Genomic DNA, 50,590 nt, shown 5'->3' on the forward strand with positions numbered 1-50,590 from the left:
AGCATCTGACTTTTAATCAGAGGGTCGAAGGTTCGAGTCCTTCATGGCTCATTTTATTTTTAAAAGCTATTGTCCAATAAAAGTTTTTTAGGTAAACTTTACTTAGAGATGCGGAAGTAGTTCAGTGGTAGAACATCACCTTGCCAAGGTGGGGGTCGCGGGTTCGAGCCCCGTCTTCCGCTCCATTTTTATTGGGGCCTTAGCTCAGCTGGGAGAGCGCCTGCTTTGCACGCAGGAGGTCAGCGGTTCGATCCCGCTAGGCTCCACCATCACACTTACATAAAGACCTATTATGCCTTCATTCCATTGGATTGAAGGCTTTTTTTATACCACGTGATTCTCGTGACTCAAGAAATGTGGGCTGATGTAATGTAGAAGTGTATATATATACAGAATCTTGTCGTGTTGAGTCAAATGGAAATGAGAGGTTAAAATGGAGAAAAAGGGGGAGAGACAATGGGGAAATTATCAATCATTGGTATGCCAATGGACCTTGGGCAACTGCGGCGCGGCGTCGATATGGGTCCGAGTGCGATTCGCTATGCCGAGGTGGTGGATAGGCTAAAAACCTTGTTTGATGAGATTGAGGACCTTGGGGATATAGCAGTTGGTCGCCCGGAAGTTGTGATTGATCAGCAATCAAACTTACGAAACTTGGAACTGATAACCGAAAAAAATGAACAGCTGGCCGAAGCTGTAGATAAGGTAGTTGAAAAAGGCTCATTTCCTCTTGTTCTTGGCGGGGACCATAGCATTGCAATCGGAACTCTTGCTGGTATAGCAAAGCATTATAGCAACTTGGGTGTTATCTGGTATGATGCACACGGTGACCTTAATACTGCCGATACATCTCCATCCGGAAACATCCATGGTATGCCTCTCGCAGTCAGCCTCGGTCTTGGGCATGAGATGTTAACTAAAATTGGAGGGTACAGCCCGAAGGTAAAGCCGGAGAATATTGTTATTATTGGCGCAAGGGCATTGGATGAGGGGGAAAAGACATTCATAAAGGAAAAAGGTATAAGGGTATATACCATGCATGAAGTAGATAGAATGGGCATGGCAAAGGTGATGGAAGAAACTATCGCCTACCTTAAAGATAGAACAGACGGTGTCCATCTATCATTGGATCTTGATGCGCTAGACCCACTGGATTGCCCTGGGGTAGGGACGCCAGTGTATGGTGGTATTACGTATAGGGAAAGTCACCTTGCCATGGAAATGCTCGCAGAGGCCGAAATCATAACTTCCGCCGAATTTGTAGAAGTAAATCCGATATTAGATGAACGGAACAAGACGGCTAAAGTGGCTGTAGAATTAATGGGTTCATTATTTGGAGAAAAACTGCTTTAATTAACTCTGTACAATAAAACCAGCAGTCTTTGTTTTAAGCTGCTGGTTTTTTAGTTGAAAATTGCCCCCTGGTTAAATGTCATCCTCTTTTGGTAATCAGCAAATGATACGTGTTAAGCAAGGAATCTAATTTAATGCTTGCCTCAACAACATCTCGGTCGGTGAGTGATGTGTTTGAGGCAAGTTGCACCATCTCATTCCGGGATGTTTCAATGTCTTGGGCAAGTTTAGCGAGCTTGATACTCATAGCAACCATTCCCTTTTGTAAAATTTACTATTTTTATCTCCGTTATTGTGTAAATTCAAACCTTAAATACACCACATTTATCTAGAATTTGATAAAATTGTTTTAAAATAAATGAAACCTTTTTGCACGCGATTCGTAAAATCGCATAGCCGCAATTGGAGGCGGAGGAAAACCATTGGATGCTCTTGTAAAAAAACGGATAAAACAAGTTAAAAAAGGCGACCAGGATGCGTTTGCTGAAATTGTTGAAATTTATAAAGACAAATTGTTTCAATTGGCCTATCGGATGCTTGGAAATCGGCATGAGGCGGAAGACATTGCCCAGGAAGCGTTTATCCGGGCGTATGTGAATATTGATAGCTATAATCAGGAATATAAGTTTTCTACCTGGCTATATCGAATAGCTACCAATTTATGTATAGACAGGATTCGGAAGAAAAAGCCGGATTTCTACCTGGATGCTGAAATGGCAGGGACGGAAGGCCTAAACCTATACTCGCGAATTCCGTCAGATACACCTCTTCCTGAAAGGGAATTGGAAACAATGGAGCTTCAGGAAACAATACAGGGAGAAATATTAAAGCTGCCTGAAAAATACAGATCAGCGATTGTGCTTAAATATGTTGAAGAATTATCATTAAATGAAATAAGTGAGATACTTGACTTGCCTCTCGGGACGGTAAAAACCCGTATCCATAGAGGGCGGGAAGCGTTAAGAAAGCAGTTACGACATGTATAAGAGGTGAACGATGTGAATTGTCCTGACGAAATCATTAGTTATATGCACGAATACCTGGATGAAGATATTGAACGAGAACATGAACAGTTGCTTAAGAAACACTTGGGTACATGCAAAGAATGCCAGACTATCTTTCACGAACTTGAAAAATCTGTGGCACTCGTGAAGAGCACAGCGCATGTCCATGCTCCGGAGGGATTTACACAATCCGTCATGGCGAAACTTCCGAAGGAAAAGAAAAAGGTTGGTATTCAGCGCTGGATGAAAGGACATCCGATGCTTACGGCTGCTGCTGTATTCCTTGTTTTAATGGCTGGAAGTCTTTTTTCAATAGTAGATAATAGTGGCGAGGAATTTTCGACAACCAATGCTGACCAGGTAGTTATTGAAAATGAAACGGTTATTGTTCCAGCCGGGAAAGTTGTCCGCGGGGATTTAGTAGTTAAGAACGGGGACATCAAGATCGAAGGTGAGGTCCAGGGAGATGTAACGGTCATAAATGGTGAAAATTATTTGGCTTCAGCAGGGAATGTGACAGGCAAGATTGAAAAGGTTGATAAGACCTTTGACCTTATTTGGTATCATATTAAGAGAACAGCAACTAATCTTTTTAAAGTTGGCCAGGATGAATAATACAGAAGGCTAACAAATCAATTAGAATCGGCATCGGTTGAAGACCGATGCCTTAATTATTTTCTGTAGGGTTTTTCCTCTAATAAGTGAGGTACTAAATAATATTGGATTTTGTGCTATAATAAGAAAGCTATCTTTTATACAAAATCCTTACCCCTAAAGCGGGTTTTACATATTAATTTACCGGAGGAAAGCCAATGCCGTTTGGAGATTTTTCGCTATTTGACTACTTGGCCGGTATTGTCGATATCGCCATTGTCTGGTATGTCGTTTATAAATTGATTATGCTTATTAAAGGAACAAAGGCAGTCCAGCTTCTAAAGGGCATCTTTGTTATCCTTCTGGTGAAATTGCTCAGTGACTTTCTTGGGTTAAAAACCTTGAGTTGGATTGTGGATAACATCATTACGTGGGGGTTTCTGGCGATTATTATTATTTTCCAGCCTGAGCTGAGGCGGGCCCTTGAACAGCTTGGCCGGGGCAGGTTCTTTTCCAGAACTGGAAATCAGGAAGAGGAGGAGCTGGAGAGGACGACAACGGCAATTTTTAAAGCTGTCGATTATATGGCGAAGCGGCGGATTGGTGCCTTAATTTCCGTCGAGCGCGAAACTGGAATGACCGATTATATTGAAACAGGAATAAGGCTAGATGGAAAAATTTCATCAGAGCTGTTAATTAATATCTTTATCCCAAATACCCCCTTGCACGATGGGGCAGTAATATTGCAAAAGAATCATGTTGCTGCTGCGGCCTGCTATCTTCCCCTTTCGGAAAGCCCCTTCATATCGAAAGAGTTGGGAACGAGGCACAGGGCTGCTCTTGGAATTAGCGAAGTTACCGATAGTATTACAATTGTTGTGTCAGAAGAGACAGGGGCAATCTCCTTGACCAAAAATGGGGAGTTATATCGGGATTTAACAATGGAGTCTTTTAAGGAAATGGTTACAAATGAATTGGCAGGACCAGAAAGGGCTAAACCTGCTTCTTCAACTCGTTGGAATTGGAGGATGAAGAGAAATGGATAAATTGCTGGACAACAGCTGGTTTGTCAAGGTGGTTGCTCTGCTGCTCGCATTTCTGCTCTATTCGTCGGTTCCAGTAAAAGATGGAAGTAAACTTAATGAAATTTACGTTCCCGGCGATGAAACAACTGAAACAATAGAAGATGTTCCTGTATCTGCCTATTATGATACGAAAAATCTAATTGTATCAGGCTTACCCGAGACTGTGGATGTAGAGGTATCGGGTCCGAAGAGCCATGTTCAAAATGCAAAGACACTAAAGAACTTTGAAGTGTATGTGGAGTTGTCGGATGCTGAGGTAGGCAATAGAAATGTAAAGCTGAAAATAAGGGAATTATCCGATAAATTAGATGCCAAGCTCTCGCCTTCCTCCGCCAATATTACTATACAGGAACGGATTACACGTGAATTTCGGGTTGCGGCTGAATTTGATAATAGCATGGTTCAGGATGGGTTTGGTACGTCTGCACCGCAAATAAATCCAGCTAAAGTGAAAATAACCGGACCGCGTGATGAAATTGAAAGAATTACGTATGTAAAGGCTGCGGTAGACATAAAAGATCCAATTTTTGAAACAACAACACGGGATGCAAAAATCAGAGTCCTCGATAAGGATCTAAATAAACTGGATGTTATTGTTGATCCTGATACGGTAAAGGTAACCATTCCTATTAAAAGCTTGACGAAGAAAGTTCCAATCAATATAGTCGAAAAAGGAAGTTTGCCAGAGGGGCTTATCCTTGAATCAATGCAATTAGAAACCAAAGAGGCTGTTATAACTGCTGATGAATCCATTTTGGAGAAGACTGATGCGGTACGGGCCGAAGTAAATCTAAGTGAAATTACTAAAAACACAACTGTTACCGTCCCAGTCATTATTTCCGATGGGATTTCAGCTGTAACACCAGAGTTGGTCAAAATTACAGTAAAAGTCCGGAAATCGGAGCAGGAAGTTAGCCTTTCTGCCCTTCCCGTCGATATTAATGGGCTTGCTGAGGGAAATGACGTGACATTTGAAAATCCCAAAAATGGCCAAGCAAGCCTGACTGTATATGGACCGTCAGACCGGGTAAAGGCCATAAATCCCGATGATTTCCGGCTGTTTATAGAATTGACTGGACTTGAAGAAGGAAGGCATAATGTTGAAATAAAAGTTGAAGGGCCAGATGGGGTTTCCTGGAGGATGGCCCAGTCCACAGCAACAGTTACGATTACAAATACAGAGGTGTAACTACCATTGGCTGTAGTAGAAGGAGCGAGAATTAAAATGGGAAAATATTTTGGTACAGACGGAGTACGGGGCGTTGCAAATAGTGAACTGACACCTGAATTGGCGTTTAAATTGGGGCGCTTTGGAGGGTTTGTTCTTACAAAGGATAAAGATCGTCCGAAAGTTATTATAGGGCGCGATACAAGGATTTCGGGTCATATGCTTGAAGGAGCACTGGTTGCCGGCCTTCTTTCAATAGGTGCTGAAGTAATGAGGCTTGGTGTTATTTCGACACCGGGTGTTGCTTATTTAACGAAGGCACTTGGGGCCCAGGCTGGAGTTATGATTTCCGCATCTCATAATCCTGTTCAGGATAATGGCATAAAATTCTTTGGCCCTGACGGATTCAAGCTATCGGATGAACAGGAGGATGAGATTGAGAAGCTGATGGATCTTCCGGCTGATGAGCTTCCTCGTCCGGTAGGTGAAAAACTTGGCCAGGTAAATGATTACTTCGAAGGTGGCCAGAAATATCTTCAGTATTTGAAACAGACGGTCGACGAGGATTTCTCTGGTATCCATATTGCTCTTGATTGTGCACATGGAGCTACGTCTTCTCTGGCAACCCATTTGTTTGCGGACTTAGATGCTGATATCTCAACAATGGGAGCATCTCCAAATGGATTGAATATTAACGCTGGAGTGGGTTCAACTCACCCCGAGACGCTAGCTTCATTTGTTAAGGAAAAGGGCGCTGACATCGGGCTCGCCTTTGATGGGGATGGCGATAGGATGATTGCAATCGATGAAAACGGTGCAGTTGTAGATGGCGACCAAATCTTATATATATGCGGAAAGTACTTAAAAGAGCATAACAGGCTAAAGCATTCAACAGTTGTTTCCACAGTAATGAGCAATCTCGGCTTTTATAAGGCTCTTGAAAAGAATGGCATTCAAAGCGCGCAAACTGCTGTCGGAGACCGCTATGTTGTAGAGGAAATGAAGAAAAATGGCTTTAATCTCGGCGGAGAGCAATCAGGCCACATCATTTTCCTTGATTACAACACAACAGGTGATGGATTGCTGACAGGACTGCAGCTTGTAAATATAATGAAAGCCACCCAAAAGCCCTTGTCCGAGCTAGCGAATGAATTCAAGAAGTTCCCTCAGCTTCTTGTCAATGTGAGGGTGACAGATAAACATCATGTAACAGATAATGAGAAGGTTAAAGCAATTATTGAAGAGGTGGAAAGGGAGATGGGAGGAGATGGACGTATTCTCGTTCGCCCATCCGGGACAGAGCCTCTCGTCCGTGTAATGGCTGAAGCCCCGACCGAAGAACAGTGTAAGGATTATGTAACCCGAATTGTTGACGTTGTCAGGGCAGAAATGGGATTGGCCGAATAAATAATAATCGAGCACTAGCCATAAGGCTGGTGCTTTTTTGCAGTAATTAAATAAAATCCGACTTGACTTATAGGAATAATTATACTACTATTTTCGTATTCATATAGTAATAACTAGGATTGGAGGGAAAAAATTGAATACATTGCTTATCTTTTTGAACATTGCTGTTCTTCTTTTGCTAATGTATGGGTTGTTCATTTTGCAAAAGAAACATGTATCGTTTTCAAAACGTGTCTTTGCAGGGTTAGGGTTGGGGATTGTGTTTGGAACGGTCATTCATTTGCTTTATGGTACGGCCTCAGAAGTAACTTCAAAATCAATGGAATGGTTTTCAATTGTCGGCACAGGTTATGTAAAGCTATTGCAAATGATTGTCATGCCCCTTATTTTCATTTCAATTGTTGGTGCTTTTACAAAACTTAAGCTGACGAAAAATATTGGGAAGATCAGCTTCCTTGTTATTGGCCTTTTGCTTGGTACGACAGCGGTATCGGCGGTAATTGGTATAGGGTCTGCGCTTGGGTTTGGACTTGAAGGAATTCAACTGTCAGAAGGGGAAGCTGAGGCTGCTCGGAATGAGTTGTTGAAAGAAAGGGTTGTGACTGTCGAAAACATGACAATTCCCCAGCAAATTCTGGAGATGTTCCCTGGAAACCCATTTGCCGATTTAACAGGTGCGCGTCCTACTTCAACAATTGCGGTAGTTATTTTTGCAGCATTTATTGGGATTGCCTATTTAGGAATTAAACGAAAAGAGCCAGAACATGCTGAGTTTTTTGCGAAAATTATTGACACCTTTTATTCAATTGTAATGAGGGTTGTAACATTAATCCTAAGGCTTACACCTTATGGGATTTTAGCAATTATCACGAAAGTTGCTGCAACAAGTGACTATGCCGCAATTGTGAATTTAGGCAAGTTTGTAATTGCCTCCTATGTTGCACTTATTCTAATGTTTATTGTTCATTTGGCACTGTTAGCACTTGCAAAGATTAATCCAGCTCTTTATGTGAAAAAAGGTTTCCCTACTTTAACATTTGCGTTTTCTTCACGGTCGAGTGCGGGCACACTGCCCCTGACAATTAAGACACAGACAAAAGATTTCGGTGTTTCAGAGGGTATTGCAAATTTTGCTGGCTCTTTTGGATTAACTATCGGTCAAAATGGGTGTGCGGGAATTTATCCAGCCATGCTTGCTGTTATGGTTGCTCCTGCAGCAGGAATAGATCCGACTAGCATATCCTTTATTCTAACCCTCATCCTTGTTGTAACGATTAGCTCCTTTGGTGTAGCAGGCGTTGGTGGAGGGGCTACATTTGCAGCCCTGATTGTGTTGTCCATCATGAATCTCCCAGTAGCGATTGTTGGGCTTCTCATCTCAGTTGAGCCGTTAATCGACATGGGAAGGACTGCTCTCAATGTAAGTGGCTCAATGACATCAGGGCTGCTTACTAGCAAAATAACTGGTGAGCTCAATCAAAAGGTTTATCAACAGCCCAATGTAGTAGAGGCATAACCATATTTCATGCATAAGGGAACTTCACCATTCCCTTATGCATATTTTATTTTATGACCTTTGTTACTAAAGTAGAGGGTCAAGTGAGTAGAGTTTTTGAAGTTACAAATGAGGGTAAAGGGAGGAAAAACTTTACATCTTGACGAGAATTCTGTTCTCATGTAATATGGGGTTTGCTTGGTTTTTGTAAGATGCAACCAGCATAGCTAATTGTGGAAAGGTGGGCAGGGGTTTACACATACTAAAAGCGCCAGGACTAATCCGGATCGGAAATTGGGTTAGTTGACGAGGTGGAGGTTTATCGAATTTTCGGCGGATGCCTCCCGGCCGCAGCGCACGGCTGATTCCTGCTGCTTGAAATCATTAGGGCAACCTGATGGACAAAGGGCTCCAGGATGCGCAAACGGAATAGGCATGGTGGTAAAAGAAGCCGTTCCATTTATTATACGGAGATAGGGGGCAAGCTGTGCCCTCGGTACTGTCTTGCCCTCTTGTTACAGGAGGATAAGATTATATGTGCGGAATCGTTGGATATATCGGAAACCAGGATTCGAAAGAAATATTGCTTAGAGGTCTTGAAAAACTTGAATATCGCGGCTATGACTCTGCAGGGATTGCCGTTATGAACGAGTACGGCGTCAGTGTATTCAAGGAAAAGGGCCGTATTGCAGACCTTCGTGAAATTGTTAATCTAGGTGTAAAAGCAAATGCAGGTATAGGCCATACTCGCTGGGCAACTCACGGGGCTCCGAGCAAAAAAAATGCACACCCACATCAAAGCAGCGCTTCAAGGTTTACTCTTGTCCACAATGGAGTCATTGAAAACTATGAGGAACTAAAGCGCACTTATTTAACTGATGTGGAACTTGTGAGTGATACAGATACAGAAGTCATTGTCCAGATGATTGAGCTTTTTGCCAAAGATGGATTAACAGCACTGCAAGCTTTCCGCAAAACATTAAGCCAGCTTAAAGGCTCGTATGCACTTGCATTGCTTGACAATAAAGATAATGAAACCATTTATGTAGCAAAAAATAAAAGCCCTTTGCTGGTAGGCCTTGGCGATACATTTAATGTGGTTGCCAGCGATGCAATGGCTATGCTTCAGGTGACAGACCAGTTTGTTGAACTAATGGATAAAGAAATTGTTATTGTAAAGAAGGATTTGGTCGAAATTCAGACGCTTGAGGGCGAAACGGTCAGCCGAAATCCATATAAGGCAGAGTTGGATGAAAGCGACATTGAAAAGGGCACATACCCTCACTATATGCTGAAAGAGATTGACGAACAGCCTCTTGTTATTCGAAAAATCATCCAAAAATACCTGGATGAAAACGGCTTGCTGGCAATAGATGAGGATATTGTACAGGCAATTAAACAATCGGACAGGATCTATATCATTGCAGCTGGAACAAGCTATCATGCTGGCCTTGTCGGCAAGCAAATGATAGAAACTCTTGCCAAGGTTCCAGTTGAGGTCCATATCTCAAGTGAATTCGGCTACAATATGCCACTTCTTTCAGAGAAGCCTTTGTTTGTATTCATATCGCAAAGCGGGGAAACCGCAGATAGCAGGGCTGTACTCGTACAAGTAAAAGAGATGGGCCATCCTGCTCTTACGATTACAAATGTTCCGGGTTCAACCCTATCCCGAGAAGCAGATTTCACATTGCTGCTTCATGCTGGCCCGGAAATTGCGGTAGCATCGACAAAAGCTTATACAGCCCAGCTGGCAGTTCTGGCTATTCTTGCTGATGTGATAGCAAAAAGCCGAGGATTTGAGATTAACTTCGACCTGGTAAAAGAGTTGGGGATCGTTGCCAATTCCATGGAAGGCCTATGTGACTCAAAGGAAATTGTGGAGCAGATTGCCCGCGAGTTTTTGACAGTAACACGCAATGCCTTCTTTATCGGAAGGGCAGTTGACTACTATGTAGGCATGGAAGGCGCCTTGAAACTGAAAGAGATTTCCTATATCCAGGCTGAAGGATTTGCCGGCGGTGAATTGAAGCACGGAACAATCGCTTTGATTGAAGAAGGAACTCCGGTCATTGCTCTGGCTACTCAAGAAAAGGTGAATTTAAGCATTCGCGGGAATGTAAAGGAAGTGGCTGCACGCGGTGCAAATCCTTGCATTATTTCGATGAAGGGGCTTGAAGCGGATGAAGACAGCTTCGTCCTGCCAACCGTACACGAATTGCTTACACCGCTTGTTTCCGTCATTCCATTGCAGTTGCTTGCATATTATGCAGCATTGCACCGTGACTGTGATGTCGACAAGCCAAGGAACCTCGCTAAGTCAGTAACTGTAGAATAAGTTTGTACCTACTGTTATCTGCACGGGGAAGATGCGCGAGATAAAGATTTATTCAAAGCTATCCAGAGAATCGGGGTACGTACAATTGGTACGTTTACTCGATTCTCTTTTTTTATTTGTTTCATAATTTAATCAAACGTTTGATTAAAAAAACGAGAATCTAAAATCAAAGGCTTTCTTTATCAAAAATTAATACAAATTCGGGACGGGTCCGATAGGATTTTGTCCCTTTTATTTTTGCCCAATACTCTTCCGACTCAAAAAGATAGATACAAATACATGTTAAAAGTTGATTGCCATCAATTTTTAGTATCCATTATCATCCTATAATAAAGTCATCAACAGCAGTAAATTAAGGGGGAGACCAAAATTGCAAAGATTTATATTGGGTAAGAAAAATATAATTACGCTGTTTAGTGGAATTTTGATTATAATTGGATTATTTAGTCATTTGGCTTTAGATAACACGACTCTTTTCTATTGGTCATTCATTATCGCTTCCATCTTTGGAGCAGCACCAATTGCCATCCAAGCCTATCAAGCCTTGAAGGTAAAGGTTGTCAGCATTGACGTGTTAGTTACGATTGCCGTTATAGGTGCCTTTTTGATACAAAACTACGAAGAATCGGCAATAGTTACATTCTTATTCCTATTTGGTTCTTTCTTGGAGCAACGCACATTAAACAAAACACGATCTGCCATCAAAGAGTTAACTGAAATGGCACCAGAAAGTGCGTGGAAGCAACTGGAGAATGGGGAAGTTGAAGAAGTGGATGTTGATGAGGTGAACGAAGGAGACGTTTTGCTTGTTAAAACCGGCGCAAAAATTCCAGTTGATGGAAAAGTTATAAGCGGAGAAGGCTACATCAATGAAGCAAGCATTACAGGTGAATCTGTACCAATGAATAAAGTCATCGATTCTGATGTCTTTGCAGGAACGATTCTGGAAAATGGAACGATTCAAATTCGGGCAGACCGGGTGGGAGAAGATACGACATTTGGTAAGATCATTGAATTGGTAGAAGAAGCCCAAGACTCCAAGTCGGAAGCGGAGCGGTTCATTGACCGATTCTCCAAATATTATACTCCAGCGGTTTTAGTCCTGGCACTCATCGTGTGGTTATTGTCACGGAATGTAGAACTGGCCATAACCATTTTGGTTTTAGGATGCCCAGGTGCGCTGGTTATTGGGGTACCCGTTTCAAACGTTGCCGGCATCGGAAATGGTGCGCGTAATGGCATACTCCTAAAAGGCAGTGAAGTCATCAATGACTTCAGCAAAGTAGATACAATGGTCTTTGATAAGACAGGAACACTGACAGCAGGAAACCCTGAAGTAGCGGAAAGTGAATACTATGGAAAAAACAGTAAGGAAGTTCTGGGATACCTGGCAAGTGTAGAACGTGAGTCAGACCACCCACTTGCAAAAGCTGTCTTAAATGACATCGGCATAATCACTACCTATCCAGTAGAAGAGACAGAAGTTATCAAAGGCGGCGGAATTGTCGCAAAGGTAAAGGGTCGTCGTGTAGCAGTAGGAAATGTCGCTTTGATGGAAAAGGAAAATATTAAACTAAGTCAAAAAGCTAAAGCAGATGTGAAGCGTTTTGAAGAAAGAGGAAACTCCCTTGTCCTGACTGCAATCGACGGAAAATTGGAAGCTCTGATGGGCATTCGTGACCGGATCCGTCCAGGTATGGGAGAAGAACTTCAACGGTTTAAAAAGTTAGGAGTAAAGAATCTCGTCGTCCTTTCCGGAGACAACCAAGGAACAGTTGATTTAGTTGCCCGTGAGCTTGGATTGACAGAAGCACATGGACATATGTTGCCCGAGGATAAATCTGCTCATATCAAAAAAATGCAAACAGAAGGCCACATCGTCGCTTTCGTAGGAGATGGGGTCAACGACAGCCCTTCATTAGCCCTCGCGAATATTGGTATCGCAATGGGCAGCGGAACAGATGTTGCAATTGAAACATCTGATGTAGTCTTGATGAACTCCAACTTCAATAACTTGTCACATGCTTTAGGTTTAACAAAGGCAACTGCAAGAAACATGAAACAAAATATCGCAATTGCGGTTGGTGTGGTATTGGTTTTACTTGCTAGTGTGTTCTTCAGTGAATGGATGAACATGTCCATTGGTATGCTGGTTCATGAGGCAAGTATCCTGGTTGTTATCGTGAACGGCATGAGATTGCTGAGATATCGTTTAAGGGACAAAAAGACTGCCGCCCCAGCAAAGATAGAAACAGTTAAAGCGGCTTAAAGAATGTGCAAAACTTGATTTCTATCAATTTTTTCAAATTAAAACAGAGCTATACTAGAATTGTGAAAGAGAAAGAGGCAGAACAATGAAGCCTCAAATTTATAAAAAGGGGATGTAAGCATTGCAAAAGGCAGTCATTCAATTAGAAACATTATCTTGTCCATCGTGTATGCAAAAGATTGAGAATGCAGTAAAGGGATTGAATGGGATCAACCAAGAAAGTGTAAAAGTATTATTCAATTCTAGCAAAGTAAAAGCAGATTTTGATTCAGAAACATTGGTGATAGGAGATATTGAAAAAGTGATTGAAAACCTGGGATATCCCATCATTAAATCAAAGGTAAAATCCTTCTAGGCCCATAATAAAATTCACTTGAGGGAGGAATTCAATAATGTCAGTACAAATTAGGAGACCTTTAACGAGGCTGTTGTCGATTATTTCTCAAAGTTGGATTTATACACTATTGCGATTACCCGTGCACATGGTAAGAATCACCCTGAGGTTTTTGAAGTACGTGCTCTATTCGAAGGAATAAATGAAAAGGTAAAAGAAGCGGGCGCAAGCAACCCCAGCCTGGATGCAGAATTTACTCAGTTACGTAAAATAACAGACAACTATATGATTCCAGAACGGGGAAAGTAAGTATCGGACATATTTCAGGGAATCGGAGACGTGCCATTGGCAGGTATTCTCGGTTCTCTTTTTATTCGTTCATAATTTAATCAAACATTTGATTAAAAATAGGAAAAGCCTGGTGCACCCATAATTTTAGCAAGAGAATAAAGCATGGAAAAGATACGAATTAGTCCAGCAAAAACCAGTCTGGATCTAATAAAGGTCCGGTTTTTTTGTAGTCTAGAAGAACAGTTTCGAAACCTTTACATATTACGGAAAATTTCTTGCTATGCCCCATTTACTTGATAGACGAAACTTGAAATTATAGTATAGTTAAATTAAGGATAGAGGTTGGTTAAACCGATTACGTTAACTGGTATGTACTGATACGAGGGCAAAGGAGGCTGTGAATGAAAAATCAATATGAGACGTTCAGCTCATTAAAACGCACAATCTATTTGTGGGTCATTCCTTGTATCCTTATTTCCCTGTTGTTTAATAATTACTTGCAAAATACATCGAGCAGTGACCATATTGTTGGCACTGTCACAAACACAGTTTTGATAATATGGTTTAGTATATCCTGGGTTTTGTTATTTAAAAATTTGCAACTTCGTTTTGTTGAGCTTTCCAACGTACTTCTTGTAAGCCTCTATCATGTTATTATCTTTTATGATTCTGTTGACAAAGTTATTTTAAAGGCTGGAGAAAATTCTCTAGGCGATTTTATAATATGGATGCCTATCATCATGATGTATATATTTGTATCAACAAGTAAAAAATATAGCCTTTTAATTGCGCTTACTGTGTTTGTCCTTACACTGATTCCCGGACTGCTAAACATGCCTGTAATTTCCGCTGAGGCTCTGGACTCGTTTATCCAGTATTACGTAGCAAATATCGTTTATATTGTTGTTCTTTATTTCACACAATATCTTTTCGGAGTCTATAAGGAGTTGGCAGAAGCCAGACGTGATGCATATACAGATTCGCTTACCGGAATAGCAAACCGGCATCAAATCGATAAATGGCTTGAAGAATTCATCCAGGATGGTATTAACAGCTATACCCCATTATCTGTCGCCTTTTTTGATATCGACCATTTTAAAGCGATAAATGATCGATATGGCCACCATGTGGGGGATGAAGCGTTAAAGGAATTGGTTGCAGTGATAGAGAAAAATCTGGGGCCTGATGAGCGGTTTGGAAGATGGGGTGGCGAGGAGTTTATCGTTCTCGTTAAAAAATCGGAAGATGATGCCCTCAAGCTCGCTGAGAAGTTGCGTAAAGTAATAGAAAACCATGACTTTAAAGTAGTAGGAAGAATCACCTCCAGTATTGGTATTACAGGCTATATAAAAGGAGACACAATTGTCACTCTTCTGGACAGGGCAGACAAAGCGCTTTATACATCAAAACAGCTTGGAAGAAATCAGGTTCAAGTACAAGAAGCACCGGCGGGATAAGCCGGTGCTTCTTGTATGTAGTGGAAGATTTTTCATGGTCCCGCTTGGACAGAAAACGGACTTCCTTGTGGCTCTTCTTCACGCAAGTAATGGGTAAACGTTTTATTCCATACATGGTAAGCAACGAGCAGTAAGATTGCTGTCCCGCAGACTGCCATCAAAATCCAGGCAGGAACCCTTTCAAACAATAGCCCGAACAGGACAAATCCTATCGGTGCCATCCCGCTTGCACCTGTTTCTAAGAGGGACATGACGCGTCCCCGTAATTCATCCGGAGTCTTCTTTTGCAATAGGACAAAGATAGGCATATTGATTATCATCGAAAGTGAGGAACTAACTAAAACCAGGATAATAAGATAAATAAAAATAAGGCTGTTCGGGACAACGGATGCTGCCGGGATGCTGGGAAGGCCAATTAAAATCAAGGCCACAGACATTCCTGATACTCCGCCAAGGATGGCGAACTCCTTCCTCTTAATTTCGGAACGCACAGACAAGAATAGTGCAAGCAGTAGAGTCCCGGCGGAAAAAAATCCCTCAATAATTCCCAATTGATACGATGGCATTTTCCGGACAATTAATACGAGGTAGGGCAAGCCGATTGGGAAAGCCGTGAACCAAAAGTTCAGCCAAATTGCAAAAAAGATAAGATGTTTAATAAACGCTTCATTTTTAACATAGACAAAACCTTCCTTAAAATCTTGAAAAAAGCCAGTTTTCACTGCATGAATCCTTTTCTCAGCAAATAAATTATAGCGGATGAATAAGCTTAACAGGCCGGAAATGGAAAAAGCAACGATATTGATGACCATAAACGATGTAACGGACATGAAACCGAAAAAGGCACCACCCAGAACTGGACCGAGGATTGTCGATAATGAAGCAGCCGATTGATTCAATGACATGGCCCTTTGGAGATTATCAGGGCCAACCATGTTGTAAATAGTGGAGGTTACTGCATTTGAATAAAATGTGTTGAACGTATTTAACACAGCTGCAGCGACATAGAGCAGCCAAATGTCCTTTGTGACAAAGGTGAATAAGAAGAAAATAATCCCCAGCCAGATGGCACAGGCAAAATCACTGAAGATGATAATTTTCTTCCGGTCGTATCGGTCTGCAAGGGCACCCGCAAAAGGTGAGAGAAGAACACGTGGAAGGGTAGACATTAATAAGGTGATAGCAAAATTAAGGCTTGATCCGGTTTGATCCAGAATATATAGCCCAATTGCAAAGCTGTAAATAGAAGAGCCAAGTACCGCGACCATCTTGGCGGGGACGAACAGGAATAAATTCCGTTTAACTGCTTGTTCCAAGGTAAAGCATCCTCTCCAGGCAACTGTTTTAAAAGCTCATATCATAACCCTATATTCCATTTGATTTACTTCTTTTTATAATCGTTTCATTCAATATTTATTGTACGTTTTAATAAAATTGGGGACAACCACAAAATGGAACATTATAAAATTATTGGATTTCGCCCTCTTCTCACATAGAACCAGTGTATCTACAGTAAAATAGGGGAAATGGAATGTAAACTTCCGTTATATGTACATTTTAAGTGGATAAGGTTGACAATTTATAATAATAAAAGTATACTAACTTACATAAAGTAACCAATATAATGAGAGGGGGTTAGCGAATATGGAAATGAAATTTCATCGCTACCCAAATACATTTATAGGCGGAGTCAATCTGAAGGTCGAAAACCTTGGTCGGTCACTTGAGTTTTATAAAAAGATTATCGGTTTTGAAGTGCTGGAGGAAAGCAATAGAAAAGCGGTACTAGGTGCAGGGCAAAAGCCCCTTGTCACACTTGAACAGCCGGAAGGTGTCATTTCAAAGCAGCAGCGAAGGTCAGGGCTATACCATTATGCAATTCTTTTGCCATCAAGGAAGGATTTGGGCAAGGTTCTGCGTCATTTTATTGAAATCAATCAACCGATTGGTGCGGGAGATCATCTTGTATCAGAGGCTTTGTATCTGGATGACCCGGATGGAAATGGAATAGAGATTTATTCGGATCGTCCATCTTCCGGTTGGGCTTGGAATGGAACCGAAGTGGAAATGACAACAAAGCAAATCGATGCAGAGGGAATTCTCGCTTCCGGCGAAGGCGAAAGCTGGAATGGGATGCCTGCGGATACAATCATTGGGCATGTTCATCTACATGTTGCGAATTTGCAGGAAACCAAAAAGTTCTATGGTGAGGGACTCGGTTTTGAATTAGTCAGCCGATTTCCTCAGGCATTGTTTATGTCAACAGGCGGCTACCATCACCATCTTGGATTGAACACTTGGAATGGTGTTGGAGCGCCTGCTCCAGAAGAGAACAGTGCAGGATTAAAGTATTTTACACTTCTAATGCCGGAAGAACAAAGGGAAAAGGTAATCAAAAACCTAGGTGAACTTGGTGTACCTGTTGATGAAGAATATATGGTAAAGGATCCTTCTGGTATTGCAATTAAGCTTGATATTGTTAAACCATAAATAAAACAGGAAGCGGCATTGCTGCTTCCTGTTTCCTTTTAAACTCCAAACGAAGCCCTTCTTCCTAAGAAGAAGGGCTTGTTACATCCAAGTCGGTATGCTCAGGCTCAGGGCTTTTACTAATTTCTACATAAAGGATTTGATGTCCATCAAGGTCGGTTATTTTAAACGTATAGCCTTCCTCCTCAATGGTATCTCCTATTTTAACATCATACGTATGGGAAAGAATCCAGCCGCCCAGAGTATCAATGTCTTCATCAGAAATGGACGTGCCTAGCAGGTCATTTACATCTCCAATTAAAACTTTTCCGCTCATAATAAAATGGCCTTCAGCAATTTTGCGTACTTCAGCCACCTCATCGGCATCAAACTCATCCCGAATTTCACCGACTATTTCTTCAAGAATATCCTCAACCGTTACAATTCCAGCCGTCCCGCCATACTCATCAACTAGAATCGCCATATGTGTCCGTTCCTTTTGCAATTTAACGAGCAGGTCATGGATTGGTATTGTCTCAATTACATGAATAATTGGCTTGATAAAGTTGGTGAGTGGTTTCTCCATCAATGCCTCATGGTTTAGGTTAGCTGTCAGGATTTCCTTAATATTCACCATCCCTGCAATGTTATCCTTGTCCCCGTTGACAACCGGGTAACGTGTGTACTTTTCACGGCGAATGGTTTCAAGTATCTCCGGTATGGTGTCATCAATGGAAAGTGTGACAATTTCGGTGCGGGGCACCATGATTTCCTTTGCAATCCTATTATCAAATTCAAAGATGTTATTTACATACGTTAATTCAGATTGATTGATTTCACCCTGTTCAAAGCTCTCGGATATGATGATCCGCAATTCTTCTTCCGAGTGGGCCAGCTCATGCTCAGAAGCGGGCTTGAGTCCAAATAGACCGACAAGGAATCGGGCAGAACCATTTAATGCCCAGATAAAAGGATACATGATTTTATAAAAGATAATAATCGGCTTTGCTAAAAGCAGTGTCACTTTTTCAGCCATCTGAATGGCAAAAGTTTTTGGTGCCAGTTCACCCACAACAACATGAAGGAATGTTATGAGGGAGAAGGCAATAGCAAAAGAAAGAATATCAGCAACAGACTCGTTGATGTCCATATTGTGGAAGACAGGCTCTAAAAGTGCCTCCACAGTTGGCTCCCCCAGCCAGCCCAGCCCAAGTGCTGTAATGGTAATCCCCAGCTGGCAGGCTGACAGATATTCATCAAGATGCGTAAGAACATGTTTAGCTGCCTTCGCGCCTTTTCTATTTTCTTCTATTAGCTGGTCAATCCTGGATCCTCTAACCTTGACAATCGCAAATTCAGTTACAACAAAAAAGGCTGTCATAGCAATGAGGATGAATACAAGTAACAGATTGATGAGTGTTGTTGTCAATATATGCCCCTAATTTTTCAGGGTCACACCTCCTGGTTTTATAAAACGTTCTGGCAAAGGGTAAATGCTGCCTGTAAAGCCATTCTTTCCTTATTATTAGCAAAGTATAGACATTCCTGGCAAATTAGAAGTCTATATGCCCTCTATTCCACATATATAGAATCCGAAAACCTTCGAAGAAAATGGCGAAAAATAGAGGGGATTATCGGCATATTATGACAAAAAGCTTTTGCAAATTGGGTTATTATTTTTTTATAAAAACGTTTGGGCGAATGCCTCCTAGTAAAGAGTTTGTACTGCTGAGGAAAATGAGAAAAGGCCTGGGGTAAATGTTCCCATAGTTATTTGTAAGGTTTTCCAGTATACTGAAATGAAAAGGGAAAATTTACACATGGACGTATAAATATGGAGCGAAAGTTCTTCTCATATAAATTCTGCCATAAGGCGGTGTATGCAGGGAGATAACTGCCCGGAGCCAGGAAGGATTTACGAGTATATTTCTGGCTTATTTTATAAGGGGGAATCAATGGTGGAGGTTTTTGGTATTATAAATGAAATCAACCCGGATTACCTGCTGCACGCTCAATCATATATTGAGATAAGTGGAGAACATGATATTATGTCTGCAAGGCAGGAAGCACGCCAGGCTGCAAAAAAGCTTGGTTTCAGCCTGTTCGATCAATCGCGGATTATTACGCTGATTTCTGAACTTGCTCGCAATATTTATAAGTATGCGGGGTACGGAAGGATATACATTGAAGAAATAAAAGAGCATGGCGTACATGGCCTCTGCTTTCTTGCTATAGATGATGGGCCAGGCATCGTAGATGTTGACCGTGCCATGAAGCAAGGTTTTTCCACCTCCGGAAGTCTGGGAGCGGGCCTTCCGGCAATGAAAAGAATGGCCGATGAATTTTCCATTGAAACAGTGCCTGGAAAAGGGACATGCATTAAAATTATAAAATGGCTCTATTAAGATATGTAAACATATTTTTAATACCACACAAATTCCAGCCTTAAACCTAAGGGTGGATTTTTTTATAAGAAAAGCGCAAGCGCCTTCGTGACAGGCAAAAGTCACCTGTCTCTGCGATGATTATTCTTTTGCTTTCCTTTGTGCACATCGCCGTACAAACTGGAGGGGCTTTGATTGAGATAAAATGAACCTTCCATCAGCGTTCTTTGCTGATGGTTAGGTGAATGAATCGGGCCTTTAGGGTCAGCTGCCGTAGGCTTACTGACCATTAAGGCGGGATAGAGGAATCACGAAGAGCGAAGCAACTACCCTGTATTACTTCGTAAAAGTGTATCTTTTAAAAGCTACATGGCTTTGCCGACGAGTTGAAGTTATGCTTTCATAATATGCCTTGGCGCGGGAGCACTAAGCGCGTTTGTGCATGACTTATCGCAGGGATGAGCCGTAAAGTTTGCGCTGGAGCTAGACAGTTAATGAAAAGTTATACTTTCTTAAACAGTAAAAATACAGCCCCTATTCTACAGGGGCTGTAATCGTGAATTATGCTTCTGCGGTTTTCTCGCTGCCGCGTATTTCATTTAAATAGGCAGCTGCTTTGGATTCATCAAATTGTTTTTCCCATTTCGACATAACAATGGCAGCAAGTGAATTGCCGACAACATTGACAGCAGTCCGAGCCATATCAAGAATTCTATCTATACCAGCGATAAATGCCAACCCTTCAACCGGTATTCCGACTGTTCCTAATGTAGCTAGAAGAACAACGAATGAGACTCCAGGAACACCCGCGATACCTTTCGAAGTTACCATCAAGACAAGGACGAGTGAAAGCTGCTGGCTTATAGATAAATCAATTCCATACATTTGAGCAATGAAGATGGCAGCAAGCGCCTGATACAGTGTCGATCCATCAAGGTTAAATGAATAACCTGTCGGGATAACAAAGGAAGTTATCGCTTTTGGACATCCGAACTTCTCCATCTTCTCCATTAACTTTGGCAAAACCGTTTCTGAGCTTGCTGTTGAGTAAGCTAAAATCAACTCATCTTTTAAGATTCTAAACAAGTTGAAGATATTGATTCCGAATAGACGTGCAGTTATACCAAGAATGACGACGACAAAGAATATCATTGTTCCATACGTTAGGAGGACAAGTTTACTTAGTGGAACAAGAGAGCTGACTCCAAACTTTGATACTGTAACACCAATCAAGGCGAATACGCCGAATGGAGCAAATTTCATGATTTGGTTTGTCATGTAAAACATGGCGTCGGCAGTTCCCTGGAAAAAGGCCAATACAGGCTTTCCTCTTTCTCCGATCGCCGCCACACCAAGGCCAAACATGACTGAAAAGAAAATGATAGCCAGCATATCGCCTCTTGCCATCGCATCAACTATATTTGTAGGAACAATATTTATAAATGTATCTGCCATGCTGTGGGACTGGACTTCCTCTGTTGTTGAAAGATAGCTGCCGATATCGCCCTTTGTCAGGGAGCTCATATCAATGCCTAGCCCAGGTTTAAAGATGTTTGCGCTAAGCAATCCAACTAAGATTGCGATTGTTGTAATGATTTCAAAATAAAGCAGTGATTTACCGCCAAGTTTACCAAGTTTCTTCAGATCACCAACACCTGCAACGCCAATCACGATACTCGCTATGACAATTGGCACAACAATCATTTTTATTAGTCGTATAAAAATAGTTCCTATCGGCTGCAGCCATTCCTGTACAGATGGATTGCCATAAAAAACGGCACCAACGGCAATACCGAGTGCAAGGCCGATTAGAATTTGCCATGCCAAACCAATTTTTCTCATATTTATCAAACTCCTTTATTGGATTTGGTTATAAAGTGAAACTTTAACTAATGGGAGTATTTCCGCTCCCATTGAATGGTGGTTGCCCCAATTGGGCTTTTACGCAAAGTTGACCTCTGCCAATGTCATTTGGATTAACAGATAGTACGGGGAGTTGAATCTCCAAATGGGAAGGGACTTACTGATGGTAATACGGGAAAAAAAGCACATTCCCCATTTTAATGAGACAGGGGGCATTGTGTCAAAAACAAAAATTGACAAAAAATGCGGGAAACCTTTATAGAATAGCATAATTCGAGACTATAAAGCCATGTCGATTTTTGGACAATTTAAGAAAGGGTTGAATGGAGGCTGTCCTAAGGAGCGAAAACAAATAAAGAGGGTGTTCCACGTTAATGTGGAACACCCTTCAAGGCTTACTTTTTATTAAAAGGATTATTTGGATCATTTGGATTGTGATTATTCGGATTGGTAAAGGTGCCGCCCTGATTTGAATGGTTAGTTTTCCCTGGCTGGCCAGGAGCCGTCCCCATGCCCTTATGTCCTGGGAAACCTGGGTTGTTTTGTCCCGCATTTGGACCAGCAAATCCAGGCCCATTCGGTTGTTTAACAACAGTTGTTTGTTCGAATTTCTGGTCTAGCCGTGCAAGGTATTTAGAGGCGAATTCCCTTCCGCCAAGTCCAAATGCCAGTCCGAATGCCAATGCAAGTCCGCCAAGAATTAAAATAAATGCGGCATTTACAATGGAAGCTGCTACACCTAGCTGGGCAAGTGCCATAAAGACAGAAATGGCAATGACTGCGTATTTTGCCACCGAAGATAGCATGCCGTAATGAGGCCCCTGGAGCATGCTGGAAAGCAATTTCTTGAGAAGGTTGCCAACATAAAGCCCCACTATAAGTATGATTAACGCTGCAATGACATGTGGCAGATACGCAATAACACCAGTTCCAAGTGTTACAAGGAAATCAAGTCCCACTAAATTTAATGCTTCGACAACAAAAAGAAGGACGATGATTACTTGTGCAACGGTTCCAACTGCTTTTGACAGTGAAAGGGCGGATGCGGTGTTCTTGCCAATTCCAATTCCTCTTAAAAACGTATTGAAGCCTACGCGGTCAAGCAAGTCTGTGATAAATCGATTGGCCCATCGGCCCAGCCAAAAACCAATGAGTACCATCACAATGGCTACGATGATATTTGGGATCATTGTTAAAACATCATTCAGCATATTGATGGCAGGGCCTGATATTCCTTCAAGGTCAAGTCGTTCGAGTGCTGTGATGAATGTTGGAATTAGAATAAGAACAAAAACAATGGTTCCAATTACCGAAGAAAGGCTTGTCCCTTCAAAGAGCCTTTTTGCCCCGAAACGCTCGACTACCTTTTCTAGTCCAACTCCCTGGAGCAGGTTGGTTACGATATCCCGGACAATTTTCGCGATAAACCAGCCGACCAGAATGATAAGTGCGGCCGAAAATAGTTTTGGCAGGAACGAAAGAATATTGCCAAGCATAGTTGAAAACGGTTCTGATATCCCTCTAATGTCAAGAGCTGCCAAAACTCCCGGCAAGAACAGGAGCAGGACGAGATAAAAGACAATTTTAGCTACCCGATCTGCTAGCTGCCCGGGATCTTCGCTGTCTTTTGTCATATTTAGTTTTTGTGAAATCTGATGGACTCTTAATGTACGGCCGCCTTTTCTGATGAGATAACTTAGGCCTGAAGCAACAAGCCAGCCTACAGCGAAGATTAGTGCTGCCTTCAGGATACTAGGAATCGCAGATGTAATCGCTGTCATCATGCTTACAAGCGGACCGGCAATGATGTCCAGATCAAGTATGTTAAAGAATAGGATAAAAACGAAGACTAGCAAAAGATAATAAACAATTTTACTGATTATCTTCTCGGACGAAAATTTTCTATCCTTTACATGAGAGAATAAACGATTATCAAGATTTGATTTTTGAAGGGCTTTAAATACCCCTTTTTCTATAGCTTTGGCAAGGATCCAGCCGATTAAAAGGACTGCCAAAGCGATTAATAGGTCGGGAAGCTTATAGGTTAGTTGCTCCCAGCCTCCCCATAGGTCATTGTTACTTCTCAATATAGGTCACTCCTTCTTTCTATTTGTCTTGACTTCAGACTATATCTGCTTTACCCGGGTTTGGGGTTCTTAAACGGACAAAAAATAATATTCCTGCGGTCAGCAAAAAGGTTTTTGAAGAGAAGGGAGGATGGGTATAAAGAAATAGTTTGGAAAGGCATATTGGAAGAAGGAGTGACCGGGCATGGCCAGGTACAATCGTGCATTATTAATTTATAATGGAAATGCTGGACAGAAGGATATTGAGAAACGCCTAGGGGCATGTATTCCAGTACTAAGCAGGGACATCAATGAATTGATTTTATTAAAAACGCTTGAGCCGGGGCATGCTGAACAGCTTTGCAAAACCTATGGGGAAAGGTCAGACCTTGTCATTATTCTTGGCGGAGATGGAACAGTTCATGAAGTCATTAATGGCCTTGCTGGTCTGGAAAAAAGGCCGATAATAGGAATTTTGCCAGGAGGAACCTGTAACGATTTCAGCCGTACCCTCAATATGCCCCAGGATATCCAAAGGGCAGCAGAGGATTTGTTGGCCGGCAAACCAGTTCCAATTGATGTTTTGGAAATAAACGGCCATTATGCTCTTAACTTTTGGGGAACTGGCCTGGTCACCGAGACTTCCAATAATATAAAAGAGTCAGAGAAACAGCTATTTGGAAAAGCTAGTTATTACCTTAGTGCAATGCGGACAATGCGCCAGATGGAGCCTTTTCGCTATCATATCAATTGCAACGGTAAAACCTTGGAAGGGGAGGCAGTCATGATTTTAGTTGCGAATGGGAAATTCATTGGAACCAACCAGCTGCCTTTCCGTAATATCCATATTGATGATGGCGAAGCCAACCTGTTTATAATTAGAAATACAAACATGGGATTAATAAAGGATATTTTAACAAGGGATATTACTGTGATGGACGAGAACGATACGTCTGGAGAAGTGCTCCATTCCCTGGGGAGTGAAATAACTATTTCAACTGACCAAAGGATGGAGGCCGATACAGATGGAGAGGTCTACTTAAAAACGCCTGCAGTTGTAAAGGTACTGAAACATCATATTCTCGCAATTACCCCCGATGTCGATGAGAGTATCATTTTATAACGGCCAATTTGTTTCCATAAAAAATGAGGCCTCCATAGTGAGAAGCCTCCTTAGTGATTATGTGAGTTGATTTAGGAATAATGTGGCAATGCCAAAATAAGTTATAAGTGAAAAAATATCATTCAAGGTCGTGATGAGCGGTCCGGAAGCAACCGCGGGATCTATATTGAAGTGATACAAAATAATCGGAATGATTGTCCCGGCAAGTGTTCCAATAATCAATGTTAAAAACAGGGAACTTCCGACAACAATGCCTAATATAAAGCTGTCTTGCCAGATGAAGGCGATAATGGCTATCAGGATTGAACAAATAAGTCCAATCATGAGGCCAACTCCAAGCTCCCGCCCAATTAACTTTACTATGACCGTCTTGTCAATTTCATTGGTGCTTAAGCCCCGGACAACGACTGCAAGCGATTGTGTTCCTGTATTTCCAGTCATCCCGGAAATCATCGGCATAAAAAATGCCAGTGCGACAACCTGTTGAAGCGTTTCGGAATAGGAACTGATAATCCGACCGGATACAAGCCCAATAAACAAGAGAAGGATAAGCCAGGGCAGCCTTCGATACGCCGCCACAAAAGCCTTTGTATCAAAGTCGATTGATTTCCCGGAAGCAGATAGCTTTTCGATATCCTCATTCGCTTCCTGAATGACAACGTCAATGATATCATCGACCGTAACAATCCCAACAAGGACATTATCCGCATTTACAACTGGAATTGCCATAAAATCATACCGTTCAATCATTCGGGCAACTTCTTCCTGGTCTGTTTCTGCAGTAACCGAAATAACCCGCTCAAACATAATTTTATTGATAATTTCATTGGCATCGGCGATTAACAGGTCCCGATAGGAAACAACCCCTACAAGGCGGCGCTGTTCATCAATTACATACAAATAATTAATGGTTTCGGCAAGTTCAGCGAAAGACTTCAATTTTCCTACTGCCTCGCGGACAGTGTAGTAATTGCGAATCCAGACAAACCGGTTGGTCATAAGGCGCCCTGCTGTTTCGGGCGGATAATTCATAATGTCCTGGACAATTTTTGATTCTTCTTTTTTCATACCTGAGAGAAGGGCGGAAATTTTTTCAGGGGACAGCTCTTCAAGTAGAGAGGCAAGGTCATCATTATCCATTAAATCAAGGACCTTCCCTGACTTTTCAATCCCTAATCTATTAAGCACATCATGCTGCTCTTCAGTATCAAGCTCCTCTAGCAAGTCAGCAAGAAGATGTGGATTCAGGAAAAGGAGAAAGCGGGTCTTGTGCTTTTCCGGGAAGTCTTCATAGAGTCTGGCCACATCGTACGGCTGCAGCTCATCAAGTATTGCTTCGATTTCTTTCCTTTTATTTTCTTTCATTGCCTTTATAACCAGAAGGGTAATCTGGTCCTCCGACATGTTTTGAATCATATGCCCACGCTCCTTTCCGGCAGTTGCCATGTACATTATATGAAAATGGACGGTAATTTGAAATAAAAAGCGGACAACTTTTTTGGTTTATTCATACTTGACTAAAATTCATATGGAAACTTTCCTTGTGGTATCGCATCATTTCGCTCGATGGCTATTCAATAATGCTTTCCTTGAGGCGCAGAAATACTACAGTTCATATATATAAATAGGCAATATTTAGGGAATAGCAGATTAATTCATTGGCTCTTAAAATTATTCCACAAAAACGGAAACGCAAACAACAGGAAAATAGGGATAGAAAAGCGAATTTTTTTTTGGTTTTTGTTATGATGAGTAGGGAACTTTAATGAAGAAAGAATGGAGGGTTTGCCATTGAAAAAGCAAGATCAGGACGTGCGTGATCTCATTTACGTTCACTTAAATCAAACATCTCAATATGTACTGTCCTGTGGCATAGAATTCCATGAATTTATCACTGCTTTTTCAGGCTTCCCAAATCATCTACTCTTATTGAAGCATCGATTTGAGGATGGGGAGTTTAACAGCCATACAAGGTTTGAATATGTCACAAAAGATAAGATTGGCAGGCTTTCCAAGGAAAATGTGAATGGTTATGGGGATTTTTGCTGGATAGATTTTGCCGAAGAGGCAGTGCTGAACGAACTGAGCGGACAGGAAATTGCTGAATTGCTTTATCTAGGCCATGCAATGCAGCATTTAAAGCTTCCTTTTTATAATCAGCTAGAGAATAGATTTGTATATTTGGCCCAAGATGATGGCTGGCTCAATAAAACGTATTATCGTAGCATGATGGACTTCTTTTCGATGCTGAGCTTTGTGATCCCATTGAAAATGGGGAATCTAAAACTTGAAAAAACACTTTTTGGAATGAAAAAGAAACGGGTTTATCCAATTGTGAATAAAGACCTTCTCTTATCGCTTGTCCCATTTATGAAAGAAGGCATCTGTATTTCTGTGAAGGATGCGGATTCCCAAAAAGGCAGGATTGAAATCCCGATTTGGATGGTTGGGGATTTTGCACATATGGATGATATGTTTGAGGCATACACAAAAACAGTCCGTAAGCCATGCCATGCCAAGCTAGTCTTTGATAAAAAACTAAAAGACTGGAAGCTATATGTTATATAACCGGCCAGGCCCAAGGTGGTATCCGGTTAAACAGTGCATACATATGAAATTCAAGCCTTGAGATATAGATTTAAGGAGAAGGGCATTTAGGGACGACTTTTTCTTAAAAACTAAGGGTTTCGCCCAATCGCATTTTTAATAAACTATAGCAGAGGAACTGAAGAAATCTTAATTTAATTGAAGCGCCCTTAGCGAAAATTAAAAGATTAAACGGATAAGTTCCTCTTAAATATTTTAGAGGGAAATCGTTTTTCTCCAGGCTCCCACTTATGTAAAATAAGGTTGAAGAAAATTGGAGGTTGCAGAATGAAGACTAAACTTGGCTTATTATATGGCGGAAAATCCGCCGAGCATAAAGTATCCATGCAAACAGCCATGGCTGTTATTAAAGCACTCGATCTTGAAAAATTTGAAATTAACCCGATCTACATAACGGTAGATGGGAATTGGGTAAAAGGGGAACAATTAATGGGCCCGGTTTCTTCCATTGAAGAACTTCAATATAAACCCCTTGAAGGAGGAACAAATCAATTTGACCCTTCAATTTTTAAAGGGGAAGATGGTAAGGATCTTGATATCATATTCCCACTCCTTCACGGTCCCAACGGGGAAGACGGCACTGTCCAAGGCCTGCTTGAACTATTAAACCTTCCCTATGTTGGAAACGGAGTTCTAGCTTCTGCAGCTGGAATGGATAAGGTAGTGATGAAGAATATTTTTGCAGAAGCAGGGCTTGCCCAAGTTGATTACTCTTCATTCATACGAAGCGAATGGGAAGCAGGAAAAGAAACCGCCTATGAAAAAGTTGAGGAAAAGCTTGGTTATCCTTGCTTCGTAAAGCCTGCTAATCTTGGCTCAAGTGTTGGGATCAGCAAATGCAAAAACCGTTCTGAGCTTGAGGAAGCTTTTAAAGAGGCTTTTACCTTCGACCGAAAAATCATTGTAGAAGTCGGTGTCAAAGCCAGGGAAATTGAGGTAGCTGTTCTTGGGAATGATGACCCTAAGGTTTCGATTGCAGGGGAGATTGTTCCCAAAAAAGATTTTTACGATTACAAGGCCAAATATGAAGACGGCAATACAGCGTTGATTATTCCAGCTGAAATTAGCAATGATACGTACAGCAGGATGAAAGAAATGGCAGTCAGAGCATACAAAGCGCTTGATTGTTCAGGGCTTGTCAGGGCGGATTTCTTCGTTGCTGAGAATGGAACAGTCCTGATCAATGAAGTAAATACAATGCCTGGCTTCACTCCATTCAGCATGTTCCCGCTTCTTTGGAAACATACAGGGATTGATTATCCCGAACTGATTGAGAGACTGGTCAGCCTAGGCATGGAAAGGCATGCCGAGAAACAAAAGATTAAATATACATTTTAACAAATGGTGGGAGGGACACGCCTAGGCAGTGTCCTTTTTGCGATGGGAGGCTCAAAATGATTTCAAAAACAATAAGAGAAATTACAAAGATGATACCTGTTTCCAATGACATAACAGTATTTGCAGAGAGAGTAATCAGCGGGGTGTCAATCGACTCTCGTAAAATTGAGCAAGGAAACTTGTTTGTTCCTTTCAAAGGTGAAAAAGTGGATGGCCATAAATATGTCATTTCGGCAATTGAAAAAGGCGCAGCGGCTGCCTTTTGGCAAAAGGATGTCCCAAACCCACCGGAAGGCCTGCCAATCTTGATTGTAGATGATTGCTTGGCCGCACTCCAGGAGCTTGCCAGGGCCTATTTAAAACAGCTGACAGTTAAGGTTGTCGGTATCACGGGCAGCAATGGAAAAACCACGACAAAAGATATGGTAACAAGCCTGTTATCGCAAAAATACAAAGTGCAAAAAACAGAAGGCAATTACAATAATCATATTGGCCTGCCTCTTACGGTTCTCCAATTAGATCAGGACACAGAGATGGCTGTCCTTGAGATGGGTATGAGTGCGCGTGGTGAGATTTCTTTCCTGACAAAACTCGCTGAGCCGGATGCTGTCATCATTACCAATATAGGGGAAGCACACTTGCTTGACCTCGGCTCGAGAGAAGCAATTGCTGAAGCGAAGCTTGAAATACTTGAAGGGCTGAAGGAAGGGGGGCTAGCTGTCCTGAATGGGGATGAACCTCTTTTGATGGATAGAATTGCAGGCCGGAAAGGTGAGCTGAATATCCAGACGTTTGGGAGAGGCGAGTATAATGATGTCTACCCAATCGATATTATTCAGACTCAAAATGGGAATGAATTTACTATTAGTGGATCTGAGCAGCGATTCTTTCTGCCGGTTCTTGGAACGCACAATATCATCAATGCATTAAGTGCCATGTTAATTGCACGCCATTTTTCAGTGTCGTGTGAGGAAATTGCAAGGGGACTGAAAGAAACAAAACTAACACAGATGAGAATGGAAATGACAGAGGGGAGCAACGGTGAGAAAATCATTAATGATGCTTATAACGCAAGCCCTACGTCCATGAAGGCTGCGATAGACCTTGTTGCCAACCTGCCTGGATATACCAAAAAAGTGCTTGTACTGGGGGACATGTTGGAGCTGGGGCCGCTGGAGGAAGAGTATCATAATAAAATTGGTGAAACAATTGATCCCGAAAAGGTTCATCTTCTGTTTACGTTTGGAGAACTTGGTGCCCGTATTGCGGAAGGGGCGAGGAAAGTTCTTGGTGAAGGAAAGGTGTATTCGTTCTCGAGCAAGGAAATGCTGAGTAAAGAATTAAAAAACCATACAGATAAACAAACTCTTGTTTTAGTTAAAGCATCAAGGGGAATGAGATTAGAGGAAGTCGTCGCTTCATTGCAGAAAAAAGAGGAATAATAGCTTACAGACCGCAGCATCCCTGCTATTTTCTCAACTAAATTACTTTTAAAAATCCTTTGCCTGGGAGTGAAACATACATGATAGGCTGCTTGTGCATTCACGGTTTTACAGGGAGCCCCTATGAGGTAGAGCCCCTGGTAGAGTATTTAATGGAGGCACATCCAGACTGGAAATTCCGGGTGCCGACTTTACCGGGCCACGGAGAAACTCTTTCATTAAGAGGGGTTATCTTCCAGGAATGGATTGACCACGCAGAAAGTGAGTATCTCGAACTTGCAGCTACATGCGAGACGATTTACGTAATCGGCTTTTCGATGGGCGGGATGATTTCCAGCTACATAGCCGCGAATCATAAAGTTGATAAGCTCGTTCTTCTCAGTGCTGCTGCCTATTATTTGAATCCAAAGCAAATGGCACTGGAAATCAAAGAGTTTGCGCGGGACTTGGTTAATGGAAACCTTGCTGAAAATGAATTATTTTTGCGTTATAAACAAAAAATAACTCAGACTCCCCTTTCCGCTGCTATACAGTTCCAAAGGTTGGTGAGCTATGTGCGTCCACAGCTCGGATTAATTGAGGTTCCTACCCTTATCGCCCAAGGGGAATCAGATGGATTGGTTCCCCCAAAAAGTGCCGAATATCTGTACGAGACGATTCCGGCAAAACAAAAACGATTGACTTATATCAAAGGTTCAGCCCATCATATTTGCCATTGCCAGGAAAGAGTTGCCCTTTTTTCCGAGGTCGAAACATTTTTGCAGGAAATGCCTGAAATGTCCCTATCCAACTAGGGGGCGCTTAATTGCATTAAACCGGCAAAGATGGTATGATTACACTCAACGTGTCTAAAAGTTCGTCATTACAGGGCATACTCCTATGAGGAGAATGTCTTTTTTTGCTAAAATAGAGAAGTGATGGGTTAGGATTAACCTCTTATGTGAATTCAGGACGTTTTTCTGCACGTAAACTATAGAGTTTTACAAGAAGGAGAATGAATAACATTGACCAAGTTTGAAGATTTGGGCTTGAGCCAGCAGACCCTCAAAGCTGTTTTGAAAATGGGTTTTGAAGAAGCAACGCCAATTCAGGCTGAAACAATTCCGCTAAGCATGGAAAACAAGGATTTGATTGGACAGGCACAAACAGGTACCGGGAAGACCGCCGCTTTCGGAATTCCGCTTGTTGAAAAAATCAACATCTCCAACCATGCTGTACAAGGAATTATTATTGCACCGACTCGGGAACTTGCAATCCAGGTTTCAGAAGAACTATATAAAATAGGTTCTGGCAAACGTGTCCAGGTCCTGCCTATTTACGGTGGCCAGGATATCAGCCGCCAAATCCGGTCATTAAAGAAAGGCCCGCACATCGTTGTTGGAACACCAGGCCGTTTGATTGACCATATTAACCGGAAAACTCTTCGCCTTGACCAGGTTCATACCGCTATTTTGGATGAAGCGGATGAAATGCTGAATATGGGCTTCATTGAGGATATTGAAGCAATTCTTGCCGAGATTCCGGCAGAACGCCAAACCCTTTTATTCTCAGCTACAATGCCGGCTCCGATCCAGAGGATGGCAGAGAAGTTCATGCGTGACCCTCAGGTTATCCGTGTAAAAACAAAGGAAATGACGGTTCCTTTAATTGAACAGTACTATGTTGAAGTTCAAGAGAAGAATAAATTTGATGTCCTAACAAGACTTCTTGACATACAATCGCCTGAATTGGCCATTGTTTTCGGCCGTACTAAGCGCCGTGTCGACGAGCTTGCTGAGGCCCTAACCTTAAGAGGCTATGTTGCGGAAGGAATTCACGGTGACCTTACTCAGGCTAAGCGTATGTCCGTCTTGCGAAAGTTCAAAGAAGGGACAATCGAGGTCTTGGTTGCAACGGATGTTGCGGCACGTGGTTTGGATATTTCCGGTGTAACTCATGTGTACAATTTTGATATTCCACAAGACCCTGAGTCATATGTTCACCGCATTGGCCGAACAGGCCGTGCAGGGAAAACGGGTATGGCCCTTACATTCGTGACCCCTCGTGAAAAGTCCTATCTTTCTGTTGTAGAACGCACTACCAAGCGAAAGATGGAGCGGATGAAGCCGCCAACTCTTGATGAGGCGCTCGAAGGACAGCAAAGGGCAGTGATTGATCGTATAAATCAAACGATTGAGGATAACAATCTTCAGTTTTATTCTCAAGCCGCGGCAGAGTTGCTCGAAGATCACGATGCCTCAACTGTTGTTGCAGCTGTATTGAAAATGTTGACCAAAGAACCTGATACGACTCCAGTTAAGCTTACGGAAGAATCCCCTCTTCCACAAAGAAGGGACAGGGATCGCAAGCCGTATGACCGGAGAAGGACTGGTGATGCAAAAGGCGGATATGATCGCCGGAAAAAAGGTTCATATGGCGCTCGTGGCGGAGAAAAACGCCCGTATGAGAAACGGACAGGCTCCAAACAGCGCAGCTATAATAATTCAAAATTTGAATAATAAACAAATGAAAGCACAGGTGAAATTCGCCTGTGCTTTTTTTGGTAAAATGCTTCTTTTTCCTTAAGAAACATGTTTTTCATCCCGGTAAGGAATAGTAACAGTATAGACCTTCTTGGAATGGAGAAAGAATATGACAATCGTAAGGTTAGGCTATGTAGCAATGAGTACCACACTTCCACACTGCTCGCCATCGCAAACGATGACATTTGCACAGTTCCAGCGGCTAAAGGACCGTGATGCTGCCATCCGTAAGCTAGAGCGGATTGCGCAGTCAAATCTGGACAACTGTTTAAGGCTCCTTAGGCACAACCTGGCTAATGATATCCGTTTTTTTCGCTTGACCTCCAGGCTTGTGCCGCTCGCTAATCATGAAGAGCTTGATGATTGGGACTATATCACCCCATTGAAAGAGGGTTTCACAGAAATCGCCAATTTCCTAAAAGAGCATCCTATCAGAGTTGATTTTCATCCTGACCATTTTGTTGTTCTTAATACAAATAAACAAGATATTTTGAGAACATCCATTCAGACTCTTGGTATGCACTATCGCTTTTTAAAAGAGATGGGGGTCCCTGTGGAGCATCGCTGTGTCATCCATATAGGCGGAGGCTATGCAGATAAGGAAAAGGCGCTTGAGATGTTCATCCATAACTGGGGGTATATACCTCAGCGTCTACAGTCAATGATTATGCTCGAAAACGATGATACGACCTTTACCTTAAAGGAATGCCTGTATCTATGTGAAAAACTTGGGGTTCCTTGTGTGTTTGATTATCATCACCATCTTGTTCACAATGAGGGTGATGATTGGGAGCAGAATTGGACTCGTGTCGTTTCCTCCTGGTCATGGTCAAGTCTTCCTGTTAAAATGCATATCTCCAGCCCGAAATCACAACGGGAATATCGGGCTCATGCCGACTTTATCGATCCAAAAATGTTTTTGGAATTTCTGCATGGAATAAAAGGATCAGTTCCCGAATTGGATTGCATGATCGAAGCTAAGGCGAAGGATGCCGCCTTGTTTAAATTAATGGGAGACCTAAAATCGGAGGCTGGAATTGAAATAATAGATGGTGCATCATTCTATATGAACTAGAACCAAATTTTTTCCGTGCTAGTGTCACGCCCCTTCGTTATACTTAAAGATAGATTACATAAACGGAGGATACCCATGATATCACGGCCTGAAACAAGGATTTCTGAAAAAGCACTTAAAGTTTGGAGAATATCAAATGGGATCATTGCAGCATGTGCTTGGTCGGTTCTGGTAACGGTTGCATCCCTTTTCTTTATTTTTGATTGGCCTCTCTGGATATTGGCACTGCTGGTATTGCTTGAGCTAATCCATACCATCCTATCAGTTATTGTATTCCCTGGAATTCGGTGGAGACGGTGGCGGTATGAGGTTCGTGAACAAGAGATTGAACTTCAGCAAGGTTTATTTGTTGTTCAGCGCACACTAATCCCAATGGTCCGTGTTCAGCATGTCGATACATTCCAGGGTCCGATTCTTCGGAAATATAATTTGGCAACTGTGATGATATCTACAGCTGCGACAACTCATGAAATCCCTGCCCTTGAGGAAGCAGAGGCAGAAGGTTTGAGGGTACAAATATCAAGGTTGGCGAGGGTGACTGACGATGATGTTTGAACCAAAGCGGCTTCATCCCGCATCTGCTGCAATTATTTCCATTAAAAAGTTGAAAGAGCTGATTGTACCGGCCGTAGCGTTCCTTTTGTTCGGTTCAAGTGGTGGCGGGCGGAGAATAGTCCTTATCCTTTTTGCAATTATCGGCGTTCTAGTAGCAATTGTAAGCGGGATTTTAACCTGGCTCCGGTTTACTTATAGAATAGAGGAAAATGAACTAAAGCTGGAATACGGGATTTTTATTAGAAAGAAACGATACATACCGCTTGAACGGATTCAAAGTATTGATCAGTCCGAGGGGATTTTTCATCGCCCATTCGGCTTAGTGCAGATTAAAATTGAAACCGCTGGCGGGGGCACTGGGAGTGAGGCCACGGAAGCGGAGTTAACTGCAATCACTAGGAAGGAAGCCGAGGCTTTAGAGGAAGCAATCTTTTCTGGAAGAAAATTCGCTGGCACAAGCAATGAAGCGGAAACTAAACATGTTGATCATGTCATTTATACGCTGTCACCGCCTTTGTTGCTTTTAATGGCATCCACTTCGGGTGGAATTGGCGTTGTTATATCAGCGGTTTTTGCTTTATTTTCTCAATTTGATGAATTCATACCGTATAAAAGAATTTTCAGCGAGGTTGAAACAATTATTGCTAATGGAGTAATTTTTGTTTCAATCCTAATATTTTTGGGGTTTCTTATTGCGTGGATACTGGCAATTGCCGGAACAATGATTAAATACGGAAACTATGTAGTAATGAAAACAAATGATGATTTAATCATTTCCCGTGGTTTACTTGAAAAAAGGAAAATGACGATTCCTCTAAAGAGGATTCAGGCCATTCAAATTACCCAAAACCCTTTGAGGGAACTGTTTGGCTATGCTTCAGTGCAGGTAGAGAGCGCTGGGGGTTCAGCGGTGGATAAGGATAGTGCAAAGGTTCTTCTTTTACCACTTGTAAAGGTAAGTGAAATTGAAAGGATTCTGGGCGGACAGTTGCCTTCTTACCATTTTAATACAAATCTTGTTCGGATTCCAAAAAGGGCGCTGGTCCGATATGCGGTCAGGAGCATGCTGTATACATTGCCTATTGCGGCGGCAGCCATATTTTTACTAAGGCCATGGGGTTATCTTGCTTTATTGCTCCCTATCCTGGGGGTAGTCTGGGCCTATATTTGCTATCGCTCAGCCGGTTGGGGGGTAAGTGGAAGACAGTTGAGCCTGCGATTTAGAATTGTTTCCAAAACAACTGTTTATTTGTTGAAAAATAAAATTCAATCCTTGGATATGAGTGAAAGCTATTTTCAAAAACGAAAGCAGCTTGCACGAGTCGACGCTTATGCAAAGTCGGGGTTCGGCATTGCGGGAGGTGGAGTGCGCGATTTGGATGCTGCTGACGCACTTTTCATTTATACCTGGTATTCACAGAATGAATTGAAATAAAAGATGGCCGCTCCTAATTTAGTGGAGCGGCCATCTCTCTACCGTTTCGAAGAAGCGCCGATTAAGAAGCCGGCTAAAATGCCAAACACATGGGCAGTAATGTTAATGTTGGGCTGAAAAAAGGTCATGACAACAGAAATGGCGGCGATCGTTAAAATAATCTGGCTATCCGATTGGGACATCCTGTTTTTCTTATAGAGAACAATGGCAACATAATATCCGAATAAGCCAAATATCGCTCCACTGGATCCAACATGACTAAATGAGAGAGGCTCAAGAATAAAGGTTGCCACATTAGCGGCAATCCCGGAGAGAAGATAGACGAAAACAAACTTGCCGCGGCCAAGCATCCTTTCGAGGCCAGGGCCGAATAAAACAAGCGAAAAACAATTAAATAACAAATGTGAAAATCCGCCATGCATAAAAATTGGAGTGACGAGTCTCCACCATTCTCCCTCAGCTATATATAGGTTTACGCCTGTTAAACGCTCCATAATCCAATAGTTTGGGAGGAATGGCAATTCCGTCGAAAGGTAGATAACGATATTAACAGCAATGATTGCGGACACGATTGGATAGAAACGGATAAACTGGCCGAGACTCTCAGTCCTCGTAAACATGTGGCCCACTCCTTTAGCGAATGACTTTTTCGGTGATTGCCTTTTATAGCATTCTATTCTTAGAACTTAACCATAAGTTCTGGTTTGCGATAATAGAACAGTTGATTTGGCACGGAAGGTGGGAGCTCGTTCGAAAATGCAAAAGATGCATTTTCTCCTGCGGTGCTTTTTTTAGGGAAGATTATTCAACGTCCAGCGGGACAGGTGAGACCCCACAGACGCTTTAGAGCCGAGCAAATTGGAACCGCGGCTAGACAGGCTCGCCGCATGCCCCTAAGGTCCGAGAACCCTCGCGACAGGAAAATGCGCCTGTCTCTGAAATGATTATTCTTGGAATTAGTGAAGCTGAAATCAACAAACTAATTTAACCAGATTATTTGATGAATAACCTATTCTTATTACCATGATAGCCGTTATTCTATTTTAAAATCCAACTTATGCTATTGGTATGTAAATAAAATCCTAAATAGAAGGAGAAGGACATGATTAAAGGAATTGGAATGGATTTAGTAGAGATTGGCAGGATAAAAAAACTGATCGAACGGCAGGAAAGATTTCCGGAGAGAATTTTAACATTGGCGGAAATGGATTTGTATTTAACCCTGCCGGAGAGAAGGCGTGCTGAGTTCCTCGCAGGAAGGTTTGCCGCGAAGGAGGCGTTTGCGAAGGCTTTTGGAACTGGAATTGGGGAAAAACTCTCGTTTCATGATATCGAAATTGGAAAGGCATTAAGCGGTAAGCCTTACTTTAAAAAGCCGGGGAATGTCTCTGCCCACCTGTCCATCACTCATACTGCTCAATTTGCGGCGGCTCAAGTTGTTATTGAGGCGGATGATGCAATGCCGGACCAAACGGTCTGAAAATTATATAGTCTGGTCGGTAACAATCCTGGTTGTGGACATTGGAGAGGGGAAAAATCGAACCAAGTTTTAAGGGCAAGCTATCATAAACCTCAAGGTTGTCTCATATATTCGTATTGACATAGGGAAGACGGGCTGTAAAGGCAAGAGAGCGCCGATCCCGAAACGAGTTGAATAGACAAGAAGGGGTTGAAGGAATGAGGAGAAAAGTATTGCTGCTAATGGCCGGGCTGCTGGCTGTATTGGCCCTGTCGGCTTGTGGCGCTCAGTCACAGGAGTCTGTCCGCAAAGATTTGGAAGGAAAGCTCGAGGACCTGTCCGGCTATAAGGTCAATGCAAAAATGACCCTTGCCATGGGTGCGAGCCCTCAGGTTTATGACGTTGAAATTTGGCATAAGGATCCCTCCTATTACCGGGTCAATCTAAAAAATGCCAAGAAAGATCAAAGCCAGATGATTCTACGGAACGATGAAGGGGTTTTCGTTCTTACACCAGCACTAAACAAAAGTTTTCGGTTCCAAAGTGACTGGCCAAAGAACAGCAGCCAGGCCTATTTATATGAGTCATTAATTCAAGATATTATTGATGATAAAAACGCCAAATTTTCATCCACGGATGATTATTATGTTTTTGAAACCAAAACCAGATACCAAAACAATCAAATGCTGCCACTACAGGAAATAAAACTGAATAAGGATGACTTGTCGCCAGCTGTTGTAAAAGTAATGGACGCTGATCGGAATTCATTGGTGACAGTCAAGTTTTCAAAGGTAAAGTTCAATGCAAGTTTTAATAAAAAGGATTTTGATATGCAAAAGAATATGACGAGGGCACAGGTTGGCATGCCTGCCATGGCTGATGGAGGAAGCAAAGACACATCCTTTACTGTTAAGTATCCATCGGCAGAAATGCCTGGAGTTTCACTTGTGCAAGAAAAGGAAGTATCAATCGAGGATGGCAAAAGGGTGGTCTTAACGTATGGCGGAGAGAAGTCATTCACGCTTATTCAGGAAAAACGATTGGTTGAACAGGCAACTGCTTCCTATCCGGCTGATATGAACGGGGACCCCGTCGATCTTGGCTTTACAATCGGAGCAATCACGAAACAGTCAATCTCCTGGAATCAGGATGGAATAGACTATAGGATTGCCTCTAAAGACTTGACAGCAGCAGAAATGGTATCGATTGCCATGTCGGTGCAGGGTGAATTGGTAAAATAACTTCACAAAACAATACAAATTCGGCAGGCCTAAGGAGGCCTGCCGAATTATTTGATGGCTGTTGGTAAATGTTAGCTTTATCTTCGTGTTAGGGGCCCGGTTGAGAGTATGATAAAATGAAGTGATACTTCAGTCAGCGGAGGTCTTTTATCCCCCGCTGGTTGTTAGTCCCGTTCTAGTGCCGCTAATTCGCCAAAAGGCACGGCGATAAAGCGGCACTACGAACCCGATTGGTTCAACTAAGCCGCTGAAGTACTTAGCGGCAAGTTTCACTGTACCTTATCAATCGGGCTTTTAGGGCTGTTGTCCTCCACCTGCATTTCTTCAATTAAGGTGGGGGATCTTACAGCCCGTAAACGCGGTATAAATAAAATAAATAAATTGAACATTGATATGTATCAGGAAGTGAACAAATGGAAGAACAAGGTTTTTTTTACAGAGATACGTGGGCTGAAATAGACTTGGATTCAATTTATAAAAATGTATCAGCCATTAAAGGATTGTTGCCTGAGGATGTTGAAGTGATTGCAGTAGTCAAGGCAAATGCTTATGGCCACGGTGATATACAAGTGGCAAAGACTGCGCTTGAAGCGGGGGCCAGTTATTTGGCAGTTGCCTTCATGGACGAGGCACTTGCCCTTCGCAAAAAAGGATTAACTTCTCCTATTCTTATATTAGGGGCTACCCGTCCGGAAGATGTGTCCATTGCTGCCAGCCATAATCTGGCTGTGACAGCATATGATATGGAATGGCTTATAAAAGCTGCAGATTATCTTGGCAGCCATAGGCTGAATGTTCATTTAAAAGTAGACACGGGAATGGGGCGGCTTGGTTTTAAAGATATTGAGGCGTTAAAAACCGCCGAAAATTTCATTTATCATGATTCGAGGATTAATTTTGAGGGGATTTTCACTCACTTTGCTACCGCAGATGAACAGGACGACAAATATTTTATGAAGCAACTCAAGCAATTTGAAGAAATGCTTGAAGCTTTAAAAATATATCCGCGCTATATCCATGCCAGTAACAGCGCGGCCGGGATGAGATACGCAAATGCCAGATTCAATGCTGTGAGGCTCGGTATATCGATGTACGGCTTATCGCCTTCAACGGAAATTAAAGCTGATTTGCCTGTCTCTCTTCATGAATCGTTTACTCTCCACTCTAGGCTGGTCCAGGTAAAACAGCTTCATAAAGGAGAGAAGGTCAGCTATGGAGCGACCTATGAAGCGTCTGGCAATGAGTGGATTGGTACAATTCCAATCGGGTATGCCGATGGCTGGATCCGCAGGCTCCAAGGCCAAGAAGTTCTAGTGAATGGCAAAAGAGCACCGATTGTGGGAAGAATTTGTATGGACCAATGTATGGTTCGGCTTAATGAATATCTTCCTCCCGGTACTTCTGTCACCCTGATTGGAGGACAGGGGGACGAGTTTGTCAGCATTGACGAAATCGCAGAAAAGCTTGAGACTATTAATTATGAAATTCCCTGTATTATTTCAAACAGAGTGCCCAGGGTGTATAAAAAAGAGGGGAAAACTGTGGGGCTTCGGAACAATCTGCTGCGCTTATAATGTCTGTATCGCGAATAAAGCGTATAAAAACCTGTTTTTTATGCCGATACTAGCTTTGGATTACTAAATTCGCTTTGCAAGCCTTGTGAATCGTGTTATTATTAAAACTGGTAGAAAGTATGGCAACTTCTTGTCCGAAACTAAAAGGGCGGAATTGCCCGTTAAAGAGAGAGGCTTGGCGTATGCCGGGCTGTAACAAAATATGGTCTGTATAGTGATGGTGGAGGTGTAGCTTGTGTCAGAGACTGGCGCAACAACGGAAATCCTGGTGAAATTACCGCAACATCTTTTAACCGAGTTGGACGGAATCGTCAAGCTTGAAAATGTAAACCGCAGTGAATTTATTTACCAGGCAACAAAGGCTTATATGCGCGAACGGAAAAAAAGACAAATTCGTGAAGCCATGAGGCGCGGTTACATGGAGATGGCCAAAATTAATCTGACGATTGCATCAGAAGCATTCCTCGCTGAATATGAGGCGGAACATACTGTTGAACGTCTTGTAAGCGGAGGATAATCCTTTGATTGTTAAACGTGGTGACGTTTATTTTGCAGACCTATCCCCAGTTGTCGGTTCTGAACAAGGCGGCGTCCGTCCGGTCCTTGTCATTCAAAACGACATCGGGAACCGGTTCAGTCCCACAGTAATCATTGCAGCAATCACGGCTCAAATCCAGAAAGCCAAGCTGCCTACCCATGTTGAAATCGATGCGAAACGCTATGGTTTTGAACGGGATTCCGTTATCTTGCTGGAACAGATTCGGACAATCGACAAACAGCGATTGACTGATAAAATCACACATCTTGATGACGAAATGATGGAAAAAGTGGATGAAGCCTTGCAAATAAGCGTGGGTCTCATCGAATTTTAACAAATTTACGCTCTTTTCTGAGCGTACTTTACATACCACCTCATACGAATGATTCTGATCCAGGCAAGCCTAAGTGGCTTGTCTTTTTATTTGAATTTCATGATCCTCATTCTCTATTGCTTGTTTGGCCAACTTGAAAGACTTGCGATATCTCCACAGTCTCCCATCCTTTCTTACAAAAGCGTAAGACCCTGGTAAAAGTTATCAGCAACTTGAATACAATAATTTTTAATTTATGTTAAATAATGAGTTTGAATATAGAGGTATACGGGTATAAGTGATAGTCTTTGGTTAGGGAGATTCTAGTTATAAGCAGATTCTAGTTATAGGCAGATATCCCCCCGTTTATAAACAATTTATGGTGTCTTTCCGAAATAACCGCTTATACTTTTAAGAAATACGATATTTTGGAATTGACTGTTTAAAACTGTTATCATTTAATTAAATTAGGATAAATCCGAACAATTTATGACAAATCATTATTGAAATGATTTTTTAAGTAGATGAAAAGATATCTGGAGATATGGGAGGGGCAGAGTGGAGAACTTAATAGTGGAATATGTAGAAGAACAAAAACACGGGCTTGTGACAGAATGGATTGACCGAATGAAGTCAGAAGGTGATGAAAGAGGAACAAAGCTCGTTACTGAACAGGTCTTTGTGATGACTAGTTCAGAGTTCATTGATTTAATCATCTCCAGCCTTAAGGGATCGAAAGAGGAATTCCAAAACAGGCTTGTTGAATTTGCCGAAAAGGTGGTCAGGCTCGGTTGGCCTCTCCATTTTGTTATTGAGGGAATCAGAGTATTCAGCAAGATTGTTTTTGAAGGAATGCAGCAGAAGGGAATTGTCAACGAGGTTAACCAGATGGAGGTTATCTATACGTTCGACCGTTGGATAAGCCCTTTGCAAAATGAAGTGGTCGATGTTTATTCGAGGACGTGGGAACGAACTGTTTCCTTGCAAAAGATTGCCCTCCAGGAATTATCTGCTCCTCTCATACCTGTGTTTGAAGGAATTACCGTTATGCCATTGGTTGGTACAATTGATACAGAACGGGCAAAACAGATCATGGAAAACCTGCTGACCGGGGTGGTTAAACACCGGTCCGAGGTTGTATTGATAGATATAACAGGGGTTCCGGTTGTAGATACAATGGTTGCGCACCATATTATCCAGGCTGCAGAAGCAGTTCGCCTGGTCGGTGCGAAATGTATGCTATGCGGAATCAGGCCCGAGATTGCCCAAACAATTGTCAATCTTGGAATTGACTTAAATCAATTCACAACAAAAAATACATTAAAAAAAGGTGTAGAGGCAGCACTTGAACTTACAAATAGGAAAATAATGAAGGTGGAGGGTACAAAATGAGAATGAGGATACCGATTTTAAAGCTGCATGACTGCCTGCTTGTTTCCATTCAGTGGGAACTGGATGACCAGACAGCCCTCCAGTTCCAGGAAGATCTGCTCCATAAAATTCACGAAACAAGTGCAAATGGGGTTGTCATAGATATTACCTCAATTGATTTTATCGACTCCTTTATCGCCAAAGTACTAGGCGATGTGATTAGCATGTCCAAACTGATGGGAGCCAAGGTCGTTATTACGGGGATTCAGCCTGCTGTTGCAATTACGCTGATTGAACTGGGAATTGGATTGGAAGATGTCCTGACGGCATTAGACTTAGAAAAAGGTTTGGAGAAATTACAACAGGAATTGGGGGATTAGCTAGATGGGCATCCAATCCTGTGTAAAAATCCTGAACGAATGGGACATTGTGGCTGCCCGCCAGCTTGGCCGTAATGTAGCCAAAGAGCTGGGGTTCGGCACAGTGGACCAAGCCAGGATCACTACCGCAATTAGTGAACTGGCGAGAAACATCTATTTATATGCCGGACAGGGGCAAATTTGTATAGAAAAAATATATGAGGGCAACAAGTCAGGCCTGAAAGTAATTGCAGTAGATAGCGGCCCGGGTATTGGTGATATCAGACAGGTGATGGAAGATGGATTCTCAACATCGGGCGGCCTCGGAGCCGGCCTTCCTGGTGTAAAGCGACTCATGGATGAATTTGACATTCTCTCATCGCCTGGCAAAGGAACGGATATACGAGCAGTAAAATGGCTCCGTTAGGGGGAATACGATGGATTTGCGGGGTAACATGGAAGAAAAGTACCGGAATATTTTAATGGATTACCTGAAAGAGCAATCAGAGCAAACCTTGTACCAGGGACAAAAGTTTACCAGGGAATTAATTGAGAAAAACATATCCCCGGAGGAAATTGTCAGCCTTCATAAAAGCCTGCTTCTTGATCTTTATCCTGATGTTCCCGAGAGCATAGTCCATTCCTTCGATGTTCTTCTTGAGGTGATGGTAGGGTATGGCCTTGCATATTCGGAACATCAAAGCTTAAGAAACAAGCAGTTGGAATACCGTACAGAAATGGAAATTGCGGCAAACGTTCAGCAAACTCTTTTGGGAACTTCTATTCCGAAAGTAGAAGGGATGGACATCGGTGCTCTGAGTGTACCGGCCAGGCATATGAACGGCGATTACTTTCACTTTGTTTTGGATGACAATGGCTGTGTAAACGTTGCTATAGCCGATGTAATTGGAAAAGGAATTCCTGCCGCACTTTGTATGTCCATGATCAAATATGCAATGGATAGCCTGCCTGAAAACCGGCATGCGCCTCATATGGTACTTGAAAGCCTGAACCGTGTTGTTGAACAGAACGTAGACCCAAGTATGTTTATCACAATGTTTTATGGAATGTATAATCCACAAACCCACGTTTTTCATTATTCATCCGCGGGCCATGAACCAGGATTTTACTATGTTGCTGAAACCGATGAGTTTTTGGAGATGGAGGCAAAAGGCCTTTTGCTGGGAATTGAAAAAAAGACTAAATATCTTCAATTTGAGCGGGAAGTAAAACCAGGAGATATGATTATCCTAATGTCTGATGGTGTAACCGAGTGCCGTACCGAGGAAGGATTTCTTGAACGGGATGCATTGATTGGATACATAAGGAAATATATCCATATGGAAGCCCAGGAGATCGTCAATAATATCTATAAAGATTTGGAAAGGCTACAGGACTTCCAGCTCAGGGATGATTTTACATTAATCATTTTAAAAAGAAACGTTTAAGCCTGTTTAAAAAGGGTAAAGTTTTAAGCGGTATATAAAAAATAGACAGGGGTGGGTCAAATGAATATTAAACTTGACGTCAATGAATCAAATGATTTTGTTGAAATATATGTTAACGGGGAAATCGATGCCTATACAGCACCAAAACTCCGTGAGGCTGTTTTCCCGCTTTCCGAGAAAAATAATGTCAAAATGGTAATAGATCTTTCTGAAGTTTCCTACATGGATAGTACCGGTCTAGGCGTAATCGTGGGTGTTTTTAAATCGGTTAGGAGCCATGACGGTGAATTCAAGCTTGTGGGGTTGTCTGACCGGTTGAAAAGGTTGTTTGAGATTACTGGTTTGGCAGATATTATCGATATCAACAGCCAGATAGAAGGTGGAGTGCAATGAGCCAGGCGTTTGACTATATCGAAATGAAAATCCCGGCAAAGCCTGAATATGTTGGTGTCATACGCCTGACGCTATCGGGGATTGCCAGCCGAATGGGTTTTTCATATGATGATTTGGAAGACTTGAAAATTGCCACGAGTGAGGCTTGTACAAATGCTGTGCAGCATGCCTATAAAAGTAATGAACCCGGTGAAGTAATAGTTGGATTTGGCCTGTATTCAGACCGCCTTGAAGTTATGGTGGCTGACAGCGGGCAAAGCTTTGATTTTGAATCAGCCAGAAAAGGCTTGGGCCGCTATGAAGAAAATGATTCCGTGGAGTTTTTGCGTGAAGGAGGCTTGGGTCTCTACCTGATTGAAACATTAATGGATGAAGTCAGGATTCACCACAAGGAAGGTGTTACCGTCTTCATGACGAAATACCTTGAAGGAGAGCAGGTGGAGACGGATGTCGAAACAATCTCAACCTAATACTTCTAGCAAACAGGAAGTAAATGAGCTAATCAAAGCATACCAGCTTCACCAGGATGAAAGTGCACAGGATCAATTAGTACTTCATTATAAGAACTTGGTTGAAACGATTGCCCGAAAGTACTCAAAAGGCCGTTCGTTCCATGAGGATATATTCCAGGTAGGCATGATAGGCCTGCTGGGGGCAATCAGGCGTTATGACGAATCTTTTGGGAAAAGTTTTGAGGCATTTGCCGTACCTACAATCATTGGGGAAATTAAACGTTTCCTTCGTGACAAAACATGGAGTGTTCATGTTCCCAGAAGAATAAAAGAACTTGGGCCAAAAATTAAAACGACTGTTGAAGAATTAACAACAAAACTGCACCGGTCTCCCAAGGTTATTGAAATAGCGGAGGCCCTCGAGGTTTCGGAGGAAGAAGTACTGGAAGCCATGGAAATGGGGAAAAGCTACCAGGCTCTCTCAGTGGATCACTCGATCGAGGCTGATTCTGATGGCGGGACAGTAACACTTCTTGACATAGTAGGAAGTGTAGACGAAGGATATGAAAGGATAAACCAACGCCTCGTTCTTGAGAAGGTCCTTCATGTCTTGAATGACCGTGAAAAGAAAATCATCCAGTACACCTATTTGGAAAACATGAGCCAAAAGGATGCTGGTGATAAGCTGGGGATATCTCAAATGCACGTTTCCCGTTTGCAAAGGCGCGCAATTAAGAAATTGCAGGAAGCCATTAATTCGGAGACAAACAATTCGGAGTGTCTTTCATGAACGATCATCTTGTGAAAAGCAACATTGAAGTTTATGCATATCAGACAGCCAAAGAAGGCAAGGCTTACTGCGGGGACAGCTATTATTTTATGGCCACAGATGATTACTTCGTCTGTGTGTTGGCTGATGGGCTTGGAAGTGGCGAGCATGCGTATGAAGCCTCAAAGTCTGTAGTAGTGGCAGTAGAACAAAATCATCATGAAGATGTAGAGACTTTAATGAAATTTTGCAATGATGCTCTTTTGCATAAAAGGGGTGCGGCTGTTTCGGTTTTGAAAGTATACTTTCATGCTAGGGAATTTGTGTATAGCTGCGTCGGCAATATTCGATTCTTCCTTTACTCTTCAAAGGGAAAGCTGACCTATCCCTTGCCTGTGACTGGATACTTATCCGGCAAACCACAAACCTACCATACACAGCGCTTTTCTTATGACCCCCATTCAAAATTCCTAATTTTCTCAGATGGATACGAGTTTCAGGGAGTAAAAGCATTGTTGAAAGGATTGTTCCCTGTAACAATGATTGCGGAAGAAATTAAACGAAAGTACACGAACAAATCAGACGATGCAACGTTTATTATTGGAAGCCTGCAATAATGCAGGCTTCTTTTTTAATGACCTGATGCGCGGCAAATCCCAAGAAAAAGAGAGGAATCGAGGATAATTTGATACAATAAGGAGGTAAGTCAGATGAGTGGAGGAATGCTTGGATGAACGACACGTTATCAAAGCAGGATGAATTTGCAAAGCTAATTGCCAAAGAGCAAGGACTTGCTTTTAAACAAGTACATAATGTCATATCTATGGTCAATGAAGGGAATACAGTGCCATTCATTGCCCGATATCGTAAAGAACAGACAGGCTCCCTCGATGAGGTTCAGATTCGCGCTATATTGGATCGTTGGCATTATGTGCAGAGCCTCGATCAAAGAAAAGGTGAAATAATAAAATCCATTTCGGAACAAGGGAAACTGACTGATGAATTAACTTTCAAAATTAACCAAGCGACAAAGCTCCAGGAGCTGGAGGATTTGTACAGGCCCTATAAACAGAAGCGCAGGACCAAGGCGACCGTTGCAAAGGAAAAGGGACTCGAACCTTTAGCAGAATGGCTTCTAACATTTTCAAAAGGATCCGTTGAGCAAAAAGCTGAGGAATTCATTTCGGAAGAAAAAGAAGTTCTTTCAGCCGAAGAAGCGATTAATGGGGCTAAGGATATCATTGCCGAACGCGTCTCAGATGACGCGGACGGCAGGAAATGGATCCGTAAGGAAACATATCGATCCGGCGTAATCACATCTTCTGTTAAAGATGCTGACAAGGATGAGAAAAAGGTTTACGAAATGTATTATGAATATGAAGAACCAGCTGGAAAAATTGTCCCGCATCGCATTTTGGCTTTAAACCGCGGGGAAAAGGACGAGATTCTTCGCGTATCGATAAAGGCTGGAACAGATTCAATCCTGAATTATCTCACTAAGAAATGGATACTTAAAACGTTCTCCCCAGCCGCATCTGTTGTAAAAGAAGCGATTGAGGATGCTTATAAAAGATTGATACAGCCTTCGATTGAGCGCGAAATCAGAAATGAGCTAACTGAAAAGGCTGAGGAACAGGCTATCCATATTTTTGCGGAAAATCTTCGGAAGCTTTTGCTGCAGCCTCCTTTAAAAGGAAGGGTGGTACTTGCAGTCGACCCTGCTTATAGGACAGGATGCAAGCTTGCAGTAATTGATGATACGGGTAAGGTATTAAAAATTGATGTTATCTATCCTCACCCTCCTGTAGCCAAAAGGCGGGAAGCCAATGAAAAGTTCATTCACCTCCTTGAGGAATTTAACGTTGAGATGATTGCGATTGGGAATGGAACAGCCTCCAGGGAAACCGAGCAATTTGTTGCAGATATCCTTAAAGAGGTAACACGCGAAATCTTCTACTTGATAGTAAATGAAGCGGGTGCTAGTGTATATTCTGCATCTGATTTGGCACGCGAGGAATTTCCCCACTTGCAGGTAGAGGAAAGAAGTGCTGTTTCAATCGGAAGGAGACTTCAAGACCCGCTTTCTGAGCTCGTTAAAATAGACCCAAAATCAGTTGGAGTTGGCCAATACCAACATGATGTTTCTCAAAAACGGCTCTCTGAATCTCTTCACTTTGTAGTAGAAACAGCTGTAAACCAGGTAGGAGTCAATGTAAATACTGCTTCAGTGTCACTACTGCAATATGTAGCTGGCTTGACCAAAACGACTGCTGGAAACATCGTTAAAAGACGGGAAGAGGAAGGGAAATTTACGAACCGGCAAGAGTTAAAGAAAATTCCTCGCCTTGGGGCTAAAACATATGAACAGGCAATTGGTTTTCTAAGGATAACTGAGGGGGCCGAGCCGTTGGATCGAACAGGAATACACCCCGAGAATTATAACTCGGTTAAAAAATTGCTTTCAAGCCTTGGTTTTACTTCAGAAGACTTGGGAAGCGAACGTTTAAAAGCTGCTCTTGCTGGGTTGGATATTAGCGGATTGGCACAGGAACTTTCCATAGGTGAAATTACACTAAAGGATATAATTGATGCTTTAATGCGCCCGGAGAGGGACCCTCGCGAAGAGCTGGATGCTCCTTTGTTGAAAAAGGATGTCCTTAAACTTGAAGATCTCAAGACGGGTATGGAACTGCAGGGAACTGTCCGGAATGTTGTGGATTTTGGTGCATTCGTGGATATAGGAGTAAAGCAAGATGGCCTTGTTCATATTAGCAAACTGAGGAAACAGTTTGTAAAGCATCCGTTGGATGTTGTATCTGTAGGAGATGTAGTAACGGTTTGGGTGGATTCTGTTGACAAACAAAAAGGCCGTGTATCCCTGACCATGCTAGGTCCTGAAAACATAACCTTGGTGCAAAAATAAAAGTCAACGACAAAATGCCATCAAATAAACAAGGCGTGCCATAGGGCGCGTCTTGTTGGCTAATAGGAAAGTATATATGGATACTTTCCTAACGCATAAGAAAAACTTTGCCATTTGCCGATAATACTGGCGCATTCCAGTTTTTCTACTATACAATTTATGTGTGTAAGAATCTGTACTGTCAGGCGGGGTTGTTTTTTCTATAAAAGAACCAGCATTGGTTCAAGAGTTTGATTTGATAACGGTTTTTTTCGTAAAAAGCCCGCCTCATTCTGTTCTGAAACCAAGTAGGCATTGGATTCCCTCCCGTCGCTCCCTGATTTCTGTATAGTATGTTATAATTGGTTGTCATGTTCATGGAAAGTGGGGCAAAAGTAAGAATGGAGAATCACGAGCTTCAAAAACTGACTGAGGAGTTATCGTTGCAGCTATTTGGTATTCCCTTCAAGCATGAGGCTATTTTTAACCCAAGGCTAAAAACAACGGGTGGGCGGTATTTGCTGAATACCCATAATATAGAGATAAACAGGAAATATCTCGATCAGCTTGGTTTTGATGAGATGGTAGGGATTATAAAACACGAACTATGCCATTATCACCTTCATCTTGCAGGCAAAGGATACCGACATAGGGACGCTGATTTCAGGCTGTTGTTGAAAAAGGTTGATGCTCCGCGGTTTTGCGGCCAGTTGCCAGAAAAACAAATGAAGAGAAGGTCCGGCAAAATTATCACTTATGAATGTGCTGCTTGTGGGACAACCTATCAACGTAAGAGAAAACTGGATGTATCGAGGTATGTATGTGGGAAATGCCGTGGAAAACTCCGCAAAGTCGAGGAAGTTCGAGTCGTGCAGTGATTGGAAGTTCAGGAAAAATTTATTGTTTAATTCTCCTTGACTTTGGTTTGAGCGGTCATTATAATGTAAAGAGTCGACAGGAGATGTTGGCAGTAAAAGTTAATAATTTTTGATTATTCCGCAGTAGCTCAGTGGTAGAGCAATCGGCTGTTAACCGATCGGTCGTAGGTTCGAGTCCTACCTGCGGAGCCATTTTTTGGGGAAGTACTCAAGAGGCTGAAGAGGCGCCCCTGCTAAGGGTGTAGGTCGGGCAACCGGCGCGAGGGTTCAAATCCCTCCTTCTCCGCTCTGTATAACTTTTTAATGTGGCCCCTTGGTCAAGCGGTTAAGACACCGCCCTTTCACGGCGGTAACACGGGTTCGAATCCCGTAGGGGTCATCGAGATGGAAATCTCTCCATATATTGGGCTATAGCCAAGCGGTAAGGCAACGGACTTTGACTCCGTCATTCGTAGGTTCGAATCCTGCTAGCCCAGCCATTTGTTGTTTTGAGCCATTAGCTCAGTTGGTAGAGACGAGCGGCGCTTCAATGCGTTTGCTGCGAGTTGCGGAGCGGGACGTAAGTTCTGCGGAGCACAGACTGTAAGCTTAACTATTTTATAGGGTTCTATCCCTTTACGAGCCATTAGCTCAGTTGGTAGAGCATCTGACTTTTAATCAGAGGGTCGAAGGTTCGAGTCCTTCATGGCTCACCATAATAATCAAGCGGGTGTGGCGGAATTGGCAGACGCACCAGACTTAGGATCTGGCGCCGCGAGGCGTGGGGGTTCGACTCCCTTCACCCGCACCACTGAAAAGAAAAAAATACCAGTTGCAAAACGAACGAGAAAGTGTTAAGATAAATCTTGTCGCTGAAATACATGCGGTCGTGGCGGAATCGGCAGACGCGCTAGGTTGAGGGCCTAGTGGTGGCAACACCGTGGAGGTTCAAGTCCTCTCGGCCGCACCAACTATTATGTTAGATTTATATATGCGCCCGTAGCTCAATTGGATAGAGCGTCTGACTACGGATCAGAAGGTTATGGGTTCGACTCCTTTCGGGCGCGCCATATTACGGGAAGTAGCTCAGCTTGGTAGAGCACTTGGTTTGGGACCAAGGGGTCGCAGGTTCGAATCCTGTCTTCCCGACCATTCAATTTTATATGCGGGTGTAGTTTAATGGTAAAACTCCAGCCTTCCAAGCTGATGTCGTGGGTTCGATTCCCATCACCCGCTCCAA

General features: G+C 42.4%; 45 protein-coding genes and 12 tRNA genes. 49 read left to right on the top strand and 8 right to left on the bottom strand.

All coding sequences use genetic code 11. The features are described 5' to 3' along the window. The first annotated feature begins 110 nt into the window (after positions 1-110). From A8F94_RS06445 to rocF, 3 genes are all read left to right on the top strand, one after another. Positions 111-185, top strand: a tRNA-Gly gene (locus A8F94_RS06445). 8 nt (positions 186-193) lie between these two features. Then, positions 194-269, top strand: a tRNA-Ala gene (locus A8F94_RS06450). Between the two features lie 187 nt (positions 270-456). Beyond that, positions 457-1,353, top strand: coding sequence for an arginase (gene rocF, locus A8F94_RS06455; RefSeq protein WP_066197333.1), 897 nt, complete (start codon positions 457-459; stop codon positions 1,351-1,353). A 79-nt stretch (positions 1,354-1,432) separates the two neighbouring features. Here rocF and A8F94_RS24855 read toward each other — a convergent pair whose 3' ends face one another. Further along, complete coding sequence (locus A8F94_RS24855; protein ID WP_139070041.1) at positions 1,433-1,600, bottom strand: aspartyl-phosphate phosphatase Spo0E family protein; 168 nt, start codon at positions 1,598-1,600, stop codon at positions 1,433-1,435. A 175-nt stretch (positions 1,601-1,775) separates the two neighbouring features. Between A8F94_RS24855 and sigW the strand changes: the two genes are divergently transcribed. From sigW to A8F94_RS06510, 10 genes are all read left to right on the top strand, one after another. After that, positions 1,776-2,339, top strand: coding sequence for an RNA polymerase sigma factor SigW (gene sigW, locus A8F94_RS06460; protein ID WP_066197336.1), 564 nt, complete (start codon positions 1,776-1,778; stop codon positions 2,337-2,339). A gap of 12 nt (positions 2,340-2,351) precedes the next feature. Then, positions 2,352-2,972, top strand: a complete 621-nt coding sequence (locus A8F94_RS06465) for an anti-sigma factor family protein (RefSeq protein WP_066197339.1) — start codon at positions 2,352-2,354, stop codon at positions 2,970-2,972. A gap of 197 nt (positions 2,973-3,169) precedes the next feature. Next, the gene (gene cdaA / locus A8F94_RS06470) at positions 3,170-3,997 is read left to right on the top strand and encodes a diadenylate cyclase CdaA (RefSeq protein WP_066197342.1); all 828 of its coding nucleotides are present in this window, start codon (positions 3,170-3,172) and stop codon (positions 3,995-3,997) included. After that, on the top strand, positions 3,990-5,225 hold the full coding sequence (locus A8F94_RS06475) for a CdaR family protein (protein ID WP_066197345.1): 1,236 nt from the start codon (positions 3,990-3,992) through the stop codon (positions 5,223-5,225). The genes cdaA and A8F94_RS06475 overlap by 8 nt, the downstream gene beginning before the upstream one ends. 36 nt (positions 5,226-5,261) lie before the next feature. Continuing rightward, positions 5,262-6,611: a phosphoglucosamine mutase gene (gene glmM / locus A8F94_RS06480; protein WP_066197347.1), complete on the top strand. Its 1,350-nt coding sequence runs from the start codon at positions 5,262-5,264 to the stop codon at positions 6,609-6,611. 133 nt (positions 6,612-6,744) lie between these two features. Continuing rightward, positions 6,745-8,127, top strand: a complete 1,383-nt coding sequence (locus A8F94_RS06485) for an L-cystine transporter (protein WP_066197349.1) — start codon at positions 6,745-6,747, stop codon at positions 8,125-8,127. Between the two features lie 514 nt (positions 8,128-8,641). Beyond that, positions 8,642-10,444, top strand: coding sequence for a glutamine--fructose-6-phosphate transaminase (isomerizing) (gene glmS, locus A8F94_RS06490; protein WP_066197351.1), 1,803 nt, complete (start codon positions 8,642-8,644; stop codon positions 10,442-10,444). A 370-nt stretch (positions 10,445-10,814) separates the two neighbouring features. Then, complete coding sequence (locus A8F94_RS06495; RefSeq protein WP_066197353.1) at positions 10,815-12,713, top strand: heavy metal translocating P-type ATPase; 1,899 nt, start codon at positions 10,815-10,817, stop codon at positions 12,711-12,713. A gap of 121 nt (positions 12,714-12,834) precedes the next feature. Next, positions 12,835-13,068 (top strand): heavy-metal-associated domain-containing protein, encoded by a 234-nt coding sequence (locus A8F94_RS06500; protein ID WP_066197355.1) that lies wholly within the window; start codon positions 12,835-12,837, stop codon positions 13,066-13,068. 671 nt (positions 13,069-13,739) lie between these two features. Next, entirely contained in the window at positions 13,740-14,795 is a 1,056-nt protein-coding gene (locus tag A8F94_RS06510) for a GGDEF domain-containing protein (protein ID WP_066197365.1), read from the top strand. 32 nt (positions 14,796-14,827) lie between these two features. On the opposite strand, the gene A8F94_RS06515 is transcribed toward A8F94_RS06510, so the two are convergent. Then, on the bottom strand, positions 14,828-16,111 hold the full coding sequence (locus A8F94_RS06515) for an MFS transporter (protein ID WP_066197370.1): 1,284 nt from the start codon (positions 16,109-16,111) through the stop codon (positions 14,828-14,830). 334 nt (positions 16,112-16,445) lie between these two features. On the opposite strand from A8F94_RS06515, the gene A8F94_RS06520 reads away from it, so the two are divergent. Continuing rightward, the gene (locus A8F94_RS06520) at positions 16,446-17,285 is read left to right on the top strand and encodes a VOC family protein (RefSeq protein WP_066197445.1); all 840 of its coding nucleotides are present in this window, start codon (positions 16,446-16,448) and stop codon (positions 17,283-17,285) included. Between the two features lie 64 nt (positions 17,286-17,349). On the opposite strand, the gene A8F94_RS06525 is transcribed toward A8F94_RS06520, so the two are convergent. Then, a complete protein-coding gene (locus A8F94_RS06525; RefSeq protein ID WP_302621301.1) occupies positions 17,350-18,693 on the bottom strand; it encodes a hemolysin family protein in 1,344 nt (447 codons plus the stop codon). A gap of 574 nt (positions 18,694-19,267) precedes the next feature. Here A8F94_RS06525 and A8F94_RS06530 point away from each other — a divergent pair. Then, positions 19,268-19,669: an anti-sigma regulatory factor gene (locus A8F94_RS06530; RefSeq protein ID WP_139070043.1), complete on the top strand. Its 402-nt coding sequence runs from the start codon at positions 19,268-19,270 to the stop codon at positions 19,667-19,669. A gap of 540 nt (positions 19,670-20,209) precedes the next feature. Here A8F94_RS06530 and gltP read toward each other — a convergent pair. Both gltP and A8F94_RS06540 read right to left on the bottom strand, forming a co-directional pair. Beyond that, positions 20,210-21,490 carry a glutamate/aspartate:proton symporter GltP gene (gene gltP / locus A8F94_RS06535; RefSeq protein WP_066197373.1) on the bottom strand — a complete coding sequence of 427 codons (1,281 nt, stop codon included), beginning with the start codon at positions 21,488-21,490 and terminating at the stop codon, positions 20,210-20,212. Between the two features lie 416 nt (positions 21,491-21,906). Then, positions 21,907-23,598 (bottom strand): mechanosensitive ion channel, encoded by a 1,692-nt coding sequence (locus tag A8F94_RS06540; protein ID WP_066197376.1) that lies wholly within the window; start codon positions 23,596-23,598, stop codon positions 21,907-21,909. A 184-nt stretch (positions 23,599-23,782) separates the two neighbouring features. Between A8F94_RS06540 and A8F94_RS06545 the strand changes: the two genes are divergently transcribed. Continuing rightward, positions 23,783-24,700 (top strand): diacylglycerol/lipid kinase family protein, encoded by a 918-nt coding sequence (locus tag A8F94_RS06545; RefSeq protein ID WP_066197379.1) that lies wholly within the window; start codon positions 23,783-23,785, stop codon positions 24,698-24,700. A gap of 57 nt (positions 24,701-24,757) precedes the next feature. Here A8F94_RS06545 and mgtE read toward each other — a convergent pair whose 3' ends face one another. Beyond that, a complete protein-coding gene (gene mgtE, locus A8F94_RS06550) occupies positions 24,758-26,116 on the bottom strand; it encodes a magnesium transporter (RefSeq protein WP_066197382.1) in 1,359 nt (452 codons plus the stop codon). 375 nt (positions 26,117-26,491) lie between these two features. Here mgtE and A8F94_RS06555 point away from each other — a divergent pair, with 375 nt between their 5' ends. The 8 genes from A8F94_RS06555 (at position 26,492) to A8F94_RS06590 (ending at position 35,674) form a co-directional block, all read left to right on the top strand. Next, positions 26,492-27,268, top strand: a complete 777-nt coding sequence (locus A8F94_RS06555) for a hypothetical protein (RefSeq protein ID WP_066197385.1) — start codon at positions 26,492-26,494, stop codon at positions 27,266-27,268. 306 nt (positions 27,269-27,574) lie between these two features. Continuing rightward, positions 27,575-28,645 carry a D-alanine--D-alanine ligase gene (locus A8F94_RS06560; protein WP_066197388.1) on the top strand — a complete coding sequence of 357 codons (1,071 nt, stop codon included), beginning with the start codon at positions 27,575-27,577 and terminating at the stop codon, positions 28,643-28,645. A 56-nt stretch (positions 28,646-28,701) separates the two neighbouring features. Further along, positions 28,702-30,087: a UDP-N-acetylmuramoyl-tripeptide--D-alanyl-D-alanine ligase gene (locus A8F94_RS06565; RefSeq protein ID WP_066197392.1), complete on the top strand. Its 1,386-nt coding sequence runs from the start codon at positions 28,702-28,704 to the stop codon at positions 30,085-30,087. 80 nt (positions 30,088-30,167) lie between these two features. After that, positions 30,168-30,881 carry an alpha/beta hydrolase gene (locus A8F94_RS06570; RefSeq protein WP_066197395.1) on the top strand — a complete coding sequence of 238 codons (714 nt, stop codon included), beginning with the start codon at positions 30,168-30,170 and terminating at the stop codon, positions 30,879-30,881. Between the two features lie 210 nt (positions 30,882-31,091). Then, a complete protein-coding gene (locus A8F94_RS06575) occupies positions 31,092-32,585 on the top strand; it encodes a DEAD/DEAH box helicase (RefSeq protein WP_066197397.1) in 1,494 nt (497 codons plus the stop codon). Positions 32,586-32,718: 133 nt separating this feature from the next. Further along, the gene (gene uvsE / locus A8F94_RS06580; protein WP_066197400.1) at positions 32,719-33,684 is read left to right on the top strand and encodes a UV DNA damage repair endonuclease UvsE; all 966 of its coding nucleotides are present in this window, start codon (positions 32,719-32,721) and stop codon (positions 33,682-33,684) included. Positions 33,685-33,759: 75 nt separating this feature from the next. Continuing rightward, positions 33,760-34,239, top strand: a complete 480-nt coding sequence (locus A8F94_RS06585; protein ID WP_066197403.1) for a PH domain-containing protein — start codon at positions 33,760-33,762, stop codon at positions 34,237-34,239. Next, a complete protein-coding gene (locus A8F94_RS06590) occupies positions 34,229-35,674 on the top strand; it encodes a PH domain-containing protein (RefSeq protein WP_368072775.1) in 1,446 nt (481 codons plus the stop codon). The genes A8F94_RS06585 and A8F94_RS06590 overlap by 11 nt, the downstream gene beginning before the upstream one ends. Positions 35,675-35,712: 38 nt before the next feature. Here A8F94_RS06590 and A8F94_RS06595 read toward each other — a convergent pair whose 3' ends face one another. Beyond that, the gene (locus A8F94_RS06595) at positions 35,713-36,294 is read right to left on the bottom strand and encodes a rhomboid family intramembrane serine protease (protein ID WP_066197405.1); all 582 of its coding nucleotides are present in this window, start codon (positions 36,292-36,294) and stop codon (positions 35,713-35,715) included. A gap of 482 nt (positions 36,295-36,776) precedes the next feature. On the opposite strand from A8F94_RS06595, the gene acpS reads away from it, so the two are divergent. The 14 genes from acpS to A8F94_RS06665 all read left to right on the top strand — a co-directional run bounded on the left by acpS (position 36,777) and on the right by A8F94_RS06665 (position 48,514). Continuing rightward, positions 36,777-37,154 (top strand): holo-ACP synthase, encoded by a 378-nt coding sequence (acpS, locus tag A8F94_RS06600; RefSeq protein ID WP_066197409.1) that lies wholly within the window; start codon positions 36,777-36,779, stop codon positions 37,152-37,154. Positions 37,155-37,351: 197 nt separating this feature from the next. Beyond that, positions 37,352-38,374 carry a LolA family protein gene (locus A8F94_RS06605; protein ID WP_066197411.1) on the top strand — a complete coding sequence of 341 codons (1,023 nt, stop codon included), beginning with the start codon at positions 37,352-37,354 and terminating at the stop codon, positions 38,372-38,374. 413 nt (positions 38,375-38,787) lie between these two features. After that, a complete protein-coding gene (alr, locus tag A8F94_RS06610; protein ID WP_066197414.1) occupies positions 38,788-39,948 on the top strand; it encodes an alanine racemase in 1,161 nt (386 codons plus the stop codon). Positions 39,949-40,183: 235 nt separating this feature from the next. Beyond that, positions 40,184-40,465 (top strand): CopG family ribbon-helix-helix protein, encoded by a 282-nt coding sequence (locus tag A8F94_RS06615; protein ID WP_066197417.1) that lies wholly within the window; start codon positions 40,184-40,186, stop codon positions 40,463-40,465. 4 nt (positions 40,466-40,469) lie between these two features. Further along, positions 40,470-40,820 carry a type II toxin-antitoxin system endoribonuclease NdoA gene (gene ndoA, locus A8F94_RS06620; RefSeq protein ID WP_043934355.1) on the top strand — a complete coding sequence of 117 codons (351 nt, stop codon included), beginning with the start codon at positions 40,470-40,472 and terminating at the stop codon, positions 40,818-40,820. A 537-nt stretch (positions 40,821-41,357) separates the two neighbouring features. Next, positions 41,358-42,191: an RsbT co-antagonist protein RsbRA gene (locus tag A8F94_RS06625; protein WP_066197420.1), complete on the top strand. Its 834-nt coding sequence runs from the start codon at positions 41,358-41,360 to the stop codon at positions 42,189-42,191. Positions 42,192-42,193: 2 nt separating this feature from the next. Beyond that, a complete protein-coding gene (locus A8F94_RS06630) occupies positions 42,194-42,550 on the top strand; it encodes an STAS domain-containing protein (RefSeq protein ID WP_027324001.1) in 357 nt (118 codons plus the stop codon). A 4-nt stretch (positions 42,551-42,554) separates the two neighbouring features. Continuing rightward, entirely contained in the window at positions 42,555-42,956 is a 402-nt protein-coding gene (locus tag A8F94_RS06635; protein WP_066197423.1) for an anti-sigma regulatory factor, read from the top strand. Positions 42,957-42,966: 10 nt separating this feature from the next. Continuing rightward, entirely contained in the window at positions 42,967-43,977 is a 1,011-nt protein-coding gene (locus A8F94_RS06640; RefSeq protein WP_066197426.1) for a PP2C family protein-serine/threonine phosphatase, read from the top strand. 60 nt (positions 43,978-44,037) lie between these two features. Beyond that, positions 44,038-44,370, top strand: coding sequence for an anti-sigma factor antagonist (locus A8F94_RS06645; protein WP_066197429.1), 333 nt, complete (start codon positions 44,038-44,040; stop codon positions 44,368-44,370). Next, positions 44,367-44,840 carry an anti-sigma B factor RsbW gene (rsbW, locus tag A8F94_RS06650; RefSeq protein ID WP_066197432.1) on the top strand — a complete coding sequence of 158 codons (474 nt, stop codon included), beginning with the start codon at positions 44,367-44,369 and terminating at the stop codon, positions 44,838-44,840. Before A8F94_RS06645 ends, rsbW begins: the two co-directional genes overlap by 4 nt. Beyond that, positions 44,818-45,612 (top strand): RNA polymerase sigma factor SigB, encoded by a 795-nt coding sequence (sigB, locus tag A8F94_RS06655; protein WP_066197434.1) that lies wholly within the window; start codon positions 44,818-44,820, stop codon positions 45,610-45,612. The genes rsbW and sigB overlap by 23 nt, the downstream gene beginning before the upstream one ends. Then, positions 45,609-46,208, top strand: coding sequence for a PP2C family serine/threonine-protein phosphatase (locus A8F94_RS06660; protein WP_066197437.1), 600 nt, complete (start codon positions 45,609-45,611; stop codon positions 46,206-46,208). The genes sigB and A8F94_RS06660 overlap by 4 nt, the downstream gene beginning before the upstream one ends. Positions 46,209-46,321: 113 nt before the next feature. Continuing rightward, on the top strand, positions 46,322-48,514 hold the full coding sequence (locus A8F94_RS06665) for a Tex family protein (protein ID WP_066197442.1): 2,193 nt from the start codon (positions 46,322-46,324) through the stop codon (positions 48,512-48,514). Between the two features lie 181 nt (positions 48,515-48,695). Here the strand turns inward: A8F94_RS06665 and cmpA are convergent, their stop codons facing one another. After that, a complete protein-coding gene (gene cmpA, locus A8F94_RS25345; RefSeq protein WP_139070042.1) occupies positions 48,696-48,809 on the bottom strand; it encodes a cortex morphogenetic protein CmpA in 114 nt (37 codons plus the stop codon). An 85-nt stretch (positions 48,810-48,894) separates the two neighbouring features. Here cmpA and A8F94_RS06670 point away from each other — a divergent pair, with 85 nt between their 5' ends. The 11 genes from A8F94_RS06670 to A8F94_RS06720 all read left to right on the top strand — a co-directional run bounded on the left by A8F94_RS06670 (position 48,895) and on the right by A8F94_RS06720 (position 50,589). Further along, on the top strand, positions 48,895-49,371 hold the full coding sequence (locus A8F94_RS06670) for a SprT family protein (RefSeq protein ID WP_066197454.1): 477 nt from the start codon (positions 48,895-48,897) through the stop codon (positions 49,369-49,371). Between the two features lie 117 nt (positions 49,372-49,488). After that, a tRNA-Asn gene (locus A8F94_RS06675) sits at positions 49,489-49,563 on the top strand. Between the two features lie 6 nt (positions 49,564-49,569). Next, a tRNA-Ser gene (locus A8F94_RS06680) sits at positions 49,570-49,657 on the top strand. 21 nt (positions 49,658-49,678) lie between these two features. Then, positions 49,679-49,750: transfer RNA gene (locus A8F94_RS06685), tRNA-Glu, on the top strand. A gap of 25 nt (positions 49,751-49,775) precedes the next feature. Then, positions 49,776-49,850: transfer RNA gene (locus tag A8F94_RS06690), tRNA-Gln, on the top strand. 140 nt (positions 49,851-49,990) lie between these two features. Continuing rightward, positions 49,991-50,066: transfer RNA gene (locus A8F94_RS06695), tRNA-Lys, on the top strand. A gap of 10 nt (positions 50,067-50,076) precedes the next feature. Next, positions 50,077-50,161 (top strand) — tRNA-Leu (locus A8F94_RS06700). A gap of 72 nt (positions 50,162-50,233) precedes the next feature. After that, positions 50,234-50,320, top strand: a tRNA-Leu gene (locus A8F94_RS06705). A 23-nt stretch (positions 50,321-50,343) separates the two neighbouring features. Next, positions 50,344-50,420: transfer RNA gene (locus tag A8F94_RS06710), tRNA-Arg, on the top strand. Positions 50,421-50,425: 5 nt separating this feature from the next. Next, positions 50,426-50,502: transfer RNA gene (locus A8F94_RS06715), tRNA-Pro, on the top strand. 13 nt (positions 50,503-50,515) lie between these two features. Then, positions 50,516-50,589 (top strand) — tRNA-Gly (locus A8F94_RS06720). The last annotated feature ends 1 nt before the right edge of the window (position 50,590 follow it).

The sequence above is a fragment of the Bacillus sp. FJAT-27225 genome, from assembly GCF_001685025.1.
Classification (GTDB): domain Bacteria; phylum Bacillota; class Bacilli; order Bacillales; family Cytobacillaceae; genus Bacillus_D.

Bases quoted from the DNA above. Each gene is read 5' to 3' on its own strand.
- alr (WP_066197414.1), top strand. From the start codon at position 38,788: ATGGAAGAACAAGGTTTTTTTTACAGAGATACGTGGGCTGAAATAGAC.
- gltP (WP_066197373.1), bottom strand. From the start codon at position 21,490: ATGAGAAAAATTGGTTTGGCATGGCAAATTCTAATCGGCCTTGCACTC.
- A8F94_RS06670 (WP_066197454.1), top strand. From the start codon at position 48,895: ATGGAGAATCACGAGCTTCAAAAACTGACTGAGGAGTTATCGTTGCAG.
- A8F94_RS06660 (WP_066197437.1), top strand. From the start codon at position 45,609: ATGAACGATCATCTTGTGAAAAGCAACATTGAAGTTTATGCATATCAG.
- cmpA (WP_139070042.1), bottom strand. From the start codon at position 48,809: ATGCCTACTTGGTTTCAGAACAGAATGAGGCGGGCTTTTTACGAAAAA.
- A8F94_RS06560 (WP_066197388.1), top strand. From the start codon at position 27,575: ATGAAGACTAAACTTGGCTTATTATATGGCGGAAAATCCGCCGAGCAT.
- A8F94_RS06565 (WP_066197392.1), top strand. From the start codon at position 28,702: ATGATTTCAAAAACAATAAGAGAAATTACAAAGATGATACCTGTTTCC.
- A8F94_RS06590 (WP_368072775.1), top strand. From the start codon at position 34,229: ATGATGTTTGAACCAAAGCGGCTTCATCCCGCATCTGCTGCAATTATT.
- A8F94_RS06520 (WP_066197445.1), top strand. From the start codon at position 16,446: ATGAAATTTCATCGCTACCCAAATACATTTATAGGCGGAGTCAATCTG.
- A8F94_RS06635 (WP_066197423.1), top strand. From the start codon at position 42,555: ATGGGCATCCAATCCTGTGTAAAAATCCTGAACGAATGGGACATTGTG.
- A8F94_RS06630 (WP_027324001.1), top strand. From the start codon at position 42,194: ATGAGGATACCGATTTTAAAGCTGCATGACTGCCTGCTTGTTTCCATT.
- sigB (WP_066197434.1), top strand. From the start codon at position 44,818: ATGTCGAAACAATCTCAACCTAATACTTCTAGCAAACAGGAAGTAAAT.
- A8F94_RS06605 (WP_066197411.1), top strand. From the start codon at position 37,352: ATGAGGAGAAAAGTATTGCTGCTAATGGCCGGGCTGCTGGCTGTATTG.
- A8F94_RS06585 (WP_066197403.1), top strand. From the start codon at position 33,760: ATGATATCACGGCCTGAAACAAGGATTTCTGAAAAAGCACTTAAAGTT.
- uvsE (WP_066197400.1), top strand. From the start codon at position 32,719: ATGACAATCGTAAGGTTAGGCTATGTAGCAATGAGTACCACACTTCCA.
- A8F94_RS06595 (WP_066197405.1), bottom strand. From the start codon at position 36,294: ATGTTTACGAGGACTGAGAGTCTCGGCCAGTTTATCCGTTTCTATCCA.
- rocF (WP_066197333.1), top strand. From the start codon at position 457: ATGGGGAAATTATCAATCATTGGTATGCCAATGGACCTTGGGCAACTG.
- acpS (WP_066197409.1), top strand. From the start codon at position 36,777: ATGATTAAAGGAATTGGAATGGATTTAGTAGAGATTGGCAGGATAAAA.
- A8F94_RS06640 (WP_066197426.1), top strand. From the start codon at position 42,967: ATGGATTTGCGGGGTAACATGGAAGAAAAGTACCGGAATATTTTAATG.
- A8F94_RS06665 (WP_066197442.1), top strand. From the start codon at position 46,322: ATGAACGACACGTTATCAAAGCAGGATGAATTTGCAAAGCTAATTGCC.
- A8F94_RS06570 (WP_066197395.1), top strand. From the start codon at position 30,168: ATGATAGGCTGCTTGTGCATTCACGGTTTTACAGGGAGCCCCTATGAG.
- A8F94_RS06645 (WP_066197429.1), top strand. From the start codon at position 44,038: ATGAATATTAAACTTGACGTCAATGAATCAAATGATTTTGTTGAAATA.
- A8F94_RS06545 (WP_066197379.1), top strand. From the start codon at position 23,783: ATGGCCAGGTACAATCGTGCATTATTAATTTATAATGGAAATGCTGGA.
- mgtE (WP_066197382.1), bottom strand. From the start codon at position 26,116: ATGATTCAAAACATGTCGGAGGACCAGATTACCCTTCTGGTTATAAAG.
- cdaA (WP_066197342.1), top strand. From the start codon at position 3,170: ATGCCGTTTGGAGATTTTTCGCTATTTGACTACTTGGCCGGTATTGTC.
- rsbW (WP_066197432.1), top strand. From the start codon at position 44,367: ATGAGCCAGGCGTTTGACTATATCGAAATGAAAATCCCGGCAAAGCCT.
- A8F94_RS06475 (WP_066197345.1), top strand. From the start codon at position 3,990: ATGGATAAATTGCTGGACAACAGCTGGTTTGTCAAGGTGGTTGCTCTG.
- glmM (WP_066197347.1), top strand. From the start codon at position 5,262: ATGGGAAAATATTTTGGTACAGACGGAGTACGGGGCGTTGCAAATAGT.
- A8F94_RS06510 (WP_066197365.1), top strand. From the start codon at position 13,740: ATGAAAAATCAATATGAGACGTTCAGCTCATTAAAACGCACAATCTAT.
- glmS (WP_066197351.1), top strand. From the start codon at position 8,642: ATGTGCGGAATCGTTGGATATATCGGAAACCAGGATTCGAAAGAAATA.
- A8F94_RS24855 (WP_139070041.1), bottom strand. From the start codon at position 1,600: ATGAGTATCAAGCTCGCTAAACTTGCCCAAGACATTGAAACATCCCGG.